Source organism: Gordonia rubripertincta (assembly GCF_038024875.1).
Classification (GTDB): domain Bacteria; phylum Actinomycetota; class Actinomycetes; order Mycobacteriales; family Mycobacteriaceae; genus Gordonia; species Gordonia rubripertincta.
Genome location: NZ_CP136136.1, coordinates 3,622,618 through 3,679,884, shown reverse-complemented (window position 1 = coordinate 3,679,884; position 57,267 = coordinate 3,622,618). Strand labels below are relative to the sequence as shown.

Here is a 57,267-nt window from a genome sequence, read left to right as displayed (position 1 = left end):
TCGCATTCGGCACCGAGGTCGGCGATCATGATCGAGACGTCCGCCGGGTCGAGCGCCAGCAGGCGTTGGCCGGCGGTCGCCGACCCGCTCATCGTCGTGTAAACGAGGACCAGCGCGGTGTGGAATCCCGACAGCGACGACGCTGCGCCGATCGATCCGCTGATCACCGGAAGATGCGTCGTCGGCTTGTGTGTCGACCAGTCATGGTCGGGAAACATCCGGCGCGCGAGCCGGACCATCCCGCGACCCTGCGCGAGCGACGCCTTCCGGGCCGCGGCCGACGGTGTGCGGGCGTCCATCTCTCGTTGCGCCGCAGCGACTTCGAGTACCCCGTCCGCCACCGCGGCGGCGACCGAGGCCGCGACGAGACCACTCGTCGTCACGCGGCGATACAGGAAGTCCGCGAGATCGGCTGCCGTACGGATGAATCCGTCGGCGATCGCCTGCTCCACGCCACCGGAGTGCACGTGCCCGCCGACGGGCAGCCGGGAGTCGGCCAGTGACAACATCATCGCCAGCGGGGCATGCGCGGGCGAAGACTGCGGTTCTGGACGGCCGGACATCAGAACAGGAAATACCGCTGCGCCATCGGCAGTTCGGACACCGGCTCGGCATCCCACACCTCGCCGTCGACCTTCACCGTGAACGTGTCGGGGTCGACCTCGATCGTCGGGCATGCGTCGTTGTTGACCATGTCGGCCTTGCCGACGGCACGGGTGTTCTTGACCGGGACCAGCCGACGGTCGACGCCGATCCGCTCGGCGAGGTCGGGGTCGGCGCCGGGAGCGACGAAGCTGACCGACGTCGCGGCCGCCAATTTCGGTGCGGCGCCGAACATCGGGCGCGGCAGGACCGGCTGCGGCGTGGGGATCGAGGCGTTCGCGTCACCCATCGCCGCCCACGCGATCGCGCCACCCTTGATCACCAGGTCGGGCCGGACGCCGAAGAACGCGGGGTCCCACAGGACCAGGTCTGCCAGTTTGCCGATCTCCACGGAGCCGATCTCGTCGTCGAAACCGTGCGCTACGGCCGGGCAGATCGTGTACTTGGCGACATACCGCTGGACCCGGTTGTTGTCGGCGCGACCGTCACCGGGAAGTGCACCGCGCTCGCGCTTCATGACGTGTGCGGTCTGCCAGGTACGCAGGACCACCTCGCCGATGCGCCCCATCGCCTGCGAGTCCGAGCCGATCATCGAGATCGCGCCGAGATCATGGAGTAGGTCCTCGGCGGCGATGGTCGACGGCCGGATCCGGCTCTCCGCGAAGGCCAGGTCCTCCGGCACCGTCGGGTTGAGGTGATGGCACACCATCAGCATGTCGAGGTGTTCGTCGAGGGTGTTCACGGTGTGCGGTCGCGTTGGATTCGTCGACGACGGAAGCACATTCGGATATGCCGCGACCGTGATGATGTCGGGCGCGTGGCCGCCGCCGGCACCTTCGGTGTGGTAGGCGTGGATGCTGCGGCCGGCGATCGCGCCGAGCGTGCTCTCCACGAAGCCCGCCTCGTTCAGGGTGTCGGAGTGGAGTGCGACCTGCACCCCGGTCTCGTCGGCGACCCTCAGGCAGGCATCGATCGCGGCGGGGGTACTCCCCCAATCCTCGTGCAGCTTGAAACCCGAAGCACCCGCACGGATCTGTTCGTGCATCGCGGCCGGACTGACCGTGTTGCCCTTGCCCAGCAGGGCGATGTTCATCGGCCAGTGGTCGGTCGCGGCGAGGATCGATGCGAGATGCCAGGCGCCCGGTGTCACGGTGGTGGCCTTGCTGCCCTCGGCCGGACCGGTACCGCCACCGATCAGCGTCGTGATGCCGTTGCCGAGCGCCTCGTCCATGATCTGCGGGCAGATGAAATGCACGTGGCAGTCGATGGCGCCGGCGGTGACGATCTTGCCGTTGCCGGCGATGATCTCGGTCGACGGCCCGATGACGAGGTCGGGGTGGACACCGTCCATCGTGTCGGGGTTGCCGGCCTTGCCCATCGCGACGATGCGACCGTCCCGGATTCCCAGATCCGCCTTGATGATTCCCCAGTGGTCGAGGATCACAACGCCGGTGATGATCGTGTCAGGCGCGCCGTCGGCGCGGGTCGCCCGGCTCTGGCCCATCGACTCGCGGATCACCTTGCCGCCGCCGAACACCGCCTCCTCGCCCGCACGGCCGGGACCGCCGGAGAGGTCGTCGGTGACCTCGATGAGCAGATCGGTGTCGGCGAGTCGGATTCGGTCGCCGGTCGTGGGACCGAAGAGCTGTGCGTAGCGGTCGCGTCCCAGTATCGCCATCTCACCTGCTCCCGTCGGTCGTGGGGGGCCGCGAGCCGACCGGCCCGCATGCACCCGGCGGATCCGTCGAGATCCCGTACACCTCACGGGTTCCCCCGAGCGGCACAAGGCCGACGATCATCTCGATACCCGGCTCGAACCGCACTGCGGTGCCGGCCGGGATGTCGAGGCGTCGTCCGTGCGCGAGCGCCCGGTCGAAGTCGAGTGCGGCGTTGGACTGCGGGAAGTGCACGTGGCTGCCGACCTGCACCGGGCGATCACCCGAGTTGCCGACGGTCAGCTCGACGACGTCGGCGCCGGCGTTCAGCTCGATGGTGCCCTCGGCGGGGATCACCTCGCCCGGGACGAGCGAGGAGCGTCTGGCGGTGGGTGGCGTACCCGACATCTCGGCCTCTCTTCGACAGCTGGAGATCGGTTGGCAGAGTGGATGTTCAGGCGATCGGATCGTGGACGGTCACCAGCTTGGTGCCGTCGGGGAACGTCGCCTCGACCTGGACGTCGTGCAGCATCTCGGGCACGCCGTCCATCACGTCGTCGCGGCCGAGCACCTCACGGCCGGAGGTCATGAGCTCGGCCACCGACCTACCGTCGCGGGCGCCCTCGAGGACGTGGTCGGTGATGAGGGCGACCGCCTCGGGGTGATTGAGTTTGAGGCCGCGGGCCTGCCGCCGTCGCGCGAGGTCGGCCGCGTACGAGATCAACAGCCGTTCTTGTTCATGCGGCGACAGTCGCACCGGGTTCACTCCTCGCAGTGGCCGACGGGTGGTCGTGGTTGATGGCGGTGGAGTCATCCTGCCACGACGAGGACGCCTCGGCTCGCCGACGGCCGCCGGTTCCGAGGTCCCGCGACCGGCTACCGGGCTTCGATGTTCTGGAGTCGAACCTGGGTCTTGGCGAGCAGCGTGCCGTCCTGGTCCACCATGTCGACGGCCCACAGTTGCTGACGCCGGCCGCGGTGAATCGGCGTCGACGTCGCGGTGACCGTGCCGGCGCTGACGGACTTGAGGAAGTCGGTGTTGTTGTTGACGCCGACCGCGGTCCCTCCGATACCCGTGTCCTGGAGCCAGAGGAATCCGCTCATGCTCGCCACACTTTCACCGACTGCACAGTAGACACCGCCGTGGACGATCCCGAACGGCTGATGGTGGCTCTCGGTGATCTTCATGGTGGCGACGATCCGGTCCGGCCCCGCCTCGACGACCTCGAGTCCGAGCACGCCGTCGAGGCCCTTGCCGAAGGAGTCCTGGAGGATCTCGTCCGCACTGTTCGCAGTCATGTCGTCAAGACTGGCACGCCCGTCCGGCCTTGGCGATACCGACCCGGGAACATCGATGCCGCCCCCGACGTTGTCGGTCCAGACAAACCGAAAGGCCCCGCACCTCGATGAGATGCGGGACCTTTCGTGGCGTGGACCGGGGGTCTCTGCAGCCCTCAGGACTCTCGCGCGGTCCGACGTGACACTTAATGTAGGCTAGCCTTACCAAGGTGTCAAGAGCACGCGTAAAAGGCCACGTGAGAGGCGAAGTCGCCGGCGCGGACCGACAATCGAAGGACGACGTGAGCCGAGGGGCGCACAACGGGAGGCACAGCAGTAAGATGCGAAAGATGAATGGGCTTGGCGACCTCGAGCGCGCGGTGATGGACACTCTGTGGGCGGGCTCAGAACCGAAGACCGTACGGCAGGTGCATGCCGAGCTGTCCCAGGATCGCTCCCTCGCCTACACGACGGTCATGACCGTCCTGCAACGTCTCGCGAAGAAGAACCTCGTGACCCAGATCCGGGACGACCGCGCACACAAGTACGTACCGACCCACCCCCGCGAGGACCTGGTCGCGAGCCTGATGGTCGATGCACTCAGCGAGGCCGACGCACCCGGATCGCGGCACGCAGCCCTCGTCTCTTTCGTCGGACGGGTCGGCGCCGACGAGGCCGCGGCCCTGCGTCACGCTCTCGATGAACTCGAAGCCGCCCGAGGAACCCGCGACACCGGCTAGATTCACGGCACAACCCCCAACAGCCCACCCCTGAGGAAGCCCACCGGATGACCGCCCTGCTCTTCGGCATCGTCAGCCTGGTGCTCGCCGGACCCGTACCCGAGGCACTGTCCCGGGCCAAGTGGCCGGTTCGAGCGCCACGCGCGGCGATGACGCTGTGGCAGGCCATCGCCCTCGCCGCCGTGCTGTCGGCGTTCAGCTGTGGCCTGGCGGTCGCGGCCAACCTCCTGGTGATCGGGGCCGACGGCACGCCGACGACGCATCCGCTCCGTGAGATCGACCGTCTGGGCCTCCCGCTGTGGCTGACCTGCGTCGGCGTCTTCGTCCTCACCCTGCTGGTCGGCGCCCGACTCTTCTACACGACCATCCGCGTCGGCCTGCGCACCCGCGCCCGCCGCAAGGCCCACCGCCAGCTGATCGACATCCTCGACCGCTGCGATCGGACCGACGCCGATGACCCCCTCTACGCCCGCGACGTCCGGATGATCGACGTCGAGCAACCGCTCGCCTACTGCCTCCCCGGCCTGCGACAGCGTGTCGTCGTCAGCGAGGGCGTCGTGCACCGACTCACGCGAGACGAGCTGATCGCCGTCATCGCCCACGAACGCGCACACCTGCGGGCCCGACACGACCTCGTTCTCGAGGCCTTCATCGCGCTGCACGAAGCCTTCCCGCGGTTCGTCCGCTCCAGTTCCGCGCTAGGCGCCGCCGAACTGCTCGTCGAGGCTCTCGCCGACGACCAGGCCGTCCGAGCCACCGCCCCGACCACCCTCGGCCGCGCGCTCGTCGCCTGCGCCGACGCGGTCGCTCCCCGCGGTGCGATGGCCGTCGGCGGGCCGACCACTCTCACCCGCGTCCACCGCCTGCGCGACGACCGTCCCGCCCACTGGATCGCGGTCAGCGCCTACGCGACCGCCGCCTCCATCCTGGTGCTGCCGACCCTCGCGGTCGCGATCCCCTGGCTCACCGAGCTCAACCGCCTGATGTCGGCTTTCTGAGCCTTCCGGCCCAGCCGGGTGAACACCGTTCGTGCGTGCCCCGAATGGTGAGGCAGATCGCCGTAACGGATCGGAAGGCAATAGGCTGTCGGGCATGAACAACGTCGAGGCATCGTCACCTTCCGGGAAAGCTCAGATCGGCGTCACCGGTCTGGCCGTCATGGGTTCGAACATCGCGCGTAACTTCGCCCGTCACGGGTACACGGTCGCGCTGCACAACCGCAGCATCGCCAAGACCGACGCACTGCTCGAGAACCACGGCGGCGACGGCGATTTCATCCGCACCGAGACGGTCGCCGAGTTCGTCGCCGCCCTCGAGCGCCCTCGGCGAGTGCTGATCATGGTCAAGGCCGGCGACGCCACCGACGCGGTGATCAACGAGCTCGCCGACGCGATGGAGCCCGGCGACATCATCATCGACGGCGGCAACGCCCTCTACACCGACACCATCCGCCGCGAGGCCGCGATGTCGGCACGTGGCCTGAACTTCGTCGGCGCCGGCATATCCGGCGGTGAGGAAGGCGCCCTCAACGGCCCGTCGATCATGCCCGGCGGACCCGCCGAGTCCTACGAGTCGCTCGGCCCACTGCTCGAGTCGATCGCGGCCCACGTCGACGGCGAACCCTGCTGCACCCACATCGGCCCCGACGGCAGCGGCCACTTCGTCAAGATGGTCCACAACGGCATCGAGTACGCCGACATGCAGCTCATCGGCGAGGCCTACGACCTGATGCGCAAGGCCCTCGACATGCCCGTCGCCGAGATCGCCGACGTCTTCCGCGAATGGAACGGCACCGAGCTCGAGAGCTACCTCATCGAGATCACCGCCGACGTGCTCAGCCAGGTCGATGCCGAGACCGGCAAGCCCCTCGTCGACGTGATCGTCGACGCCGCCGGCCAGAAGGGCACCGGCCGCTGGACCGTGAAGTCAGCGCTCGACCTGGGCATCCCGACCACCGGCATCGCCGAGGCCGTCTTCGCCCGCGCCCTGTCCAGCGCCACCGACCAGCGCGTCGCCGCCCGCGGCCTGTCCTCGGGCAACCTCGGTGACGCGCCCGCCGACAAGGCGCAGTTCATCGCCGACATCAAGACCGCGCTCTACGCCTCCAAGGTCGTCGCCTACGCACAGGGCTTCGACCAGATCGCCGCGGGCAGCGCGGAATACGGCTGGAACGTCGACCGCGGATCGCTGGCCACCATCTGGCGCGGCGGCTGCATCATCCGGGCGCAGTTCCTCAACCGCATCCGCGAGGCCTACGCCGACGATCCCGAGCTGCCCAGCCTGCTGCTGGCCCCCTACTTCCGCGAAGCGGTCGAGGTCGGCATCGACAGCTGGCGCCGCGTCGTGTCCACCGCCACGCTGCTGGGCATCCCGGTGCCGGCCTTCGCCTCGTCGCTGTCCTACTACGACGCCCTGCGCGCCGAGCGCCTGCCCGCCGCCCTCACCCAGGGTCTCCGCGACTTCTTCGGCGCCCACACCTATAAGCGCGTCGACAAGGAAGGCACCTTCCACACCCTGTGGAGCGGCGACCGCTCGGAAGTGACCGAATAGGAGCCTGCGAGAACCGGTGCGATTCATCGAAGGCCATCGGCCGACCCACGACCTGACCTACGACGATGTGTTCATCGTCCCCAGCAGGTCTGACGTCAGTTCGCGATTCGATGTCGACCTGTCGACCTCGGACGGCAGCGGGACCACCATCCCGATCGTCGTGGCGAACATGACGGCGGTCGCGGGCAAACGCATGGCCGAGACGGTCGCGCGTCGCGGCGGACTCGTGGTCCTCCCGCAGGACCTCCCCATCGAGGCCGCCGCGTCGTCGATCGCGTTCGTGAAGTCGCGCCACCTCGTGGCCGACACCCCGGTCACGCTCACCCCGTCGGATTCGGTGACCGATGCGGTCGCGCTGATTCCCAAGCGATCCCACGGAGTCGCGGTCGTCGTCGAGGACGGACGCCCGGTCGGTGTCGTCACCGAGAAGCGCTGCCGCGACGTCGACCGTTTCGCCCGGGTCCGTGAGGTCCTCGACCCCGACATCGTCACGCTGCCCGTCGAAACCCCGCCGCGTGAGGTGTTCGACGAACTCGGCGACCTCCACCTCGGCGTCGCGGTACTCGTCGACGCCGAGGGCAAACTGGCCGGTGTCCTGAACCGCGTGGGTGCGCTGCGCCACGCAATCTACGAACCCAACGTCGATGCGTCCGGCAAGTTGCGGATCGCCGCGGCCGTCGGGATCAACGGCGACGTGGTCGGCAAAGCGCGCGCGCTCGTCGCCGCCGGCGCCGATGTGCTCGTCATGGACACCGCGCACGGTCACCAGGAGAAGATGCTGACCGCTCTGAGATCGGTCGCCGACGCGGACCTCGGTGTCCCGATCGCGGCGGGCAACGTGGTCTCCGCGGAGGGCACCCTCGACCTCATCGCCGCCGGCGCCTCGATCGTCAAGGTCGGCGTCGGTCCGGGCGCGATGTGCACCACGCGGATGATGACCGGCGTGGGCCGGCCGCAGTTCTCCGCGGTGGCCGAATGTGCCGGGGTGGCCGCGAGTCACGGAGCCTCGGTGTGGGCCGACGGCGGGGTCCGTCATCCGCGCGACGTCGCCCTGGCACTGGCGGCCGGTGCGTCGAACGTGATGGTCGGGTCCTGGTTCGCCGGCACCCACGAGTCACCCGGCGATCTCCTCGAGGACGAGCAGGGACCGTACAAGGTGAGTTTCGGCATGGCGTCCAAGCGGGCGGTGGCCGCGCGATCGACCGGCGACAGCCCGTACGACCGCGCCCGCAAGAGCCTGTTCGAAGAGGGCATCTCGACGTCCCGGATCCGGCTCGACCCCGATCGTCCCGGTGTCGAGGACCTCATCGACCACATCTGTGCCGGGATTCGCAGCACCGCAACCTATACCGGGGCCAGGAACCTGCGGGAGCTGCACGACAAGGTCGTCCTCGGAGTGCAGTCGCCCGCCGGTTTCGCCGAAGGGCGTCCCCTGCCGGGCGGGTGGTGACGTGGAGATCCTTATACTCGTTGCGAGCCTGATCGGCTTCATCGCCCTCACGCTGGGCACCGCGCTTTTCGTCGCGGCCGAGTTCTCGCTGACCGCACTGGAACGATCCACGATCTCGGCGGATGTCGCCAAACGCGGAGACCGGCGCGCACGGCTGGTGCAGCGCGCGCATTCGACGCTGTCGTTCCAGTTGTCCGGCGCCCAGCTCGGCATCACGATCACCACCCTGATCACCGGTTACATCGCCGAACCCGTCCTCGCCCGCATCATCAAACCGCCGCTGGAAGCAGCCGGGGTGAGCCCGTCGGTCGCGTCGGCGGCGTCGCTGATCCTCGCGCTGGTCATCGCCACCTCGCTCTCGATGGTCCTGGGCGAGCTGATCCCGAAGAACCTCGCGATCGCCAAGTCGCTGGCCGTCGCCCGTGCCACATCAGGTCCGATGACGGCGTTCTCGGCGGTGTTCCGCTGGGCGATCCACGGACTCAACGGCACCGCGAACTGGATCGTCCGTCGGTTGGGCATCGAACCGACGGACGAGCTCGCCTCTGCCCGGTCACCGCAGGAACTCGTGTCGCTGGTCCGCAACTCGGCCCGGCGCGGGGCGCTCGACGAGGAGACCGCCACGCTGGTGGACCGTTCCCTGCGGTTCGGTGAGCTGACCGCCGAAGATCTGATGACCCCGCGTGTCACGATCGACACCCTCGACCGGGAGGACTCCGTGCGCGATCTCGTGATGGCGTCGTCGCGCACGGGACATTCGCGCTTCCCGGTCGTCGTCGACGGGGACCTCGACGACCTGGTCGGCGTGGTCCACGTCAAGCAGGCCTTCACCATCCCGCCGGAGCGTCAGGCCACCACGCGGGTCACCTCGATCGCACGCAGTGTGCCGCGCGTCCCGGCCAGCCTCGACGGTGACGCGCTGATGCAGCGCATCCGGGCCGACGGCATGGAGCTGTGCGTCGTCATCGACGAATACGGCGGGACCGCGGGCATCGTCACCACCGAGGACCTCATCGAGGAGATCCTCGGCGACGTCACCGACGAACACGACGACGAACGCGCCGACGTCGCGATCGACGGCAACGGCTACCTGTGCGCAGGCCTGCTGCGCATCGACGAGCTCTACGACGCGACCGGTTATCACGCACCCGATGGGCCGTACGACACCCTCGGCGGGCTGATCATGTACTGCCTCGGACGCATCCCCACGGTCGACGACGTCGTCGACCTACCCCGTCGATCTCCGGTCGGCGACGGCGACGACGATTCGCCCGAGATGCTCGAGGCCCGCGACGACATCACCTGGCGGGCCACCGTCGCCCAGATGGACGGCCGGCGCGTCGACGTCGTCGCTCTGCGACCGGCCCCGGCCGGCGAGTTCCTCGGGGACGAGCCCCGAGACGACGAACCCCGAGACGACGAGCCCCGAAACACGGAGGCCGGAAATGGGTGACCTCTGGGCAGTCGTCCTGGCGTTCGCGCTGCTGGGCGGCAACGCCTTCTTCGTCGGTGCCGAGTTCTCGCTGATCTCGGCCCGCCGCGACCGGCTCGAGGCGTTGGCGGAGAGCGGCAAGAGTCGCGCGCGGACCGTCATCAAGGCCGGCGAACACCTGTCGCTGATGCTGGCCGGCGCGCAGCTGGGCATCACGATCTGTTCGATCCTGCTCGGCCGCGTCGGCGAACCGGCGGTCGCGCACCTCATCGAGAAACCGCTGGAACTCGCCCACGTGCCGCACGCGCTGCTCCACCCGATCTCGTTCGCCATCGCATTGTCGCTGGTGGTCGTTCTGCACATCCTGCTCGGTGAGATGGTGCCGAAGAACATCGCGCTCGCGGGACCCGAGTCGGCGGCCATGCTGCTGGTGCCGGTACACCTGATGTTCATCCGCCTGGTGCGTCCGCTGATCTCCTTCTACAACTGGCTCGCCAACCTCTCGCTGCGCCTGATGCGCGTCGAGCCGAAGGACGAACTCGAGTCCACGGTGTCGCTGGGTGAGCTGGCGCAGATGCTCGGCGAGTCCAAACAGGAGGGTCTCATCGACGCCGAGGAGCACGAGCGCCTCACCCGGGCCCTGCAATCGATCGGCCGTACCGTCGCCGAGGTGATGATCCCCCTCGAGAAGATGCGCAGCGTCAAGGTCCAGGTGTCGGCGACCGGCGGGATCGGCCCGACGCTCGGCGCCGTCGAGAAGGCCGTCAGCGAGACCGGGTTCTCCCGCTTCCCGGTCCGCGGATCCGACGGCACCTTCACCGGCTACCTGCATCTGAAGGACGTCCTCGACGAGATCCTCGACGAGCACATCGGCCCCGACACCATCATCGGTGTCGACAAGATCCGACCGCTGCCGGTCATCGCGTCCAACACGCCCCTCGACGAGGCGACCACCGCGCTGCGCCGCACCAGCTCGCACCTCGGTGCGGTCGTGGACGACAACGGCCGCACGATCGGCATCGTCCCGCTCGCCGACCTCGTCGAGGAGTTCGTCGGCAACGTCCGGGACGAGACGCACCGGGTATGACGACCATGACCGTGCACGTGGAAGAGCAGACGGTGCTGACGGGCCACGAGTGGCGCGCCCGACGCGACGACCATCAGCGTCGCGTCGACGCACTGATCGGCCCGTATTTAGAGGCGCGCCGCAAAGGCGGCAAGCACCCGGTCATCGACTTCCTGTTCACCTACTACTCGTCCCGGCCGTCCCACGTGCTGCGCTGGCACCCGGGGTTCGGCGTGCGTCTCGAGGACGCCGACGAATTCCTGCCCCTGCGCGGCTACGAACGCGCCGGCTCCGGTGTGCACGTGGGCATCGACCACCTCCGACACCGCCACGACGCTCTGCAGGCCACGGTGGACCTGCTCACCGCCACCGCCGCGCGTCCGGCCCGACTGGGCTGCTTCGGCCTCCACGAGTGGGCCATGGTCTACCGAGCCGACGAGACCCGGCACGACATCCCCCTGCGTCTGGGCGCCGCGGGCACCGACCGGGTCGTCGAACAGATGCCGTTGCGCTGCACCCACTTCGATGCATACCGCTTCTTCACCGAGCCGGCCCGGCCGCGCAACGAGCACGAGTTGAGCCGCGTGTCTCAGGTCGACCACGAACAGCCGGGTTGCCTGCACGCGACGATGGACCTGTACCGGCACTGTTTCGGCCTCGCGCCACTGTTGCCCGCCGACCTCACCGTCGACTGCTTCGAGCTGGCGCTGCGTGCTCGTGACCTCGACATGCGAGCGAGTCCCTACGACCTGCGCCACCTCGGATACGAGCCGGTACCGATCGAGACCCCGGCCGGACGGGCCGAGTACGTCCGGGAGCAGTCGGCCATCGCCGACGCCGGAACACAGCTCCGCGCGGACGTGTTGAGACGCTGTACGCACCTGGCCGAGATCGGACGCCACGCCTGAACAGGACGCCTGTACGGTTCAGCCCTACCGGCTAGTAGCATGGATGTCGTCTTCATTCGCTCGAGAAAGGCAATCATGTCGGACCGGATCACCGTCAACGGGTTGCAGGTCGCTTCCGTCCTGCACGACTTCATCAACAACGAGGCGTTGCCCGGTACCGGTGTAGAGGCCGACGCCTTCTGGTCGGGCGCGGCATCGGTGATCGCCGACCTCGCGCCGCGTAACCGTGAGCTGCTCGCCGTCCGCGACGAACTGCAGACCAAGATCGACGCCTGGCACCGGGACCACAAGGGCGCCGACCTCACCCCCGGCTCCGCGGACTTCGACGCCTACAAGTCCTTCCTGACCGAGATCGGTTACCTCGCCGAGGTCCCGGCCGACTTCCAGATCACCACCGACAACGTGGACCGCGAGATCTCCGAGACCGCCGGCCCGCAGCTCGTCGTGCCCGTGCTCAACGCACGCTTCGCGCTGAACGCCTCGAATGCCCGCTGGGGATCGCTCTACGACGCCCTCTACGGCACCGATGCCATCCCGGAGACCGACGGCGCCGAGAAGGGCTCGTCGTACAACAAGGTCCGCGGCGACAGGGTCATCGCCTACGCCAAGGCATTCCTGGACCAGGCCGTCCCCCTGGAACAGTGCAGCTACACCGACGTGCGCTCGTTCGCCGTGGTCGCCGGCGCCGGGAGCGAAGCGAGCGGGCCGAATTCGATCGGCGCCCTGCAGGTGACCCTCGACGGTGGTGCCACCTCCACTCTGGCCGACCCGTCCGCCTTCGTCGGCTACCGCGGCGATGCGGATTCGCCGTCGTCGATCCTGCTGCGCAACAACGGTCTGCACCTCGACATCGAGATCGATCCGTCCTCGCCGATCGGTTCCACCGACCCGGCCGGCATCAAGGATGTCGTCGTCGAGTCCGCGATCACCACGATCATGGACTTCGAGGACTCGGTCGCGGCGGTCGACGCCGAGGACAAGGTCACCGGTTACCGCAACTGGCTGGGCCTGAACAAGGGTGATCTGGCCGAAGAGGTCACCAAGGGCGGCAAGACCTTCACCCGTGTGCTCAACGGGAACCGCGAGTACACCGCGCCCGACGGCACAACCTTCGACCTCCACGGCCGTTCGCTGCTGTTCGTGCGCAACGTCGGTCACCTGATGACCAACGACGCGATCCTCGACGCCGAGGGCAACGAGGTCCCCGAGGGCATCCTCGACGGCCTGGTCACCTCGCTGATCGGCATCCACGGTATGAACAGTGAGGGTCTCCAGAACTCGCGGACCGGTTCGGTCTACATCGTGAAGCCGAAGATGCACGGCCCCGACGAGGTGGCCTTCACCGTCGAGCTGTTCGGCCGCGTCGAGCAGGTCCTCGGTCTGCCGAAGAACACGCTCAAGGTCGGCATCATGGACGAGGAACGCCGCACCACGGTCAACCTGAAGGCGTGTATCAAGGCCGCCTCGGAGCGCGTGGTGTTCATCAACACCGGCTTCCTCGACCGCACCGGCGACGAGATCCACACCTCCATGGAGGCCGGCACCATGGTGCGCAAGGCCGAGATGAAAAAGCAGAAGTGGATCGCGGCGTACGAGGACTTCAACGTCGACACCGGCCTGCACGCCGGCCTGCAGCACAAGGCGCAGATCGGTAAGGGCATGTGGGCCATGCCGGACCTGATGGCCGACATGCTCGAGCAGAAGATCGGTCACCCCAAGGCCGGGGCCACCACCGCATGGGTGCCCTCGCCGACCGCGGCGACCCTGCACGCGCTGCACTACCACCAGGTCGACGTCTTCGAACGTCAGGACGAGATCGCCAAGCGCGACCCGGCGTCGGTCGACGACATCCTCACCGTGCCGCTGGCCGCGAAGACCGACTGGTCCGACGAGGAGAAGCAGCAGGAGCTCGACAACAACTGCCAGTCGATCCTGGGCTACGTGGTCCGCTGGATCGATGCCGGCGTCGGTTGCTCGAAGGTGCCCGACATCCACGACGTCGCACTGATGGAGGACCGCGCCACCCTGCGTATCTCCAGCCAGCTGCTGGCGAACTGGCTGCGTCACGGCATCGTCTCCGAGGCCGACATCGTCGCCTCGCTCGAGCGGATGGCCCCGGTCGTCGACCGTCAGAACGCCGGCGACAAGTCCTACAAGCCGATGGCCCCGGACTTCGACTCCAACATCGCCTTCCAGGCAGCCAAAGAGCTGATCCTCGAGGGAACGACGCAGCCCAGCGGCTACACCGAGCCGATCCTGCATCGCCGTCGCCGCGAATACAAGGCCGCCAACGCGGCCGGCTGACACCTCGGTCACGACGCACTGATACGACCGTGCCGGTCCCCGATGGACCGGCACGGCGTATCGTCGTACCCTGCGCTGCATCGACCGGGTGGAGCCTGGGGACAGCACGCTCAGAGCAGGGAGGGCATCGGCGTTGGCACATCATCGGAACCGCGGGGAGAGCATCCGCAACCGTGGCGTCAGCCGAGGTGTCGTCTTCGCAATGCTGTCGATCCTGCTCATCGCCGCCATCGTCGTCACGTGGCGAGACCTCGGTGACCGCATCAACCAGCAGGCCGACGACGCGGCCGCTCAGTGCGTCGAAGGTGCCACGTCGGTGCCGATCATCGCCGACCCCGACATCGCACCCGGCCTCGCCGCGATCGCGACCTCGTTCGCGAACACGAAACCGGTGGTCCGCGACCACTGCATCACCATCGCCGTGCGGCCCGGCGACGCGAAGATCACCCTCGACGGTCTGACCGGGACGTGGGAAGCCGACTCCATGGGCGCCTACCCCGCAGCCTGGGTGCCGCAGTCGTCGGTGTGGTCGGCGGACCTGGCCTCGGCCAAACCCGCTCTCATCGAGGGCGACTCCCGTTCACTCGTCTCCACACCGGTCGTGCTCGCGGTCTCGCCCGATCTCGCCAAGGCCGCCGGCGACCAACTCGACTGGTCACAGATCCCGCTCCTGCAACAACGCGACGCCTCGCTCACCGAATTCGGCCTGCAGGGCTGGGGTTCGTTGCGCATGGCGATGCCGATCGGCGCCCAGTCCGACGCGAGCGCACTGGCAGCGCAGGCGGTCGCCACCCGCGTGACGCGGACGACCGGCCCGCTGACCACCGCCGACGCCGAGTCGCCGCGGGTGACCTCCAGCGTGAAGGCGATGCTCGGCGGCGCGCCGCTCTCCCCCGACGGCACCCCGCAGGGCGCGGCCACCGTCATCGCCGATGCCGCCGACCCGGCGAAAGCCGGTATTCACGCCGTGCCGATCACCGAGCAGCGACTGTTCCAGATGACCAAGACCGATCAGACCGCGCGGCTGGCCGAGGTGATCCCGTCCGGGCCGACGCCGATCGCCGACTACCCGATCGTCCGCCTCTCCGGACCGGAGGTCGGCGACGTCGGGGCCGACGCGGTCGCGGAGTTCATCTCCTATGCCTCACAGCCCGAACAGCTGAAACTGCTCACCGAGCTCGGCTTCCGCGGTGACGCCCCGATGCCGGCGGCCACCGCCACGGTCACCTTCCCGCGTACCCCCGACCCGATGCCCACGCCGGAGGACGGCGCGATCGTCGCGATCAACCGCGTCGTCTACGGACCGACGAGTGTGCCGGCGAGCTCTACGGCCTCGCCGGCACCTTCGGGAACCGCGGGCGGGTAACCCTCAGCTGCTGTAAGCCTCGATCGGCGCGCAGCTGCACACCAGGTTGCGGTCGCCGTACACACCGTCGATACGACGCACCGAGGGCCACACCTTGGCCCGGGCACCGGCCGACGGCAGGCCCTGCGGGTAGACCGCGACCTCACGCGAGTACGGGTGGTCCCACTCGCCCACCAGCGCCTCCGCGGTGTGCGGCGCCCCGCGCAGCGGGTTGTCGTCGACCGGCCACTCACCGCTGCCGACCCGGCCGATCTCCTCTCGGATGGCGATCATGGCGTCGCAGAACGCGTCGATCTCGTCGAGGTTCTCGCTCTCGGTGGGCTCGACCATCAGCGTGCCGGCCACCGGGAAGCTCATGGTAGGTGCGTGGAAACCGTAGTCGGCCAGGCGCTTTGCCACATCGTCGACCGTCACGCCGGTCTCCTTGGTGATCGCGCGCAGGTCGAGGATGCACTCGTGGGCTACGAAGCCGCCCTCGCCGGTGTAGAGCACCGGGTAGTGATCCCCGAGCCGCTTGGCGACATAGTTCGCCGCGGTGATCGCCGTGAGCGTCGCCCGGCGCAGTCCGGCCGCACCCATCATCGCGATGTAGGCGTAGGTGATCGGCAGGATCGTCGCCGAACCGTACGGTGCCGCGGCGATGGTCGCGGTGCCGGGCAGCTCGTCGGCGAGCGGGTGTCCGGGCAGGAACGGCGCGAGATGTTCGCGCACCGCCACCGGTCCGACGCCGGGTCCGCCGCCGCCGTGCGGGATGCAGAACGTCTTGTGGAGGTTCAGGTGGCTGACGTCGCCGCCGAAGTGCCCCGGACGCGCCACACCCACCAGGGCGTTGAGGTTGGCGCCGTCGACGTAGACCTGTCCGCCGGCGTCGTGGACGGCACCGCAGATGTCGCGGATGTCGTGTTCGAACACGCCGTGGGTGGACGGGTAGGTGATCATGATGGCCGCGATCCGGCCCTCGTTCGCGGCGATCTTCGCGCGCAGGTCCTCGAGATCGACGTCGCCGTTCTCCCGACAGCCGACCACGACGACGCGCATGCCCGCCATGACCGCCGACGTGGCGTTGGTGCCGTGGGCGCTCGACGGGATCAGGCAGATGTCGCGGTCGAGGTCGCCCCGGCTGCGGTGGTAGCCGCGGATCGCGAGCAGTCCGGCGAACTCGCCCTGGGAACCCGCGTTCGGCTGCAGGCTGACCCGGTCGTAGCCGGTGACGGCGACCAGCCAGTTCTCGAGGGTGGAGATGAGCTCGCGGATTCCGACGGTGTCCTCGACGGGCGCGAACGGGTGGAGTCCTGCGAACCCGGGCCAGGTGATGGGTTCCATCTCCGTGGTCGCGTTGAGCTTCATGGTGCAGGATCCGAGCGGGATCATGCTGCGATCGAGCGCAATGTCCTTGTCGGACAGCGCCCGCAGGTAGCGCAGCATCGCCGTCTCGGTGCGGTACCGGTTGAACGCCGGGTGCGTCAGGTATTCGCTGGTGCGGTTCTCGATGGGTCGGGCGAAGTCGAGCGGCTCAACGCCGCCGGCGCCGAACGCCTGCAACACGCCGTCGAGGTCTGCCTCGGTGGTGGTCTCGTCGCAGGCGATCGAGACGGTGTCGGCGTCCACGCGGCGGAGGTTGATGCCCTCGCGGCGAGCCCGGGCGACGATCACGTCGGCCTGGCCGGGGGTGTGGACCTCGACGGTGTCGAAGAACGAGGCGTGTGCGACCGAGAAGCCGCCCGCCGCCAGCGAATTCGCCAGGCGGACCGCGGCGTCGTGGGTGTGACGCGCGATGGCCCGGAGTCCCTCCGGTCCGTGGTACGACGCGTACATCGCGGCCATCACGGCGAGGAGGACCTGTGCCGTACAGATGTTGCTGGTGGCCTTCTCGCGGCGGATGTGCTGCTCGCGGGTCTGCAGGGCCAGACGGTAGGCGAGGTTGCCGTCGGCGTCCTTGGAGATGCCGACCAGGCGGCCCGGCAGCTGGCGGGCATGCTTCGAGCCGACCGCGAGGTACCCGGCGTGCGGACCGCCGAAGCCCATCGGCACGCCGAAACGCTGGGTGGTGCCGAAGCATGCGTCGGCGCCCTGCTCCCCCGGCGGCGTGATCAGCGTCAACGCGAGGAGGTCTCCACCGACCGCGACCAGAGCGCCGCGCTCATGGGCGGCGTCGATGATCGGGGCGGCGTCGATGATGCGGCCCGATGCACCGGGCACCTGCAGGATGACGCCGAAGAAGTCCCCCTCGGGCAGTCCGTGGTCCGGCAGCTCCGGGTTCAGCGATGCCTCGACGACCTCGATGCCGAGCGGCTCGGCGCGGGTCTCGATCACCGCGCGGGTCTGCGGGAAGAGATCGGCGTCGACGACAACCCGCGGCGACTTCGACTTGCCCGCGCGGCGCAGCAGAGTCATCGCCTCGGCGGCCGCGGTGGCCTCGTCGAGCATCGACGCGTTCGCCACCTCCATGCCGGTGAGGTCGGCGACCATGGTCTGGAAGTTCAGCAGCGCCTCGAGGCGTCCTTGGCTGATCTCAGGCTGATACGGGGTGTACGCGGTGTACCAGGCCGGGTTCTCCAGGACGTTGCGCAGGATGACGCCGGGCGTGTGGGTGTCGTAGTAGCCGAGACCGATCATCGAACGGGCCACGGTGTTGCGGGCGGCGAGTCCGCTGAGCTCGGCGAGCACCTCGTGCTCACCCTGCGGCTGTGGCAGTGCGCCCAGGACGTTCGAGTCCAGTTCGTCCGCGATGACCGCGGGGATGACGCGGTGGGCCAGTTCGTCGAGGGAGGACACACCGATCACCGAGAGCATGCGCTGCGTCTCGTCGGGGTCGGGTCCGACGTGGCGGTCCACGAAGGTCACTGGCGCTGACGACGTGTCGGCTGAGGGCATGGTGAGGGCAACCTCTCGCAGGCGCCGGCGCGGTGCCGGCAGTCTGGCCCTCCCCCTCTGTCATGTCCGGAGGCCGGAGGCCGGGAGGACGCCTGAGAGATTCGGTGCCACGCGACGTTGCGTGACGACCTTTCACCGTGGGCGGACGACGAATCGTCACTTTCCAGAGACGCCGTCACCACCACGGTCCGGGTGCCTGAGAGTTTGACGGAGAGGTGTTGCTCCTTCGGCGGTCACCGTGGACTGCTCGGTGACGCTCTCCCGTGGCGTAGCGACGCGCGCACCAGTGTACGCAGGTCGACGCGGCGTTGCTCCAGACGACATCGGGAGAGTCGTGAGGATCACGTGCCGATGCCACGGAGGTGCGAGCTAACCGGTACGGCGGGAGCGATTCTTTCGCCGTGCTGCGAGTTCATCCTCGGGCGCCGCCTCGCTGATGCCACCGTCGGCCCGCTCACCCGGAAAGTCGGCGATGGTGCCGGTGAGTTCGCGCATGGCACCGCTGACCGCGATACCGAAGACGCCCTGTCCGCCCTGCAGGAGGTCGACGACCTCTTCGGCGGAGGTGCACTCGTAGACGGTGGTTCCGTCGGAGAAGAGCGTGATCTTGGCCAGGTCCTCGACGCCGCGCTGGCGGAGGTGGTCGACTGCGACGCGGATGTTCTGCAGGGAGATGCCGGTGTCGAGGAGACGCTTGACGATCTTGAGGACGAGGATGTCCTTGAACGAGTACAGACGCTGGCTCCCCGAGCCGGCGGCGCCGCGGATCGACGGGACGACCAGCGAGGTGCGCGCCCAGTAGTCGAGCTGGCGGTAGGTGATGCCGGCGATCTGACAGGCACTGGGCACGCGGTAGCCGACGAGCTCGTCGGGCACGGTGTCGTCGGGGAAGAGACCCGGTGCGATCTCCTCGAGGCTGCCCTGGGTCGGGCCCGCGGGGCGATCGGTCACAGCGTGGTCGGGTGACGGGTCGCTCGACGTCGTTTCACTGTCGACCGGACGATCGCCCACTTGATGTCTCCCTCGCAAAGCTCGGACCGGATGCCGCATCAGAATGCCTGACATCCACGTCCACAGTACGCGGTCCAGGCCCTGCTCGGGTCAGCCGATCACATCTTCATCGGCCCCTGAGTGGTGCGCGATGTCGAGTTCGACGCTATGCCGAGCGGGACACCGGATCAACGCGACGCGCCATGAAGCTCAACCTCAAGTTGAGATTGAGACAAACGGTGACCTCCCGGTTGCCGTTCCGTGACCGGGAACGGCCTCAGGCGCCGCTGGCCTTGAAGTCGTCGGGCGAGACGTTGTCGAGGAATTCCTTGAACTTCTCGACCTCGTCCTCTTTGGTCTCGTCGACCGACTCGACGGTGGCATCCTCGGGCTCTTCTTCCGGGATCAGCAGACCGGCCTCGGCGAGGACCTCTTCGTCGGCGATGATCGGCACCTCGGCACGCATTGCGACGGCGATGGAATCCGACGGACGCGCGGACACCCGGAGATCGCCCGAGAAGACCATCTCGGCGTAGAAGGTGCCCTCTTGCATGTCGACGATGCGCACCTCGAGGAGCGTCTGGCCGAACTCCCGGATGAGATTCACGATCAGATCGTGGGTCAGCGGGCGCGGCGGCTCGATCCCCTTCTGCCGCAAGGCAATCGACGCGGCCTCGCTCTGCCCGATCCAGATCGGCAGGTAGCGCTCGCCGTCGACCTCACGCAGCAGGAGCACGGGCTGACTCTGCGGGGGCTCGACCCTGATGCCCACCACACGCATCTCGCTCATCTCGCACCTCCCAGACGCCTCGTTGGGCGATCGATTGATGTCCTCGACGCTACACCGCTCGGACGATAGACGGCGGCCGACTCGCTGCTGGACGACACGACAACTCCGGGCCGGCGGGAACACCCGACGGCCCGGAGTGCGCTGTGGAGAAAGAGTTCAGTCGAGCACGTCGCGGACAGCGGCCTTGACCAACTGCGTGTGCAGGGTCACCGACAGCGCTGCGATCTCGCGGACGAGTTCTTCGGCGCGGTCCCGCGCACCGGTCCCCTTGCCCTTGGCGATGGGGCTGGCGATCTGGGCGACCAGGCCGGCCTCCCGGTCCGCGGACACCTTGAAGGCACGCAGATGGCGTGTCTCGAGGCCGTAGCTGGCAAGGGCGGCGGCGGCCTCGACGAGGCGCACCGCGTCCTCGTCGAAGAAACCGGCCGGCCCCGGGGTCAGCAGCCCGTTGCGCTGCAGTTCGGTCACGAACGCCGAATCGACGCCCGTCCGCTCGATGAGTGTCTCCCGGGACACGCGACCGGCGCGCGCGCCGAAATCGGTTGCGGGGGCCACGGTGCCGCGGGCCGTGGACAAAGCCACGGTGCCGCCGGAACCGAAGCCACCGCTCCCGTGGTCGATCGCGTCGAGTTGTTCCTTGATGACCTTCAGCGGGAGATAGCGGTCCCGCTGAGCAGTCAGGACGAAGCGCAACCGCTCGCAGTCGGCTTCGCTGAATCGCCGATAGCCGGACGGCGCCCGCTCCGGGGTCACCAGACCCTCCGATTCCAGGAACCGGATCTTCGAGATCGTGATGTCTGGGAAGTCATCACGCAACTGGGCGAGGACCGTGCCGATGGACATCGATCCCTCGCCGCGAGGGGCCGTGGACGCCGTCACGACTTATCAGGCGTCGGCTTCGTCGCGCGGGCCACTCAGAAAGACCAGACGGAACTTGCCGATCTGGACTTCGTCGCCGTTGCTCAGCGATGCGGTGTCGACGGGCTCCCGGTTGACGTAGGTGCCGTTGAGGCTGCCCACGTCGACCACCTGAAACTCGTTGTCGCCGAGTCGGAATTCGGCGTGACGACGGCTGACCGTCACATCGTCGAGGAAGATGTCGCTGTCGGGGTGCCGACCCGCGGAGGTCGTCGGCTGGTCGAGGAGGAACCGCGATCCCGCGTTGGGTCCCCGCTTCACGACAAGCAGCGCGGTCCCGGGAGCGAGTCGCTCGACTCCCGTCTCGGCCGGCTCACTCGAGGTGCTGGTTCCGGCATCGAGTTCATTGATGAACTCCTCCCGGAACACCGAGGTGGTCTCCACCGGCGCCTCGAAGTCCCTGTCGTTTTCGCTCACCACTTCTCCTTCGTCGTCGTCAGTGCAATCGCACTGTCAGTGCACACCGCACTGTTCGGCCAACCGCACTCCTCCGGCCGTCCACGTCTCCGGTTCCGATCGCGGTCCCGCGACGGTTCGGAGTCGGCTCTCGCAGCGATGGCCGGTTGAATCTACATGACATGTGCGGACGGGTAGATCTCGGAGCGTGATCGCGAAGTCGGTTCACGTCACGCCTCTTCCCACTGCCGTAACCGTACCGGTCATGTCGATCGCACCGGCGAGCGAGTCGACTCCGGCACGGTCGATCATATCGTCACCGGAGCGATCAGCCAGGTCGATCAGAGCCACCGGGGCGGATCGGCGGGAACTCTTACCCTTCGATGACGGCGCGGTAGCCCGCGGCGTCGAGAACATCACCCAGCTGCTCGTCGAGGGTCGCCTCGTCAGCGGCCTCGATCTCCACCAGCCAGCCCTCGCCGTAGGGGTCCGAATTGACCAGTTCCGGCGAGGCGTCCAGTGCGTCGTTCGCCGCGCTGACGGTACCGGTCAGCGGCCCGAAGATGTCGGAGACACTCTTGGTCGATTCCACCTCGGCGAACGATTCGCCGACGGTGACCTCAGCACCGGAGTCGGGCAACTGCACGAACACCACGTCGCCGAGTGCATCCTGGGCGAAGTCGGTGATGCCGACGCGCACGGTCGTCGGTCCGATCTTCTCGATCCACTCATGTTCTGCGGTATAGCGCAGGTCTTCTGGCACTTTGCTGTCGGTCACAAGGGCCCCTTTCGTTCCCGTCAGACTCTACTGTCTGGCGAGGTGTCGGCCTGACGGCGCGACGGCATGCGTCGCATCACCAGGATCGTCTGATACCAGTACAGGACGAAGGACCACAGGTAGAGCCCCACGCCCCAGATCATGAACGCCCACCCGATCGGGTAGGCGAAACCGCTCACCGCATCGATCTGTCCGGCGAGCAGCCACGGGAACGCGCTCATCAGCGCGAAGGTCGCCGCCTTGCCGATGTAGAGCACCGGAAGGGCGAGGACACCGCGCGAACGCAACAGTGGCGCCGTCGCGAACAGCAGTACGTCGCGCCCGATGATGATGCCGATGAGCCACCACGGGATGAACTCCCGCACGCCGAAGGCCAGCGGGATGATCACGATGTAGAGCCGGTCGGCCGCCGGGTCGAGCAGGGCCCCGATCCGCGATGACTGGTCGAGCAGGCGGGCGAGTTTCCCGTCGAGCCAGTCGGAGACCCCCGAGAAGATCAACACCGCGAAGGCCCATCCGTCGGCCTTCTCGACGAGCAGCAGCCAGAGGAAGACCGGGATGAGGACGAGCCGGAGCACGCTGAGCGCGTTCGGCACCGTCACGATCCGGTCCGGAGCCGGCGTGGGTGCCGCCTCCGGTTCGGTCACCGGAAGATCCCGATGATGCCCTGCAGCGTCTTCGCCCCGCCGGAGGAGAAGAGGTTGTCGTGGACCATGTAGGTCCACGTCGTCGTCGAGCGGTGCAGATCCGAGGAACCGAGGTCGACACCGTCCGCGGTGATCTTCGCCTCCCGGAACGTCTCCCGAGCCTTGTCGAGCGCCTGGGCGGGCAGGTCGGAGAACTCCGCGAGGATCATCCGGTGGAACTCGTCGAGCGGACTCTCCTTGCCCAGCGACCGCAGATGGATGCTGGCCCGGACGTCGGAGACGAACGCGAGATGGTCTGCCCACGCACGGTCGAGGTGGTAGAGCACGATCTCGCGGGCCGCCTGGCTCAGCACTTCACGCGGGACGGTGTCGACGGCGACCGCGGTGTCGGCCTTCGACGGTTCGTCTGCCTTCTGCGCGTCGCCTGACTCCGCGGCCTTCTCCCCCGTCAGTTCGGCATAGCGCTCCGGCTCGAGTTCGGCGAGCTCGTCGAGAGCGGTGTCGGTGGTGAGGATCTTCATCCGCCGGTCGACGATGATGTCGCGCTGCTGGTTGACCAGCTTGTTGTAGCGCCAGGTGTTGGCGTGCAACTCGAGCCGGACGCCCTCGGCGATCCGCTGCGCCTGCTCGATGAGATCGATGCCCTTGCTGCCCATCGAGCCGTCCTCGTTGGGCGACACCGGATCTCGCTTGAACGCGAGGTTCTTGGTGACGACCGGGTCCTCGAGGCTGGAGAAGAAGACCGACGTGCCGGGGTCGCCCTGACGTCCCGCGCGACCCCGCAGCTGGCTGTCGAGACGCTCGGTGTCGTGCCGTCCGGTACCGACCACGCACAGCCCGCCGAGTTCGACGACCGCGTCGCGGGCGGCGGCGTCATCGGCGGAGCCGCCCAGCCGGATGTCGGTACCGCGGCCGGCCATCTGCGTCGAGACCGTCACCGCGTTGCGGGCACCGGCCTCGGCGATGATCTTCGCCTCCTGCGCGTCGTTCTTGGCGTTGAGGACCACCGACGAGACACCCGCCTTCTCGAGGAAGTACGCGAGTTCCTCGGACTCGGCGACGTCATGCGTGCCGATGAGGACCGGTTGGCCGGTCTCGTGGATCTCCTTGACGTAGGCCACGATCGCCTCGACCTTGTTGGCCTTGGTGTCATAGACCCGGTCGGGCAGATCGGTGCGGATGTTCTCGGTGTTCGGCGGGATCTGCGACACCCGGAGGTCGTAGAACTGCCGAAACTGTTCACCCGCGGCGAGGGCCGTACCGGTCATGCCGCACACCTTCGGGTAGCGACCGATGAGTGCCTGCACCGTGATGGTGTCGATGACCTCGCCCGAGTCGGTCTGGGCGAGACCTTCCTTGAGTTCGACGGCCGCCTGGACGCCGTCGGGCCAGCGCTGCAGCTGGGCCACCCGGCCGCGCGAGGCGTTGATCAGGTGGACCCCGCCGTCGCGGACGATGTAGTGGATGTCACGTTCGAGCAGGTAGTGGGCGTGCATCGCGATACTGACGTGCACGAGCGTGGATCCGACGTGCTCCTCGCTGTAGAGGTTGATCCCGCCGAGCTCCTCCTCGACGAAGGCCGCACCCTCGTCGGTGAGCGTCACGTTGCGACCCTCGGCGTCGACCTCGTAGTGCTTCTTCTTCATCCGCGACACCACGTCGTGGATGGCCTGGTCGGGAACCTCGGTCTCGGTCGACCCGGCCAGCACCAGCGGCACCAGTGCCTCGTCGACGAGTACCGAATCGGCCTCGTCGATGATCGCGACGTCGGGCTTGGGGTGAGACGAGGTCGGCCTCGGACAGGGCCAGCTGGTCTCGAAGGACGTCGAATCCGATCTCGTTGACCGAGCCGTAGGTGACGTCGCCGGCGTAGGCGCGTCGACGCTCCTCGCGGCTGGAGTTCTCCGAGATGGCATGTACCGCAATGCCGAAGACGTCGAAGAGCGGCTTCATCCACTCGGCGTCGCGGGTGGCGAGGTAGTCGTTGACGGAGATGACGTGGACCTGGTGTCCTTCGAGCACGTGCCCGATCGCGGCGATCGCACCGGCGAGTGTCTTGCCCTCACCGGTGGCCATCTCGACGATGTCACCCTCGAGCAGGCGCAGCGCGCCCTGCAGCTGGACGTCGAAGGGGCGCAGGTTGATCGAGCGGTCCGCGGCCTCGCGGACGAGCGCCAGGAATCTCGCCCGGTCGCCGGGCTTGGACCCGATGTCGAGCTTCTCGGCCTCACCGACGAAGGCGTCGTCGGCGAGTTCGGCTGCCCAATCGGTGTGGGCTTCGGCCTCCTTGATCACACTCAGCGACTTCGACTGGTTGCGAGTCGACTGGGCGCCCAGAAGTCGCCACATGCTGTTGGTCAGCTTTCCCACCGAAACACTTCTCCTGATCGTTTCCCGGCCAACTACACGACCCGTCGGGCCTCCCGGCGCCGTCAGGTCAGCAACAACGGTACGCGGCCCCTGGTAGAGCGGGGTCGGCGACATTATGATCAGTCCACCTGTTTCGCCGACGGCGCATTTCGCCCTTGCTCCCCCGACCCTAGGACGGCCGATGAGCGCGACCTTCCCGAGCAGGACACGCCTACGTCTGGTCCGGGCAGTCCTGGCCGGGTTGCTGGTGGCGACCGGCGTCGGGCTCGGCGCGTTCAACGCCTGGTGGGTCGCCGTGTTCTTCGGCATTCCGCTGGTCGTCCTCGGGATCGCGATCAGTCCGCGCGCGTCGCGGGTGTCGGAACTGCCGGAATTCCGGCGCGGCGTCACCCGAGACGCCCCACAGATCGAGGTCGGGGCGCTCACGCGTAGCACTCTGGGGGCCGAGGACATGCAGCCCACGATGGTGACCGCGACCGTCAACCCGCCGAATGACACCGCCTACGAGGCGCGGTGGATCACCTCGATGAGCAAGGGACATTTCCAGGCACTGGCGTCGAACCCGTTCACGACGCTGCCACCCGATCAGTTGCCGCCGCGCGATCAGACCGAAACCCCTGAATTCGACGACCATCCCGGCCGGTGGGCGGTCATCTATCCGACGGTGACGCTGGTGACGGCCGCCGCCCTGCTGTTCGGGGTCGCCGAGAGCTGGACGATCTCGGTCCCGTCACTGCCCTCCTTCGGTTCGGCCACCGACATCCCCGGCCGCGACGACGCGGAGGCCTCACTCGCCGAACGCCACCAACGACTCCTCGACGAGATCGTCGAGGAGCTTGGCCCCGGCGCGACCCGCAATGTGTTGCGCCTGAGCTACAACCTCGACTCGAGCTCCGACCAGGCCATCGTGTTCGACCCCACCAACGGCCGCGCGACGAACATCAACGTCTGGGACGGCGGTTCCAATGCCTCCGCGACGCCCACCATGGACCGGGCGGACAAGACCTTCGACGCGGCCACGATCAACCCGGGTTCGCTGGGCGACATCGCCGGGTCCATGCAGGCCGAGGTCACGCCCATCGTCCCGGACGCCCGGCTCGACAGCTTCGAGATACGACGCCCGCAAGCGAACGAACCCGTTCTTCTCACCGGTTCCCTCGATCCCGGGGACGCCTTCATCCGCGACGTCGAGATCGAGGGGCGCGCCGACGGCACGGTCGCGAAGTACTTCGACCCCGCGGACTTCGACGTTGCGTTCATGGTCGCCCGTGCCGCCCTGCCGCTCGCCGGGATCGCCCCGAACGCACCGGTACTCGACGACTTCGTCATTCGCGGAATCGCCGACAACACCCCGATCATCAGCGCCAGCAGCATCCAGAACAGCGGCGGTGTCCTCTTCCGGTACACGACCCCCAGCCGGTCCGGACAGATCGTCATCGCACCGGGCAAGTTCCCGGAGGCCTCCGGTAGCGAGGGACGCTACCGCCCGGACGGCTTCGCCTTCGACGCGATCTCACCTCAACTGTTCGACCGCGTCCGCGACGACGCGATGAGGCGCGGCTCGATCCCCGAATACGACCGCGGCGCCGTCGCCATCGATGTCACCGAGCCACATCTCCACGACGACACCGCTTACGTGATCCGCGTCGAGATGGCCAGGGTCGACGCGTCGAAGGGCATGTACACACTCGACGGACAGTTCATCAAGGCGGCGCACTACTGATCGTCACGCGTTGGACCTGCCGGCCTCCAGCGCGCGACGCGTGACGGCGCTCAGTTCCGCGACCGCCGCCTCCGGCGGGTGCAGGACCCCGCGGTCGGTCATCGTGGTGACGATGTCGCGAACCCGCCCGTAGTACGTGGCCTGCTCGGCGGGGGTGCTGCTCGCCTCGGCATGGTTGTACAGCTTGAGTGCGGTGTCGAGGGCGTTCTGGTCAGCGGGTTCGAGGTAGCCCGCGCCGATGCGCCGTCCGTGCTTCTCGCACGCGATCCAGGCACGCCGGAGGGCTGCCACGGACTTCTGGTAGGCGTCGGCGCGACCACGGTTGCCCGGGTAGGCGTCGGTACGCAGGGCGGTGGCCTCGTCGAGCGCGAGGTGGAAGGTCTGGGTCTGTTCGACCGTGACGTCGGTGACCGCCGGGTACTTCAGCAGCAGCGCCGGGTCGAGTTCGTAGGTGCCGTAGGCGGTGAGCACCTCGTCGTGGCGGCGAGTCGCCTCCTCCCACAACCGCTGGGCGGCCTCCTCCGAGCCCGCGTCGGCGATGCGGGGCCGGCGCAGAGAGACGGGTGCGTGCTCGCGATCCGAGGTGTCGTGGTCGATGGAATCGCGGTCGGGGGGCATCGACTCCACCGACACCGTCTCACTCCGCTCGGCGGCCTTCTCCTGTCCAGACTTCTGCGCCGCGTTCTTCTTGGTCGAAACACGTTGCGGAGCATGTACTCGCAGTCGGTCGATCACCGCGGTCGCCGCCGGATCGCCCTCGACGATCGCGACCCGCCAGAAGTCGGGGTCGAGGTCCTCGGCGGACCCGGTGCCGACGCCCGGTTGCTCACGCGCGAAGGTCAGCTTGAGGTACTTCTGCCCGAAGACGGTCAGATGCCGGGCACGCTGACCGGTCATCGGCGAGGTCTCGTCCGCCGGACCACCGATCGCGAACGACCGCAGCGCGCTCAGCGGGTAGGACACCAACGTGTGGTCCTCGTCGCCGAAGTAGACGGTGTCGTCGTCAACGGTCAGCAACACCGCTCCCCGCTCGCCCAGTCGGCCGTATGCCGCTGCGCACAGCGACAAGGCGAGCAGCCCGGCCACCACCGCCGCGATGAGCAGGCCGTCGACACCGGTGATGTTGAGCCCGACGAGCGCGATCAACGCGACCATCATGACGATCCACGCGGCACGCGCGGAGGTGTGGTGGCGTCCCGTGAGAAATTCGGTTCGGCAGGTCACCGAAACCACATCTCACCCCCGATGGCCATATCGCTTCCCCCATCCGGTCGGCTACCGTATTGAACGTGAGCCTCGGGGATCGCCGTCAGACGGCACGCGTCCACCCAGCCCGCGAACATCGCATCAGCTTACGCATTGTTGCGCTGGTCAGCGCGGTGTTGTTCGTGTCGGGTCTCGGCGCGTTCGCGGCCGGTCCGGGTGATGCCGAGCCGGCGGCTCCGCCTTTCGTCGGCAAGTCCTACTCGTCGACGGCGGTGACCGGCCCCCAGATCCCAGGCGGCGGCCCCCTTCAGTTGACCTTCACCGCCGCCAACCGCATCTCCCTGTTCGCCGGGTGCAACCGGCACGTCGGCGAGATGACCGTGGAGGGCTCGGTCCTGCGCGTCGGTTCCCTCGCCTCGACGATGATGGCCTGCCCCGGTCCGCGCGCGGGCGCCGACGAGTGGATCACCGCGCTCACCAGCGAGCCCCTCACCTGGTACTCGGTGGGCCACGCACTTGTGCTCTCCGGACCGGGCACCCAGGTACTGCTGACGGAAAAGTACTCATGAGCCGTCCCGCACCGGCCGTCGTCACCGTGACCGGCGCGGCCGGGAGCATCGGATACGCCAGCGTCTTCCGCATCGCCGCGGGCGCGATGCTCGGCCACGACCAGCCCATCGCCCTCCGACTCCTCGAGCTGCCCCAGGCTGTCCCGGCCGCTGTGGGAACCGCGATGGAACTCGACGACGGCGCCTTCGGCCTGCTGAAGTCCGTGGACGTCTTCGACGACCCGCGCAAGGCATTCGACGGTGCGAGTTTCGCGCTGCTCATCGGCGCGCGTCCGCGATCGAAAGGCATGGAACGCGCGGATCTTCTCGCGGCCAACTCGGACATCTTCGCGGCGCAGGGAGCTGTCCTCAACGAGGTTGCCGCCGACGACATCCGGGTGATCGTCGTGGGTAACCCCGCCAACACCAACGCCGCGGTGGCCGCCGCCCACGCACCCGAGATCCCGCCGCAGCGATTCTCCGCACTCACCCGCCTCGACCACAACCGGGCGATCGCCCAGCTGTCCCACCGCGCCGGGGTCGAGGTCGGCGAGATCAGCCGGGTCACCATCTGGGGCAACCACTCGGCGACGCAGTACCCCGACATCTTCCATGCGCGCGTCGGCGGCCGGAGCGGCGCCGACCTCGCCGCGGACCGCGAGTGGCTCGTCGACGACTTCATCCCGACCGTCGCGCGCCGCGGGACCGCGATCATCGAGGCTCGCGGCTCCTCGTCGGCGGCGTCGGCGGCCAATGCGACCATCGACCACGTCCACGACTGGGTGCTCGGCACCCCCGCCGGCGACTGGACATCCACCGCGCTGCCGTCACCGGGCGCGTACGGCATCCCCGAAGGCATCGTCTGCTCGTTCCCGGTGCGCTCGATCGACGGTGAGTGGGAGATCGTCGAGGGACTCGACATCAACGACTTCTCCCGTGAACGGATCGACGCCTCGGTCGCGGAACTCGAAGCAGAGCGCGACGCCGCACTGACCTCCTGAACGGCCGTCAGCCCGTACTCTCTTCCCATGGCCAAGAAGGACAAGAAGAAGCCTCAGAAGATCTCGAACAAGGTCTACGAGGCCGAGCTCTTCCGGTTGCAGACCGAGCTGGTCAAACTCCAGGAATGGGTGCGCGAGACGGGCGCTCGCGTGGTGGTCGTCTTCGAAGGCCGCGACGCCGCGGGCAAGGGCGGCACCATCAAGCGGATCACCCAGTACCTCAGTCCTCGCATCGCACGCGTCGCCGCACTGCCCGCGCCGACCGACCGTGAACGTGGCCAGTGGTACTACCAGCGCTACGTCGCGCATCTGCCGGCGCCCGGTGAAATCGTGCTGTTCGACCGGTCCTGGTACAACCGTGCCGGAGTCGAGAAGGTCATGGGGTTCTGCACACCCGAGGAACACACCCGATTCCTGCGGCAGACACCGATCTTCGAGCAGATGCTCATCGACGACGGCATCATTCTGCGGAAGTACTGGTTCTCCGTCTCCGACGACGAACAGCTCAAGAGGTTCCGGCAGCGCATGAAAGATCCTGTGCGACAGTGGAAACTGAGCCCAATGGACCTCGAGTCGGTGTACCGCTGGGAGGATTACTCCCGCGCGAAGGACGAGATGATGGTCCACACCGACACCGCTCTGAGTCCTTGGTACGTCGTGGAATCCGACGTGAAGAAGCACGCGCGGCTCAACATGATCTCGCATCTGCTCGACAGCATCGACTACGACGAGGTTCCCCACCCCGAGGTGACGTTGCCGAAGAAGCCGATCGAGTCGGGCAACTATCACCGGCCGCCGCGATCGCTGTCCAAGTACGTGCCCGACCATGTGGCGACGCTGATCCGCACCGACCACTGATCCCGTTCTGATGTGGGTCGGGTTCGCCGAGTTCGACTATCGCCTGGGCGATGTGCACTCGCTGAAACAGAAGCGGTCGGTCATCCGGCCGATCGTCGCCGAACTCCGTCGACGGTTCTCGGTGTCTGCTGCCGAGGTCGGTCACCTCGACATGCATCGGCGCGCGGTGATCGGCACGAGTGTGGTGGCGGCCGACCGGGGCCACGTCGTCGACGTGCTCGACGCCGTCGAGCGATCAGCCGCCAACCATCCCGAGGTGGAGCTGTTGTCGGTGCGGCGCCGGATCATCAACTCCGAGGACTTCTGAGATCGACCCGGGCCGTCCGGCTGAATCTCCTCTGAACTGCACCCGCTCACACCACACCCGCCGCGACCGCGGCCTCCCGGTAGGCGGCCGCCAGCGAGTCGACGGTCTCGTGCGCGTTGAGTCCGCTGGGGTTCGGGACCACCCCAGAGCTGGGCTCCGTCCCAGATCTCCTCCTGGCGCCCGGACACAGCGTCGCGCCGGCCGAAGGCGCTGCGGTAGGCGGTGATCCCGGCGACCGCCACCACTCGCGGCCGAATCTCCCGCACACGTTCCCGCAGCCGACGACCCCCGTCCCGGAACTCCTCGACCGTGAGTTCCGCGGCGGTCGCGGTCGCGCGGGCCACGACGTTCGTGATGCCGATCCCGCGTCCGGTCAGCAACTCGGCGTCGGCCTCGGACATGCCGCGCGACGCGTCGATCACCCGGTCGACGATCCCCGCACGTGCCAGCGCCGGATAGAAGCGGTTGCCAGGGCGCGCGAAATGGGCGCCGGTGGCGGCGGTCCACAGGCCGGGGTTGATCCCGACGAACAGCAGCCGGCAGTCGTCACCGACGAGGTCGTCGACGGTGCGGTCCCGGTATTCGAGAAGCTCGGCCCTCGTGAATCCCATCCACCGAGGCTAGACGTCGGCCGGGGGCGCCTCGGCCTCGTGCTGCCCGGCGACGCAGAACTGGTTGCCGTCGGGGTCGGCCAGCGTGACCCAGCCGAAGCCGGGCATCTCGCGGTCGGCGATCTTCGTCGCGCCGGCGGCGACGAGCCTTTCGACCTCGGCTTCGCGATCATCGGTGGTGAGGTCGAGATGGATGCGGTTCTTCCCCGGCGTCGGGTCGTCGACCTGCTGGAACGCGAGGAGTGGTGCACCCTCTCCCAAGGAGAGGACGACGAAGAAGCCGTCGTTCTCCTGGACGATACGGCCACCGAGGGCCTCGGCCCACCACGTGGCGAGCGGCATCGGCTGAAGGGTGTCGACGGTGATCATGCCCACTGCGAGACTCATACGCACGAACCTATCGCCGGCCACCGACATCCGGCGTCGGAATCTGTCGGATGAAGGACCGTACCTCGCCCACAACCCCTCCCCGGCGGGGTCCGGAGCACTACACTCACGCTGATGCTCGGACTCTCGTACTCGGTCTTGGGCGGGCTCGGCGCCCAGATCGGTTCCGATCCCGTCGAACTCGGCACCCGCAAGCAGCGGGCCACACTCGCGCAGCTCGTCCTCGCCGAGGGTGCGCCGCTTCGTGCCGATCGGCTGATCGAGGGCATCTGGGGCGACTCACCGCCCGATCGCGCCGAAGTGTCTCTGCAGTCCTACATCTCAGGGTTGCGCAAGGCCCTCGAACCCGACCGCAAGCCGCGCAGCCCCTCGACCGTGCTGCTCACCCATGGAACCGGTTACAGCCTGCCGACAACGCCGGATCAGGTCGACCTGCGGCGGCTGACCACGGATCTGGCCTCGGCGCGGACACTGATGCAGCAGGGCGACACCGCCGCCGCGGCTCCGCTTCTGCAGAAAGTCCTCGACGCCTACCGGCCGATTCTCCCGGAGTTCGAGGGACTGGCGTTCCGCGACGAGGCCGCCGATCACCTCGACCGCATGCTCGGCGCGGCGCGGGAAATGTCCTTCGAGGCGCGGATGGCTGCCGGCGACCATCATCTGCTGGTCACCGAGCTCGACTCTGCCGTCGAGAGATCACCACTCGACGAAGGACTGTGGGTTCTGCTCGCCACCGCACTGTACCGGCTCGGCCGGCAGTCCGATGCGCTCGGCGCGATCGCCAACGCCCGACGCATCCTCGCCGACGAGATCGGCGTCGACCCGGGCCCACGACTTCGGGAGCTCGAACGCGACATCCTCGATCACGCGCCGCACCTCGACGCGCCACCCGCGCCGCGCGAATCCGTCTCAGCGACTACCGTTTCGGCGGACACAGGTGGCGTGAGGGCCACCAGAGCAACATCGGACCCAGACCCCCTCGACGACGCGCCGACACTCGTCGGGCGCACCGACGAACTGGCCGCGCTCCACCGCGCCGTCCTCGCCTCGATGGCCGGGCACGGCGGGGTCGTCGTGGTGGAAGGCGAACCGGGAGCGGGCAAGACGGCCTTGATCGACGAAGCGGGACGCCGCGCGGCCGGGGCGGCGGACCTGCGGGTGCTGTGGGGACGGTGCGTGGACGATCCGGCGGCACCGTCGATGTGGCCGTGGGTCCAGATTCTCGGCACGGTACTCCCCCAGCTCGATCCGGAGGACCGGGAACGACTCCTCGACAGCTCGCTCGGCCGGATGGTCACCGAGGGGGTCAACGTCATCCCGCCGCCGCGTCAGATGCCCGACGCCGCAGCGCGTTTCCAGTTCTACGACCAGGCGGCCGACCTCCTCGACGGCGTCGCCGAGACCACGAAACTGATCATCGTCCTCGACGACCTCCAGTGGGCCGACGGTGCCTCGCTGGAACTGTTCGCGCACATGGCCGCTCGACGAACCCCGGGTGTCACGTTCTTCGCCTCGCTACGGTCACCGACCCACCGGCCCGTCGTCGCCTCGACCCTTGCCACGCTGGCACGGCTCCCCGAGCACCGCCGGCTCCACGTCGGCCCCCTCCGCGGGGACGACATCTCCGAGCTGATCCGCCGCGAGACGCAACAGTGGCCCGAGGTCGCGACGGTCAGTTCCATCGAGCGACGCACCGGTGGCAATGCCTTCTTCGTCCGCGAACTCGCGCGCATCCTCGCCGATCATGGTTCGATCGCGGGCAGCGCCGTGCCGTCCGGGGTACGCGACGTAGTCCGCCAGCGACTCCTCGGATTGTCCCCCGGGACAACCGAACTCCTCGACATCGCCGCACTCATCGGCACCCGGGTGGACCTGGTGTTGCTCGCGACCGCGGCCGGCCGACCGGTGGACGAGGCCCTCGACACACTCGAGTCCGCCTCCGCCGCCGGAGTCATCGACCTGGGACCCGACGACCCCTTCGGATTCAGCTTCAGCCACGACATCATCCGCGAGGCGATCGCCGACGGGATTCCTTCGATGCGCGCACGACGAATCCACCTGGCCATCGCCGACGCACTCACCGGCAACTCCTCGCCGCATGCGGTCAGCCGGGTCGCCCGGCACCTGTGGTCGGCCGGCCCGCTCGCCGACCGGGAGCGAACCACCAGCGCCCTGCTGACCGCTGGTGACATCGCCCTGCGCACCTACGACTTCGACGGCGCGAAACGGCATTTCGGCGACGCGTCGACACTCGCACGGGCAACCGGCGACCAACAGGCCGAGCTCCGGGCGATCGCCACCCAGCTCGCCGGCGAGGTCTCCGTACACGGTTACTTCGCCGCCGATGCCGACCTCCAGGAGCGCGCCCGCGCACTGGCCACCGCGCTCGGCGACCGGAGGCTGCTGGCCTCCCTGGACTACGCGCGCTGCGCCGCGCACATCCAGGCCGCCGACGCGCACACCGGGCACCGGCTCGCCAACGACCTCCGTGCCCGCGCCGAACGATCCGACGATCCCGTCGTCGTCCACCTCGGCATGCAGGCCGCCGGAATCGACGAGTTCACCCGCGGCAATTACGGTGCGGCCCACCGCATCCTGGACACATACGGACCGCTCGACGACGTCGACGGACTCCGCGACGACCAGCAGACGATGGCACGCGGCTTCCGGGCCTGGGCGGCCACGGTCCACCTCGGCCGGGATGCCGGCCGAGCACTGTTCGCGAGCATCACCGATGCACGTCCGGACCCCAGGTCCCGGCTGGGGACCGCCATCTTCGCAGTCGGTGCAGCGGCGACGATCGGAGATGCGGAGTGGGCGCTCGACACCGGACAGATCATCGACTCCGAGAGCGCGGGTCCTCTCGCCTACCTGCGGCGCGGCGGCGAACGGATGTACTGGTGGGCGCGTGCCATGGCCGGTGACGTCGACGACGCCCTGGTCCGCATCGACCGGTTGGAGAACGGTGACGCCGGCTCCGACCGACCCGGCACCACCGACCAGCCGCGCACCGGCGACGGATTCTGGCTCGGACTGCACGCGGAGATACTGGTCACCGCCGGCAAGCTGACCGACGCCGCCGCCCTCCTGGACCGGGCTGACGACTTCGCCGAACGGACCGGGGAACACTACGCGGACGCGCACCGTCACCTCATCCGCGCGCGCTACGAGTACGCCAACGGACGCCCGGCGTCGACTTTCGGCACAACACTCGGCCGCGCCCGCGCCATCGCCGTGACGCAGGAGGCGCAAGCCCTGGTCGAACGCGTCGACGCCTTCGCCGCGGCATGGGGCGTCTCCCCGACGGCGTAGGTCCCAAGTCCGCCTCAAGTCGCTGTCAAGAACCGTCGGTGAATCTGGTCTGACGAACCCGGCCCGCCCGGAAACCCGACCGCCCGCCCGGCGTAGCCGGCCACCCTCGAGGACTCACCGTATGACAGCGACACCCACCTCTCCGACCGGCAGCCCCGAACGGCTGATCGTCCGCACCCGCACCTCGGTGCTCGCACAGTTGCGAAACCGGATCGCCGGCGAGGTCCTCGGCCCCGGCGATGCGGGCTTCCGCGAGGCACGCGCCGGATTCAACCGGCTCGTCATCCACCGGCCGTCGGTGATCGCCGTCCCCGAGAACCACTTCGACGTCGTCGAGGTCGTGCGGTTCGCCGCCGAGGAGGGTCTGCGGGTCACGGTCCAGGCAACCGGTCACGGGACCGGGGTACCGGCCGACGGCGGCCTGCTCATCAACACGTCCCGTCTCACCGCGGTGTCCGTCGACCCCGTCACGAGGACCGCTCGCGTCGCCGCCGGCGCAACCTGGAAGGCAGTGCTCGACGCCGCGGTTCCATACGGCCTCGCACCGCTGATGGGTTCGGCGAGCATCGTCGGCGCGGTCGGGTACACCCTCGGCGGCGGCTTCGGTTGGCTCGGCCGGCGGTTCGGCCTGGCTTCGGATGCCGTGCGCGCCTTCGATCTCGTGACCCCCGACGGGACGCCGATCCGCGTCAGCGAGGCGAGTTTTCCGCACATCTTCTGGGCGTTGAAGGGCGGGGGCGCAGGCAGTATCGGCGTGGTCACCTCGATGGAGATCGCCCTCGCCGAAGTGCGGACGGTGTATGCGGGCAACCTCTTCTACCCGGCCGCCGACGCCGAGGCGATCATGCGCCGGTTCCGCGACTGGGCACCGGCCCAGGCGGAGGCCTTGACCTCGGCGGTCACCATCCTGAATCTGCCGCCGACCGACGACGTCCCGGAGCCGTTGCGCGGCGGCAGTTTCGCGGTGGTCCGCGGGTGCTGGTCGGGTGACATCGCCACCGGCCGGGCGATCGTCGACGGGTGGCGAAACTGGCGGACCCCCCTGGTCGATCTGTGGGACGAGATGCCCTTCGCCGCCGTGGACGCGATCAGCATGGATCCCACCGAACCGATGCCGGTCATGGTCACCACCGAGTGGTTCGACGGTCTGCACGATGAGGCGATCGCTGTCGTCGCCGGACGCGCTCGTCCGGCACCGGGGTCGGCACCGCTGATCGTGTCCGCCGAGATCCGCCACGCCGGCGGTGCGATCGCCCGCGGTGCGGCCCGCGCGGCCAACGACCGAGCACGTTCCGGACAGTTTCTCCTCGAACTGATCTCGATGGTTCCCGACCCCCATGTGGCGCTCGCCGTCGAATCCACATTGCGGGTGACCCGTACCGAGCTCGCGCCCTACGTCACCGGTGCCACCTATCTGAACTTCACCTCCGGTGCCGAACGTGCCGCCCGCGCCGCCGATGCGTACAGCGCCGAGCACCGCCGTCGGCTCCTGGAGATCAAGGCGACGCTCGACCCCCACGGCCGGTTCTGTCACGGCGACATCGGTTGACGCGGCGTCGATCGAGCACCGGTCAGCGCGGATGGTCGAGCAGGCCGAGAAACCGCTTCGCAGCCGGATTGCTCGGTCCTCCGGTCCTCGACAACAACGCCAGAGACCGAGTGGCCGGCGGGGTCGTCTCCAACGCGACGGCCACCACCCCGTCCGCCGCGTGCGCCACCGGAGCCGGTACGACAGCAACACCGAGACCATGGTGGACGAGATCGACCAACCGACCCATGTCTCCGACACGACAGGTGATCTCGCGCTGGACGTGCGCGGCGGAGAACAGGTCCGCCACAACGGTCTGCAGACCGGGGCCGGCCTCGAAGTCGATGAAGCCATGTGCGGCGAGTTCGTCGAGGTCGACGCTGCGTTTCATCGAGATCGGGTGGTCGGGGCCCGCTATCGCGATCAGCGACTCGTCGTATCTCGCCACCTCCGTCAGGGAGGTGTGCAGTGGCGTCGCGTCGAGAGCAACGAATGCCAGATCCAGTTCCCCTTCCATCAGCGCTTCGATGAGTTGGGGTGGTGGTCGCCTCGCGAAGTCGCATCCGCACCATCGGATGGTGACGATGGAACAGCGCCATCGTCGCGGGCAGGTCGATCGCGGTGAAGGTCTGCACGGTTCCGATGTCGATCGTTCCCGCTTCGACGCCGGTGATGGATTCCACCGCCAGGCGCGCAGCGGCGACCTCACCGATGATCCGCCGAGCGTGAGCACGTAACGCCACGCCTGCGTCGGTGAGCAGCACCCGTCGTGTGGTTCTCTCGAACAGCTCTGCGGACAGTTGACGCTCCAGAGATCGAATCGAGGAGCTGAGCGCCGACTGCGACATGTGCACGAGAGCTGCTGCGCGAGTGAAGTTCCCCTCGTCTGCAACCACCAGAAAATGCTCTAACTGCCGGAGTTCCATCGGCGGATGGTATCCACCACGCAATTGATCGGTCCAGTCGATTAAAACAATCCGCTTTATCTGTTGGACAGCTGAAAAGGCCTTGGCAACGATCGGTGCATGTCAATCCCCACCACAGCAACCCACTCGCTGAGTCGGCGATCTGTTCTCCTGATGGCACTCGCATCCGGACTCGTCGTCGCCAACAGCTACTACGCGCAGCCCATCGTCGCCCTGATCGCGAACGATCTCGAAGCCTCGACCACGAGCGTGGGACTTGTCGTGACGGCAAGCCAGATCGGCTACGCGATCGGCCTGGCCCTGCTCGTACCGCTCGGCGACCTCCTGGATCGACGGAAGTTGCTGTGGGCGTTGCTGTTCGGAACAGGCGTGTGTCTGGCCATCATGGCATGTGCGCCGTCCTGGCAGGTGCTCGCATCCGCTGCGGTCCTGGTCGGCACGGGCTCGGTCGTCGGCCAGCTTCTCGTCCCCCTCGCCGCGACACTTGCCGCGGAGGCCGAACGTGGGCGCGTCATCGGGAACGTGATGACCGGCCTGTTGCTCGGGATACTAATGTCGCGAGTCATCGCGGGTCTGATCGCCGAGGCGGCCGGCTGGCGCACGGTCTTTCTGACCGCCGCGGTTCTGATGGTGGTCGCGGGCATCGCCGTCGCCGCGCTGCCCACCAGTCCACCGACCACCGAGCTGACTTACGGCGCCTTGCTGCGATCCGTGGTCCGCCTGGTGGCCGATCAGCCGGTGCTCCGCTGGAGGATCGGCTACGGGATGCTGACCTATGCGTCGTTCGGAGTGGTGTGGACCAGCATCGGATTCGTGCTCGCCGGGCCACGATACGACTGGTCGGACGCCGGCATCGGGCTCTTCACGCTCACCGGGGTCGCCGGTGCACTCGCCGCACGAGGGGCCGGCCGAGGAGTCGACCGCGGATACGGACACCCACAGACCGGTCTCATGCTGGCCGTGACGGCAGCGAGTTTCCTGCTGCTGGCCGCCGGTGAGCGTTCCATCGTGGCGATGGGCCTCGGTGTCGCACTCCTGGACCTCGGAATCCAGGGCACGCACATCACCAATCAGAGCGTGTTCTACCCGTTGCGTCCAGATGCCCGGAGTCGGTTGAACACCGCATACATGACCATGTACTTCACCGCTGGATCGGTCGGCAGCATCCTGTCGGTTCTCGTCTTCGCATCGTTCGGCTGGTCGGCCGTCTGCGTTCTCGGCGCGGCGTTTCCGGTCACCGGAGTGGGACTGTGGCTCGTGGAGACCAGGCTCCGGCGGCGTGAGCCACACCGTCGGGGGACGTCGGGTTTGCGCGACGACGCCGACCGTGGGCTCATGGGGACATGAACGATCCGGCCCCATCCCGCCTAGATGTCCCATTGCTCGTCGTCGACGGGGCGAACGTCGTCGGATCGGTCCCGGACGGTTGGTGGCGGGACCGGAAGGGTGCTGCGCAACGGCTGCGGGATCGGCTCGCTCAACTTGCCGAGCCCGGTCTCGACGCGTTGACCGGACCGATCGAGGTCGTGCTCGTCGTGGAGGGCAGAGCGCGCGGGATCGCGTCGGTTCCCGACGTGACGGTCGTCGAGGCCCCGGCGTCGGGGGACGACACGATCGTCGACGTCGTCGGCGACCACCCCGACCGTCGTCGAGTGGTCGTCACCGCCGACCGCGAGCTGCGCGCCCGGGTCAGCGCGCTGGGAGCCGAGATCCTCGGACCGTCGTCGATCCTGAGCTGAGTCCGCGACGATGCCGTGCCACATTTTCCGAGTACCGCACCGGTGTCGGCCGTTCGGCGAATAATCCGGTCCGGGAACACCGCAGACGCCGGACAACGAAGGGTCTCCGTATATGCACGACGTCGATGTACTGGTCGCGGGCGCCGGTCCGATCGGTCTGACCGCCGCCATCGAACTCCGCCGACGAGGTGTACGGGTCCGGATCGTCGATCCGCTCCTCGAGCCTCCCCAGTACGCGAAAGCCGTTGGTATTCAGCCCCGCACGCTCGAGGTGTTCGAGGCCATGGGGGTGATCGAACCGATCCTGGACGCGGGCATGGAGATGCGCGGACAGTACGTGTTCGTCAACGGTGCCCAGGTGTCACGGATCGACCTGGTCACGCCGGCCGATGTGCCCTTCCGGTTCCACCTGTTGCCGCAGTACGCCACGGAACGCGTCCTGCGGGACCGGCTCACCGACCTCGACGCCCAGGTCGAGCGCGGCGTCCGTGTCTCGGCGTTCGTGCAGGACGACGACGGGGTGACGGTCGCCCTGACCGACGCGGCCGGCGCCGAGACCTCCGTTCGCGCGGCCTATCTGGTTGGCGCCGACGGTGCACACAGCACGGTCCGCAAGGGTCTGGGCCTGAGCTTCGAGGGCGGAGCCTTCGCCGAGCAGTACATGCTGGGTGACGTCGCCGTGGATTGGTCGATGCCCCGCGGCTACGCGATCCGCGCGATGCACCAGGCACCCGACGGCACGACCGACGATCTGCTCGTGTGCATTCCCCTGCCGGGACGGGGCCGGTACCGCATGTCGATGCTCGTACCCGACGAACTCGCGATCGGTCCGGCCGACGGTGGCGACGGTGTCGCCCACGGTTTCGAGGGCACCCGCACCCCCGAGCTGTCGCACATCCAGACCGTCGTCGACCGGTTGTCGCCCGAGCCCGCCACCGTGTCCGATCTGCGGTGGTCGTCGGTGTTCCGCATCAGCCACCGGATCGTCGACTCCTATGGCCGCGGAAGGGTGTTCGTGGCCGGGGATGCCGCACACATCCATCCGCCGACCGGCGCTCAGGGCATGAACACCGGTGTGCAGGACGCCCACAACCTTGCGTGGAAGTTGGCCCTCGCCGTCGCCGGTGATGCGGCTCCCGGCCTGCTCGACAGCTATGACCTGGAACGACGCCCGGTCGGCGAAGAGGTCGTCGGACGGACGGTCCGCGATGCGCGGGAGGGCATCGGCTCCGACTCCAGCGACGTGGAGTTCGTGACGCGTCGCGAAGCCCAACTGCTGATCTCGTATGCGGGCAGCCCGATCACCGCGGGTTCGACGGTCCCATCGGTGCCGGCCGCACCGCGGGCGGGTGAACGGGCCCCGGATGCCGCCGGACTCGGTCGTGATTCGGTGAATCATCCGCTCCGGCTGTACTCGTTGCTGAGCGGCGTCGACCACGCTCTCGTGTTGTACGCCGACGCCACCGCGGGCGCCGAGGACGTGGCCGTGCTCGAGAGCCTCGCCGCCGAGGTGACCACGGCGGCCCGCGGGCTCATGACCGTCCACGTGGTGGCCGCGCCGACCGCGCAGGTCGGCAGCACGGACCTGCCGCTTCTCCGCGACACCGAGAGCCGCTTCGTCGCCGGATACTGCCCGGACGGGTCGACGGCCTTCGTCATCCGTCCCGACGGCTATCTCGGTTACCGCGGGCCGCTGGCCGACACCGCTGCGGTCCTCTCCTACCTCCGGGCCACGTTCGCGTGAGCGTCTCAGCTCTCCGGGCCGCCGAGTGGCCCGGTCTCCCGACCGCCGAGCGGCACCGCCGGACCGCCACCGTAACCTCTCACCATGACGAAATGGGGGCGGGTAGAGCGTGTTCGCGCGCTGGCGAGCCGGGTGGAGGCATCGGCGCGACGCCGGGCGGGTGAGTCCTCTGTCGCTCGCGCGCTGGGTTCCGGCGAGGTCATCTACCTGATCGCACCGACCGGCTACCCCAACTACGGCGACGAGCTCATCGCGCGCACGTGGCTGCACCGCCTCGCACGTATCCGCCCCCAGGCGACCGTGATCCTGGACTGTCACAGTCCCGGATCGGCGAGCGCGCTGATGGGCGATGCGCACCCGAATCTGCGTGTCGTCGACACGCTGTGGCAACTCTCGACCTACGCCTCCGACACCGAACCCGTCGCCCCGTGGTCATGGGTCGGACGCGCGGTCCTCGATGCCGGCCTGGCGCCGCGTCTCACGGTCGGCATCGATCTGCTGCACTCGGCTACCACCATCCACCTGCTCGGTGGCGGATACGTGAACAGCGTGTGGCCGCACCACGTCTCGCTGCTCGTGGCGGCCGCGGCGGTCTCCCGCCGCTCAGGGGCAAAGCTCGTGGCCACCGGTCAGGGCCTGGTGCCGACGGTCGAGGAACCGGCGCGGACGGCGCTGCTCACGGCACTGGGTGCGTTCGACATCGTCGACGTGCGCGACACCGCATCGGCCCAGGCGCTCGAGGGTGCGGTCGGCGTGCGGCACTCCGGCGACGACGCCTGGCTCGCGCTGCACCGGCCGCAGCCGGCGGTCTACCGCGACGAAGCACCCGCCGAGACACCTGGGCAGGGCCGCGGCGTGGTGCTCTGCTTGCAGTCGGACCTCATCGAGAAGTTCGCCGGACCAACCGGTTCCGGCGCCGAAGCGCTCGCCGCATTCGTCCACGACACCCTCGACGCCTGGGAGGTCCCGGGATCGGCGGTCACCGTCGTCGAAGGAATCCCGGGTCACGACTACGAGGTGCCCTACCGTCTCGGCTCACGTCTCGACGGCGCGCGCATCATCACCTTCCGCGATGTCTGGTTCGACGGCCTGCCCGCCGGGCAGGGCAACACCTGGATCAGCACGCGTTTCCACCCGCATCTCATCGCGGCGGCGGCGGGAGACCCGGGTGTGGCGATCGTGCCGATGCCGGTCTACTACTCGACCAAGCATCGGTCTCTCGTCGAGGCCGGATCGGCCTGGAGCATCGTCGATTCCGGAGACACGATCCCCGACCGGCCCACCGCCGGCGGATTCGGCGCGGCGGACCGCGAACGCGCCATCGAGGCCAAGATCGCCACCGCACTCGCCATCTACCCGGTGGCTCCGCTCCTTGCGCACCGCGCCTGACACCCGGCAGCGCGAATTCTGCGCCGGATTGCCCGGGGAGCTGGCTGTTCCGGTCGTCGCGCGGAAGGATCGCAGGATGACCCGTCGCCCCGCGCGCCCCATTGTCCTGCGAATTCTGGTGTGCGGTGTGGCCGCGGTACTGGGCATCGCCGCCTGTTCGCCGTCCCAGACGGCTTCGGAGGGGTCGAGCGCCATCCCGACGTCGGTGTCCGCCGAGAGCGGCGCGGCCTTCCAACAGGTACTCGACGACCTTCGGTCCTCGGGAGGCTTCCCGGGCGTCATCGCTCGCGTCATCTCACCGGCGGGCATCTGGACCGGCACGGCCGGCACCGCAGTCGAGGGGCAGGACCGGCCGATCACCGCGTCGGATCACACCCGCATCGGGTCGCTCACCAAGACGATGACCGCATCGATCCTGCTCCAGCTCGTCCAGGACGGGCGCGTCTCCCTCGACGATCCGATCAGTAAGTACGTCCCCGAAGCTCCCAACGGGAACGCGACCGTTCGTCAGGTCGCGGACATGACCAGCGGCATCCCGTCGTACACCCTGTCCGACACCTTCACGCAGAGGTTCTTCGCCGATCCCGGATACGACTGGCCGCCAAACGAACTCGTGGACGCTGCGAAGTCGTTGCCGCCCGCCTTCGCACCCGGGGCGGGCTGGCAGTACTCGAACACGAACTACGTGATGTTGGGGCTCCTCATCGAAAGGGTGCTGCGCCAACCGATTCGCGACGCCTTCGACGAGCGGATCTTCCGACCGCTGGGCATGGAGGATTCATCGTGGCCGGGCGGGTCCGTCGCGATCCCGGACCCGCACGTCAACGGCGTGACCAGCCAGGGGCAGCCGACCGGCACGACGGTCGACTCCACGAACTGGAACCCGTCCTTCGCCTTCACCGCCGGCGCGGTGATCTCGACCCTCGACGATCTGCAGCGCTGGGGTGACGCCCTGTTCACCGGCCGGGGCGTGCTCGATCCGTCGACGCAGCAACTGCGACGGGACTCGATCCTGACGTCTCCCCCGCCGAACACCGCGACCGCCGGCTACGGCATCGGTATCGGCAACCGCGACGGCTGGTGGGGTCACGACGGCGATTTCCCGGGCTTCAACTCATCGCTGTTCCACGACTACGACTCGGATACGACGATCATCATCCTGGTCAACAGCGACAACGACATCACCGTCGACGGGAAGCAGGAGTCGCCGGTGTCGGCGATCCTCGCCGGTCTGATCTCCGCTCTGCCCTGAATCGCAGCGGCGTAGGGTCGTCGGCATGGCCAGAACCGTTGCGAAAGCCGATGCCGTCGACCGCGAAGCACTGCTGGAGTTCATCCGGCCACGCCACAAGATGATCCTCAGCACCGTCCGGTCCAGCGGCGGGCCACAGCTCTCCCCGGTCACGGGCGGCGTCGACGCGGAAGGGCGGATCGTGATCTCGACCTACCCCGGCCGCGCGAAGGCCGCGAACCTCCGCAGCACCCCTGTGGCGAGCGTCGTCGTGCTGTCCGACGAGTTCAACGGCGCCTGGGTCCAGGTCGACGGCGATGCCGAGGTCCTCGACATGCCGGACGCCGAGGATGCCCTTGTCGACTACTTCCGCAGCATCTCGGGAGAGCACCCCGACTGGGACGAGTACCGCGCCGCGATGCGTCTGCAGGGCAAGTCGCTGATCCGCATCACCCCGACCCACTGGGGGCCGATCGCCACCGGCGGCTTCCCCGCCGGGGTCGCCGCGAGGCTGGACGCGCAGGACGCCTGACAGGTAGTCGGTTTAGATGACACATATTTGTGTCATCTCAGGCATGCGCGCACACTGTGACGCATGGCACTCGATGCTCAGCTGACGTTCGCCGATCACATGGCGCGGTTCTGCGCACGCCGATACAGCTATCCACCGATGGTCGGACGAGTCCTCGGATATCTGGCGGTATGCGATCCGCCGGCCCCCACCATCGCCGAGCTGAGCGATGCCTTGCTCGCAAGCCGCTCGGCGATCACCAATGCCATCACGACGTTGGAGTCCGTGGGCCAGGTGAAGCGATCACGCGCAACCGGCGAACGGATGGACCGCATCTCGATCGACATCACCTCGGCCCGCGGTCTCGGCATGGACAACGCCGAGTACGAGGAACTGGGGGCGCTCGCCCGTGAGGGACTCGAGGTCCTCCGCGACGCTCCGCCGGAACGCCGCGCCGTCCTGAGCGAGATCGCGGCGTTCACCGAGTTCCTCACCAACCGCATACCGGCCCTGTACGCCGAGTGGCAGAAGGAACGCGAGGTGCTGATCGCAGCCGGCGAGATCCCGGCCTCCTCGACGGAAGGCCCACGGTCGTGACCCGCAGCGAGACCCCCGGCGCCGAGATGCTCATCCGCGGACTGACGAAAAGCTATGGCGACCACCAGGTTCTGAACGGCATCGATCTGACCGTCCCGGCCGGTTCGGTGACCGCCCTGCTGGGACCCAACGGTTCGGGTAAGACGACGACGGTGAGCATCGCCTCGACGTTGTTTGCGGCGGACTCCGGCAGTGTGACCATCGACGGCCACGACACCGTGACCGCAGCCCGGGCGGTGCGATCGATCATCGGCGTCACCGGCCAGTACGTCGCCATCGACGATCTGTTCACCGGCCGAGAGAACCTGACCCTCATGGCAGATCTCCGGCATCTGGGACGTGTCGCCGGCCGGCGGCGAGCCGAGGAACTGCTCAGCCAGTTCGACCTCACCGGCGCCGCGGATCGGGCGGTGTCGACCTACTCGGGCGGCATGCGACGCCGCCTCGATCTCGCGATGACCCTCGTCTCCACCCCGCGCGTCATCTTCCTCGACGAGCCGACGACCGGGCTCGACCCGCGAAGCCGACGGGTGTTGTGGGACATCATCACCGGCCTTGCCGCGGGCGGGGTCACGATCTTCCTCACCACCCAGTACCTGGAGGAGGCAGACCAGCTCGCCGATCGCATCGCCGTGCTCGATCACGGTCACATTGTCGCCGAGGGCACCGCCGCGGAGCTGAAGAAGCGGGTGCACGATTCCGAGGTGCGGCTGGCGTTCGCCGACGACCATGCCTTCGACTCGGCCCGGCGACTCCTCCCGTCCGCGCGGCCGATTCTCGAGTCGCGGCGGCTCGACATCGCCACCGACGACACGGTTTCCACCATCCGCACCACGCTGAATCTGTTCGACGCCGCGGGCGTCGAGGTCGCTGACGTCCATGTCCACACCCCCACCCTCGACGACGTCTTCTTCGCCCTCACCGGCTCGCCGGCCGAGGACCCCGTCGAAACCGACACCGATGCATCGGGCGCCGCGTGATGAGCACACTCACCTATGCCGTGTCCGACTCCCGGGTCATGTTGCGCCGCAACCTCCGACGCCTCGTCAAGTATCCGTCGCTGACCATCATGCTCGTCGGCCTGCCGGTGGTGTTCCTGCTGCTGTTCGTCTTCGTCTTCGGCGGGCAGCTCGGCGCCGGGATGACCACGTCCGGCGGGGCCACGGGGCGCGCCGCGTACCTCGATTACGTCGTCCCCGGAATCATCCTGGTGACGATCGCGTCAGCCGTGCAGGGCTCGGCGATCGTCGTCGCGATGGACATGACCTCGGGAATCATCAACCGCTTCCGCACCATGGACATCGGACGGTCGTCGGTACTCGTCGGCCATGTCCTGGCCAGCCTCATCCAGGCGCTGTTCAGCATCGCAGTCGTTCTCGCGGTGGCGATCGCCCTCGGCTTCCGTCCCACCGTCGACCCACCCGGATGGCTTGGCGCACTGGGAATCACCGTGGTGTTCTCGATCGCCCTGATCTGGCTCGCGATCTACCTCGGCCTCGCCGCGGACACCGTCGAGACCGCCAGCAACTCGCCGATGTTCTTGACGATCATGCCGTTCCTCAGCACGGGTTTCGTTCCCGCCGACTCGTTGCCCGTCGGGGTCAAGCAGTTCGCCCAATACCAGCCGTTCACCCCGGTGATCGAGGTCCTCCGCGGAGCCCTCACCGCCGCAACGGTTTCCACGAGCAGCGTGATCGCCGCGATCGCCTGGAGCCTGGGGATCGGCGTGGTGTCGTACGGACTCGCGCTCCGCACGTACGAACGTCGGGCGGTCACCTCGTGACCGCCGGCCGACCGAGTGGATTCAGCAGTAGGGGTCGGTGACCTCACGCAGACGAATCAACGACTTCTCCAGAGCAGCGAAGTCGTCGGCGCCGAGGTGATCGCGCCACTCCTGTTCGATGGCCTCGACCTCCTGCGCCGCGATCTCACACAGCTCGACGCCACGGTCGCTGAGAGTCACCAGCCGGGCCCGGCGGTCCGACGGGTCGGGGACGCGGACGAGGTATCCCGCGGCTTCGAGTTGGTCGACGATGCCGCCGGCGGTCTGCTTGGTGACACCCGCCTGCTCGGCGAGGTCGGTCAGCCGCATCGGCTCGGGCGCGAGCCGTTGCACCACGCGACTCTGCGCGAGGGTGATGTCGTCGGCCCCGGCGGCGGCGAGCCGTGCGATGACCCGCCGTTCGATGGACCGGTGGGCCACGAACATCAGGACGCCCAGGGCCGGTCGTTCGTCGGTCACACCGTTGACCTTAGTACGGATTCCTGACTAATATGGTCAGGTATCCTGACCACTTCGGAACGGGAGCCCGTCATGGACAGTGACACCCTGTGGAAGCACATCGACGAGCAGCGGATCGACCTCGCCACACTGATCGAATCCCTGTCCGAAGAACAACTCGCGACGCCGTCGCTCTGCGCCGGATGGACGGTCCGCGACGTCGCAGTGCATCTCACCCAGTCACACGCGGGCGCCCGCCAGGTCATCCCGGCAGCCGTTCGGTACGGCTTCCGGTTCAACACGATGATCCGCGAGATGGCCGTCCGCGATCAGACACCACCGCCCGAGGCCGCGGACAAACTCCGCGCGATGGTCGGCTCACGACGTCACCCGTTCGCGACCAACGAGCGGGCGCCCCTCATCGATTCCCTCCTCCACGGCCAGGACATCGCCGTTCCGCTCGGGATCGATCGTCCGATGCCGGTCGACGCCGCCGCGGCCGCGGCACAGGAGATCTGGGATGTCGTCTTCCCGTTTTTCGCCCGACGCCGCAACCGCGGGCTCCGGTTCGAGGCCACCGACGTCGACTTCGCAGCCGGGTCGGGTCAGGTCGTCGAGGCACCGATCCGCGACATCCTGATGTGCTTCAGCGGGCGCGTCCCGGCGAGCGCACTTCAGCCGTCCGACGGTTCGGACTCCGGTTCGCGCGCGGGCTGACTCCAGCTCGCCAGGATCGCGATCGCCTGGCGGGACGTCGATCCCGGCTCGGTCGTGTAGATGTACAGGGCCTGTTCGTTGTCTCCGGGCAACTCGAAGGTCTCGAAAGCGACAGTGAGGTCGCCGACGATCGGGTGGACAAGTCGCTTCGAACCGAACGTCCGCTGGTGGACCTGGTGTTCCGACCACCACTGCCGGAACTCCGGACTCGACACCGACAGCTCCCCGACCAGTTCGATGAGGTCGCGATCCTCCGGGGCGCGTCCGGCCTCGAGCCGGAGTGCCTCTACTGCGTTGCGGGCCTGCACCTCCCAGTCCACGAAGAGGTTGCGCGCGTCGTCGGACAGCAGCATCCAGCGGGCGTAGTTCCGTTCGCGTCCGGGCATGCGCTCGAAGTCGGCGAACAACGCACACGCCATCCGGTTGGCCCCCAGGATCTCGGTCCGGCGGCCGAGGACCAGCGCGGGATGCGCGTCGAGCGAATCGAGCAACCGGCGCAGTCCGGGTCGCACGCGCTGCACCGCAGAGCGCGAGCGTGCGGCGGTGCGCGGAGCCCGAGTCACCGAGACGAGGTCGTGCAGGTGGGTGTGGCCCACGTCGTCGAGTCCGAGGGCACGCGCGATCGCATCGATGACCTGCGTCGACGGGACGATGCGCCGGCCCTGCTCCAGGCGCGTGTAGTAGTCGGTGGACACCCCGGCGAGCACGGCCACCTCTTCGCGTCGCAGTCCCCTGACGCGGCGAACCCGCCCGTCGTCGGGGAGGCCTGCCTCCTGCGGATCGCGCGCGGCCCGAGCACGGCGGAGGAAGTCCGCGAGTTCTCGATTCAGATCGGCCATGACCACCATCATGCGCGCCATCCGCGGGCCGTGCCTGGGTCTTTCAGTCCTAGGTTGTCCAGCCCTGGGTTCGCGGTGGTCAGTTATGGCGTCCCACAGTGTCTTTCGCGGCGCCATTCTGGTGTCACCGGCTCGAGAGACGAGCCGGGACACACAGGAGGCAATCATGAGCTACCCCACCGATCGTCCGGCCACCTGGTTCGTCACCGGCGCCTCGCGCGGCCTCGGCCTGGAGCTGGTCACGCAACTGCTGCAGCGCGGTGAGAACGTCGCCGCCACCACACGCTCGACGGATCGACTGACCGAGGCCCTCACCGGCATCGACACGAGTCGCTTTCTCCCCCTGCAGGTGTCGCTCGCCGACGAAGCCGAGGTCGCCGCTGCGGTCGCGGCGACGCAGGATCGGTTCGGCCGCATCGACGTGGTGGTCAACAATGCGGGCTACGGCTTCCTCGCCGCAGTCGAGGAGGTCACCGACGCCGAGGCCCGCGACATGTTCGACGTCCAGATCTTCGGGGTCTGGAACGTGCTGCGGGCAACGCTCCCTCACATGCGGGCACGCCGCGGTGGCCACATCATCAACGTGTCGTCGATCCTCGGCCTGACCACGTTTCCCGGTTGGGGCCTGTACAGCTCAGGCAAGTTCGCACTGGAGGGCCTCACCGAGTCGCTGGCCGCCGAGGTCGCCGACTTCGACATCGCCGTCAACCTGATCGAACCCGGGTACCTGCGGACCGACTTCCTGCGTCCCACCTCGCTCGGGCTGCCCGCGTCCACGGTCGACGCCTACCCCTCCATCCGCGAGATGACCCGGGCACACCAGGCCATGCCGGGCACCCAGTTGGGCGATCCGGTCCGCGCCGCGGCGGCCATCATCACCGTCGCCGTGGAGGGCCACGCGCCGCTGCACCAGCTCCTGGGGTCGGACTCGCTCGAGTTCGCCGACGCCCGGCTGAACACCCTCCGGGCAGAGTTCGACGCCGCGAAGGACCTCGCGGTGACCTCGGATCACCAGAACTGAGTCCATCTGACTTCGTTTCGGTGATGCGACCTCGACCGAGGACGCATCACCGAAATGGGTCTGCCGGTGAGCAGACGTGATGATCAGCTCGCCAAGGCGTACTCCCACACGTCGGCTCTGCGGTTGTAGGCGACCCGGATGATGACACCGGGATCGAGTTGTGCGGCCAGCACCAGGGTCGGCACCAAGAGCTCGAGGGCGTATGCCGCAACCGGGTCCGCCGGCTCCTCGGGCACGACATCGGACCTGAGCAGATCGGCCCATCCTGCGGACTCCAGATATCCGAAGGCGGCCGCCACCAGATCCTCGACGGTCAGGTCGAGGTCGCGGACCATGATCGTCGTGGTGGCCTGGTGAGTGTTGAGCCCGCCGAACGCGCGGTCGCATCCGCAGGTCCGGGAATCGCACACCACCGACGGCAGCACGATCTCGCCCTCGACGGCGTGGCAGAAGTCATCCTCTCGGGTGGCACCGGAGGAGGTGGCGGTGAGGACTTTCATGAGCGACTCCCGTGTGTCGATTCACCTCGCAGAACACGAGGCCCACGCCGCCCGGCGTGGTGCGATCCACTGTGACGACGGACCCCGACGAGAAGCGTCGTGGCCGACGACGCCATCCACAGCCCGGCGGCATCCACAGGCGCCGGGGCTACCCCGCCAGCACAGGTCCGAGTCGTCGGGCGAGGTCGCCGAGTCCGTGGGATGACGACGAGACCCTGCGACGACGCGATCCTTGGAGAAGTTCTCGATGTCATGGGTTTCCGGGTGGAGTGGGGCCTGAAATCGTCGTAGCGCATCGAAACACTCACGGCGACGCCGGGATGAGGCGTCCGCCGCTGAGGAGGTCGACGGAGTCTCTACGGTGGTTCACCGCGCTGCGCCGGACAGCTGGTGTCATCGGCGAAACCGAACGCCACGCGGCGAATCATCGCGCACGAAAGTTGAACCAGGTCGGTACCGCTGGCGTCGCGTCTATAGTCGGGGTTCACACGGACTCGACCGAATGGATCACCATGTCGACAACAGTCGCCGAGAGGATCGTCGAAGAGCTCGAACGTTCCGGAGTGCAGCGTGTGTACGGACTTCCGGGCGATTCCCTCAACGGGCTCACCGACGCTCTGCGCACCACCGAGGCCATCACCTGGCAGCACGTCCGCCACGAGGAAGCCGCTGCTTTCGCTGCCTCCGCCGAGGCTGCTCTCACCGGCGAGCTCGCGGTCTGCGTGGGCAGTTGCGGTCCCGGCAATCTCCACCTGATCAACGGGCTTTTCGACGCCCATCGCAGCCGCGTCCCGGTGCTCGCGATCGCGGCCCACATCCCCGGACCCGAGATCGGCAGCGGTTACTTCCAGGAGACCCACCCCGAACAGCTATTCCGTGAATGCAGTGCCTTCTGCGAGATGGTGAGCACCCCCGACCAGATGCCGCGACTGCTCGACGTGGCGTTGCGGACCGCGGTGGAGCGACGCGACGTGGCAGTGCTCGTGATCCCCGGCGAGCTGTTCCTCAAACCGTGCCCCAAACGCCGTGCGGGAGCCCCGATCCGGCACGTGCCGCGCGTCGTGCGGCCCACCGATGCCGACCTGGCCCGCACCGCGGACACGCTCAACGCTGCCCAGCGCGTCACCATCCTTGCCGGTGCCGGCGTGCAGGGCGCCCACAATGAGGTCGTCGGGCTGGCCCGCGCGCTACAGGCCCCGATCGTGCATGCGTTGCGGGGCAAGGAATTCATCGAGTACGACAACCCGTACGACGTGGGAATGACCGGGCTGCTGGGCTTTTCGTCGGGCTATCGCGCGATCGAGAAGTGCGACACCCTGCTGATGCTGGGCACCGACTTCCCGTATCAGCAGTTCTACCCGTCCAAGGCGACCATCATCCAGGTCGACATCCGCGGCGAACAGATCGGACGTCGCTGCCCGGTCGACGTACCGCTGGTCGGCGACGTCGGCGACACCGTGCGCGCGCTGCTCCCGCTGATCTCGACCGGCCGCGACCCAGAACACCTGACGACGTCGCTCGCCCACTACACCAAGGCACGTCGGCGTCTGGACGAACTGGCCGACAACGACCGTAACCGGGCACCCATCCACCCCCAGTACCTCACCCGGCTGATCAGCGAGAAAGCCAGTGCAGACGCCGTGTTCATCCCCGACGTCGGCTCTCCGGTCGTGTGGGCGGCGCGGTATCTGGTGATGAACGGCGCCCGCCGCCTGATCGGTTCGTTCACCCATGGGTCGATGGCGAATGCGGTCTCGCAGGCCATCGGCGCGCAAACCGCCTTTCCGGGGCGCCAGATCATCGCACTCGCCGGCGACGGCGGACTCGCGATGCTTCTGGGCGAGCTTCTGACCATCACCCAGAACAAACTGCCGGTGAAGATCGTCGTCTACAACAACTCCTCGCTGAACTTCGTCGAGGTGGAGATGAAGGCGGCCGGGTTCGTCAACTACGGGACCGATCTGGAGAACCCCGATTTCGCGAAACTCGCCGAGGCCGTCGGAATCCGTGGACGCAAGGTCGAGCAGCCCGACGATCTCGCCGGTGCCATCGACGAGTTCCTGGCTCACGACGGCCCGGCGCTGCTCGACGTGACGACGGCCCGACAGGAATTGTCGATCCCGCCGACCATCACCGCCGCGCAGGCCAAGGGATTCACCCTCTACGCCCTGCGCACCGTGTTGTCAGGCCGGGGCGACGAGCTGGTCGATCTCGCCGAGACCAACGTGTTCCGGCGCCTGTTCGACTGACCGCCACCGGTTCTCATTTCCGGTAGGCAGTGTTCAGCAACACCGATGCGATGGCGAGTTCGGCGGGTGACGCCTCCTGCAGATCGATGACCTGCCGTAGTTGTGGGCGTGGTGCATCGACGGACAACGGTTCGGGTTGTCCGTGGATCTCGTCACGAATGTCGGTGAGGACTTCGTTGAACCGTCGGGCCATGTCGGGCCGCCGGTTGATGCGTTCGGGGTTGGGTGGCGCCCCTGGTTCGGCGTTCAACTGCCAAGAACATCTGCCTTCGTCGGACCCGTCGGCGATCATCCGGGTCGAGTATTGACCGGGTTGATCACCGACCATGTGGTGGTGGCGGGTGCAGGCCGGAGTGAGGTTGTCGATGTCGGTGAATCCGCCATCACCCCAATCGGTGTGGGCGTGATGCATTTCCACGTGTGCGGTGGGCATGTCGCAGTCCGGGCTGGAGCACATCTCGCCGTCCGGTCTGGCGAACGAGACGAGCCGCTGTTCCATGGTGCCGAGTCGTTTGCCGCGTCCGAAGTACAGCGGGACCGCTGTGGCGTCTTTGAACACCGCCAACCAGGGCTGCACGTCGGCTCCGATGGCGATGAGGTCTGCGATGGGGATGAGGGTGCCGTCGGCGCTGGTGGCGAACCCGGTTTCGCGGATGAGGTCGGCGAGCTCGGCTTTGGCGATCAGCTGGACCGGCAGCCCTCGGTGGGTCTTGCCGAGCATTCCGTCGTCGAACACCGCTTCCAGCAGTGCGTTGAGGGCGTCGTGATTGCGCTGTGCGGGGGTGCGGTGGTCGCGGTCGGCTGCTGCTGCGACCACCTCGGGGTCGGCGTCCTCGATCGAACCGCACGGCGATTCAGGATCGGTGGGGTTGTTCATGCCCGGTCGGGCCCAGACTGCCAGAAAAGTCATGACCCGCGCCCTCGCCAGAGGGGTGAGGTTGGCGATGAGTTTGGAGGTCCCGTCGGCGCGTTGCCGGTTCACCTGCAGGTTACGGCGGCGTGCGCGGTCGTCGTGGTCGGTGAGGGTTCCGTCGGGGTCGAGGTGTGCCAGCAGGCGGGCCCCGACCTGACCGATCTCAGCAGGTGTGAGCGTGGCGGCGTATTCGGCGAGGGTTTGTTCGGCGGCGGCGCGCACATCGTGTGGGACGGCATGTGGGATCTGGTCCACGACGTCCATCACCGCATGAACGTGGGCAGACCCCACCCGGCCGTCGGCCAACTCTCGGGCAAGCGTGGGCAGTTCGGGTTCGAGTGGTTGTCCGGTGGTGAGGTCGGTGTAGGTGGCGGTGGCTTTCACCTCGGCGTGGCGTCGGCCGGGGAAGGCGATCCGCAGGCGGTGTTGCATGTATTGAATGATGCTGCGGTGACCGGTCTTTCGGGCAATGTTGCGGTTCTCGACCTCGACGATCTGCTGGTTGCCGGCGTAAGCCAGGCGGGCGATCAGACGCTCGTTCTCGGCGGCCACCTGGCCGACCTCGACATCCGACAATCGCGAGAGGTCAGCATTCTGCAACCGGTCGGCGAGGGCGTGCATCTGCTCGATGATCACGACCGCGTCAGAGGGTGCCGGGTCGGCGGCGTCGACAGTTGCGGCAACGGCCACGACGGTCACCCCCAATTCCGTGGTTCGAATGCATGTTCGATGTTACCCACGAATCCGTCGTCGCGCAGGAAAGCTCCACAGGGCCTCACCAGGAGATCACCGGCACATCAATGTGTTGTTCCGGACGCGATTGCCAATCTCTCGAGCGCCTGCTCGATGTGGCCCGACCAGTTCTGCGCAGCAACACGATTCACCGCCGACTCCCCGGCGAATGCGCTCGAGATGACCACGTCGGGAGTGAGAGTCGCCAGCAGATGCAGGCTCTCCGCGAGGGTATTTGCGTTGCTGAACGGGAGGTATCCGGCGGTCCATTCCCCGGATGCGCTCAGATACAGGGTGTCCCCGGTGAACAGATACCGCAGGCCGTCGTCGCCGGGCACCAGGTAGCAGGTGCTGCCGGGCGTGTGCCCCGGCGTCGGGATCACCTCGACCCCGTTGTCGTCGACGTACCGTTCCGCGATCGCGATGTCCACGCGTGCGAACTGACCGATCCGCTCGATCTCGGGCGCTGGGGCGTGCAGCGTCACCCCGAACCGGTCTTCGATACAACCGAGGATCGGGCCGGCCTCATCGTGATGGGACAGGTACTGGTCGTCGACACCGCCCAACTTCGCCAGGTCGTCGAACTCGGCGTCCGACGCCATCGAGTAGAACAGCGCGTTGCGCCCGGACGTCCACAGATAGGCATGGGTGGTGAGGCCGGGGAACGGGTTGTCGGTGGTTGTCTCCCAGAGGTCGGGTAGCACCTGGCGCATTGGATCTCCTCGTTGGGCGGTGACGACTACGTCCTCACCGTGCAACCTCAAGTGAACTTCAGGTCAAGGGCGGGCGTGCGCGGCGCAACCTCGGAGTGATACACATGGAACGATTCGTCTCAATAGTTGGGGGTTCCCGTGTCCGCAATGCTGCCGAGTCGCCCGACCGACGACGCTCCCGGCTTCCCGAGTGCGGTCACCTACGACGCCGCGATGTCGAACCGGACGCTCCGCCGTGCGCGGGCCCTGGTCCGTAGAGTCACCGGCAAGGACCTCTACCCCGAGCCCGAACAGCTGCGCACCTTCGCCGAGGACATGTTCCGCACCGACCCGGTGGCCGAGCGGTTCGTCGACGAGGTCTACGGCACGCTCGGCCCCGAAGCCGCACGCACACTGCTGGACAAGGCCCTGACCGATGGCCTCCACAGCGTCGAGAACCCGCCGCCCGCACTCGTCGAACTGTTCGAGGAGTTCGAGACCGTTCCCGACTGGGTCGATCCGCAGCTCATCGCCGAGGGCGAGGCGATCTGGCGCCGCTGGGGCACCGGCCTGTTCAGTGTCGCCGGCGGGATCACGCTCGAGATGTACACCGAGGCCGCGGTCGCCAAACCGCTGTCGCTGGCGGGCGGGTACGCCGGCGACAACGCGCTGCGCCGCTTCCTGGAGACGGCCCGGTTCTGGATCGACGTCTCACAGCCCGGCGCGCTGCTGACCCCGGGATCGGCCGGCCGGGCGACGGCGATGCGGGTCCGCGTAATGCATGTGTGGGTTCGACGCACCTCGCGAAGCACCCCGAATGGGACGTCGAACGGTGGGGTGAGCCGATCAGCCAGTCGTATCAGTTGCTGACCCTGCTCGGCGGCAGCGTCGTCCCGGCGTCGGCGCTGTGGCTGACCGGGGTCCAGACCACACCGCGGGAGATCCGGGTGCTGCTGCATTACCAGCGCTACCTCGGACATCTCCTCGGCGTGCGAACCCAGTGGTTCCCCGAGACCATCGCCGACTCGCTGCGACTCCTGGCGTTCGTCAACACCACCCGCAGCTTCGACGCGGGCGCCGACGGCGCCGAACTCATCGAGTCTTTCCCGGCCGCGTTCGCCAACGAGAGCTCGACAGGCCTCGAGCGGATCCGCGGCAGGTACAACGCCATGATGTATGCCGCCTACTCGACGATCTACATGATGCCGACGACGCGCTTCCGCTACGACATGCCCAACCCGATCCCGGGCCTCGCGCTGATCCTGCTGCGGTTGCCGGCCGTGACACTCGTCGAGACCGTGCGCCGGATCTCCCCGAGGTTCCGCCGGCTGCACGAGAAGGTGATGTGCCTGCACCGGGAGAACTGGCACGGCTGGCAGTCCTCGGGACGCCCCGCGGAGTTCGCGCACGGCAAGGGGCTGCGACGCTGACCCCCACCCGACATGGTCGAGTACGTGACAGGACTCCTACCACGGTTTTGCCAGTGGAACCCGCACGATTAGCGTTGTCGAAATGACCCAACCCCCGATCACGGAACCGACGGCAGCCGGCGAGGCGCCCGACCTCGAGACGCGCGTCGGCCACTATTACGTCCTCGACGGCTCCTACGAGGTGGGACGCGAGAAGGTCCGCGAATACGCCCGTGCGGTGCAGGACTACCACCCCGCCCACTGGGAGCCCGAAGCCGCTGCCGCACTTGGGTATTCGGGACTCGTCGCGCCGTTGACCTTCACCTCCATCCCGGCGATGGCGGCCAACCGCGAGTTGTTCGAGTCCGTCATCGTGGGCTACGACACCTATGTTCAGACCGAGCAGGCCTTCGAACAGCACCGGCCGATCGTCGCCGGCGACGAGCTCGTCACCGACGTCGAACTGTCGAACGTGCGCAAGGTCGCGGGCCGCGAACTGATCACGGTGACCAACACCATGACCGACGCCGCGGGCGAGAAGGTGCACACGATGCACACCACTGTGGTGGGCGTGACGGCTGAAGAGGTCGATCCGGGTCTCAGCGCCGCGGTGCGGAGGGTGATGATGCACGACGTCAACATCTTCAGTCACGAGGACACCCACCACCTGTACGAGAAGACCGTCCGCCCCGAGGGTGAGATCCGCGTCGCCGACGGCACGACCCGCCCGTCCGGTGCACGCTCGTTCGACGAGCTGTCGGTCGGCGACGAACTTCCGATTCACAACGCTCGCATCTCCCGCGGCGACCTCGTCAACTACGGTGGCGTCGCCGGCGACGCCAACCCCATCCACTGGGACGAGACGTCCGCCAAGCTCGCCGGCCTGCCCGACGTCATCGCACACGGAATGTTCACCATGGGTCTCGGGGCGGCCTTCGTCGCCTCGTGGTCCGGCGACCCGGGCGCGGTGACCCGATACTCGGTCCGGCTGTCGCAGACGGTTCCCGTGTCGGCCGTCGACGGCGGCGAAATCGAGTTCAGCGGACGCATCAAGTCGCTCGACCCGGAGACCCGCACCGGGGTCGTCATCATCGTCGCGAAGTCGGGTGGCCGAAAGGTGTTCGGCCTCGCGACCATGAACATCCGCTTCTCCTGACGCCGGTTCCGCCGCTCATCGGAACGCGCTAGTATCTGCATATGAATGCAGATAAGCATTCACCGAACGCCCACCCTCCCATCGC

At 67.9% G+C, this 57,267-nt stretch carries 51 protein-coding genes, 4 pseudogenes and 1 riboswitch (2 of these 56 cut by a window edge); of the genes and pseudogenes, 32 read left to right on the top strand and 23 right to left on the bottom strand.

The genetic code is table 11. From position 1 onward, the window contains the following. The 5 genes from RVF83_RS16620 to RVF83_RS16600 form a co-directional block, all read right to left on the bottom strand. On the bottom strand, positions 1-563 hold the 5' portion of the coding sequence (locus RVF83_RS16620; protein ID WP_005198283.1) for an urease accessory protein UreF. Its footprint begins 109 nt before the window's first position; the window shows 563 of its 672 coding nt (coding positions 1-563); the start codon lies at positions 561-563; its stop codon lies off the left edge, out of view. Next, positions 563-2,281 (bottom strand): urease subunit alpha, encoded by a 1,719-nt coding sequence (locus RVF83_RS16615; protein WP_005198284.1) that lies wholly within the window; start codon positions 2,279-2,281, stop codon positions 563-565. The genes RVF83_RS16620 and RVF83_RS16615 overlap by 1 nt, the downstream gene beginning before the upstream one ends. 1 nt (position 2,282) lies before the next feature. Further along, positions 2,283-2,666 (bottom strand): urease subunit beta, encoded by a 384-nt coding sequence (locus tag RVF83_RS16610; protein WP_005198286.1) that lies wholly within the window; start codon positions 2,664-2,666, stop codon positions 2,283-2,285. A 46-nt stretch (positions 2,667-2,712) separates the two neighbouring features. Then, on the bottom strand, positions 2,713-3,015 hold the full coding sequence (locus tag RVF83_RS16605) for an urease subunit gamma (protein WP_005198288.1): 303 nt from the start codon (positions 3,013-3,015) through the stop codon (positions 2,713-2,715). A gap of 119 nt (positions 3,016-3,134) precedes the next feature. Beyond that, a complete protein-coding gene (locus RVF83_RS16600) occupies positions 3,135-3,557 on the bottom strand; it encodes a PaaI family thioesterase (RefSeq protein ID WP_005198290.1) in 423 nt (140 codons plus the stop codon). A 320-nt stretch (positions 3,558-3,877) separates the two neighbouring features. Between RVF83_RS16600 and RVF83_RS16595 the strand changes: the two genes are divergently transcribed. The 9 genes from RVF83_RS16595 to RVF83_RS16555 all read left to right on the top strand — a co-directional run bounded on the left by RVF83_RS16595 (position 3,878) and on the right by RVF83_RS16555 (position 15,352). Continuing rightward, complete coding sequence (locus tag RVF83_RS16595) at positions 3,878-4,276, top strand: BlaI/MecI/CopY family transcriptional regulator (protein WP_006360917.1); 399 nt, start codon at positions 3,878-3,880, stop codon at positions 4,274-4,276. Between the two features lie 47 nt (positions 4,277-4,323). Further along, entirely contained in the window at positions 4,324-5,274 is a 951-nt protein-coding gene (locus RVF83_RS16590) for a M56 family metallopeptidase (RefSeq protein WP_005198292.1), read from the top strand. Positions 5,275-5,368: 94 nt separating this feature from the next. Further along, positions 5,369-6,826 carry an NADP-dependent phosphogluconate dehydrogenase gene (gene gndA, locus RVF83_RS16585; protein ID WP_005198293.1) on the top strand — a complete coding sequence of 486 codons (1,458 nt, stop codon included), beginning with the start codon at positions 5,369-5,371 and terminating at the stop codon, positions 6,824-6,826. A 16-nt stretch (positions 6,827-6,842) separates the two neighbouring features. Next, a complete protein-coding gene (locus RVF83_RS16580) occupies positions 6,843-8,276 on the top strand; it encodes a GuaB1 family IMP dehydrogenase-related protein (protein ID WP_005198294.1) in 1,434 nt (477 codons plus the stop codon). A 1-nt stretch (position 8,277) separates the two neighbouring features. Continuing rightward, entirely contained in the window at positions 8,278-9,729 is a 1,452-nt protein-coding gene (locus RVF83_RS16575; protein WP_005198295.1) for a hemolysin family protein, read from the top strand. Beyond that, on the top strand, positions 9,722-10,795 hold the full coding sequence (locus RVF83_RS16570) for a hemolysin family protein (RefSeq protein ID WP_005198296.1): 1,074 nt from the start codon (positions 9,722-9,724) through the stop codon (positions 10,793-10,795). Before RVF83_RS16575 ends, RVF83_RS16570 begins: the two co-directional genes overlap by 8 nt. Next, positions 10,792-11,682, top strand: a complete 891-nt coding sequence (locus tag RVF83_RS16565; protein ID WP_005198298.1) for a hypothetical protein — start codon at positions 10,792-10,794, stop codon at positions 11,680-11,682. Before RVF83_RS16570 ends, RVF83_RS16565 begins: the two co-directional genes overlap by 4 nt. A gap of 75 nt (positions 11,683-11,757) precedes the next feature. Continuing rightward, positions 11,758-13,986 (top strand): malate synthase G, encoded by a 2,229-nt coding sequence (locus tag RVF83_RS16560; protein WP_005198299.1) that lies wholly within the window; start codon positions 11,758-11,760, stop codon positions 13,984-13,986. 133 nt (positions 13,987-14,119) lie between these two features. Further along, positions 14,120-15,352, top strand: a complete 1,233-nt coding sequence (locus tag RVF83_RS16555; protein ID WP_039880390.1) for a hypothetical protein — start codon at positions 14,120-14,122, stop codon at positions 15,350-15,352. A 3-nt stretch (positions 15,353-15,355) separates the two neighbouring features. Here the strand turns inward: RVF83_RS16555 and gcvP are convergent, their stop codons facing one another. The 8 genes and pseudogenes from gcvP to secA2 all read right to left on the bottom strand — a co-directional run bounded on the left by gcvP (position 15,356) and on the right by secA2 (position 25,115). Beyond that, a complete protein-coding gene (gene gcvP, locus RVF83_RS16550; RefSeq protein ID WP_168432649.1) occupies positions 15,356-18,226 on the bottom strand; it encodes an aminomethyl-transferring glycine dehydrogenase in 2,871 nt (956 codons plus the stop codon). Between the two features lie 174 nt (positions 18,227-18,400). Then, positions 18,401-18,500, bottom strand: a riboswitch (glycine riboswitch). A gap of 95 nt (positions 18,501-18,595) precedes the next feature. Then, positions 18,596-19,237: a MerR family transcriptional regulator gene (locus RVF83_RS16545; protein ID WP_005199383.1), complete on the bottom strand. Its 642-nt coding sequence runs from the start codon at positions 19,235-19,237 to the stop codon at positions 18,596-18,598. 256 nt (positions 19,238-19,493) lie between these two features. Continuing rightward, positions 19,494-20,006 carry a bifunctional nuclease family protein gene (locus RVF83_RS16540; RefSeq protein ID WP_005199384.1) on the bottom strand — a complete coding sequence of 171 codons (513 nt, stop codon included), beginning with the start codon at positions 20,004-20,006 and terminating at the stop codon, positions 19,494-19,496. A gap of 156 nt (positions 20,007-20,162) precedes the next feature. Beyond that, positions 20,163-20,849, bottom strand: coding sequence for a MerR family transcriptional regulator (locus tag RVF83_RS16535; RefSeq protein WP_005199385.1), 687 nt, complete (start codon positions 20,847-20,849; stop codon positions 20,163-20,165). A 42-nt stretch (positions 20,850-20,891) separates the two neighbouring features. Beyond that, on the bottom strand, positions 20,892-21,344 hold the full coding sequence (gene garA, locus RVF83_RS16530) for a glycogen accumulation regulator GarA (RefSeq protein ID WP_005199386.1): 453 nt from the start codon (positions 21,342-21,344) through the stop codon (positions 20,892-20,894). Positions 21,345-21,693: 349 nt separating this feature from the next. Then, positions 21,694-22,098 (bottom strand): glycine cleavage system protein GcvH, encoded by a 405-nt coding sequence (gcvH, locus tag RVF83_RS16525; protein ID WP_005199387.1) that lies wholly within the window; start codon positions 22,096-22,098, stop codon positions 21,694-21,696. A gap of 20 nt (positions 22,099-22,118) precedes the next feature. After that, positions 22,119-22,745 carry a CDP-alcohol phosphatidyltransferase family protein gene (locus RVF83_RS16520; RefSeq protein WP_005199388.1) on the bottom strand — a complete coding sequence of 209 codons (627 nt, stop codon included), beginning with the start codon at positions 22,743-22,745 and terminating at the stop codon, positions 22,119-22,121. Next, positions 22,742-25,115 (bottom strand): annotated as a pseudogene (gene secA2 / locus RVF83_RS16515) (accessory Sec system translocase SecA2). Before secA2 ends, RVF83_RS16520 begins: the two are co-directional and overlap by 4 nt. A 181-nt stretch (positions 25,116-25,296) precedes the next feature. Between secA2 and RVF83_RS16510 the strand changes: the two are divergent. Beyond that, positions 25,297-26,838: a hypothetical protein gene (locus tag RVF83_RS16510; RefSeq protein ID WP_005199390.1), complete on the top strand. Its 1,542-nt coding sequence runs from the start codon at positions 25,297-25,299 to the stop codon at positions 26,836-26,838. A gap of 3 nt (positions 26,839-26,841) precedes the next feature. On the opposite strand, the gene RVF83_RS16505 is transcribed toward RVF83_RS16510, so the two are convergent. Continuing rightward, on the bottom strand, positions 26,842-28,071 hold the full coding sequence (locus RVF83_RS16505) for a hypothetical protein (RefSeq protein ID WP_039880686.1): 1,230 nt from the start codon (positions 28,069-28,071) through the stop codon (positions 26,842-26,844). A gap of 56 nt (positions 28,072-28,127) precedes the next feature. On the opposite strand from RVF83_RS16505, the gene RVF83_RS16500 reads away from it, so the two are divergent. From RVF83_RS16500 to RVF83_RS16485, 4 genes are read left to right on the top strand one after another with little or no spacing between them, the layout of a single operon-like run. Further along, positions 28,128-28,613 (top strand): META domain-containing protein, encoded by a 486-nt coding sequence (locus RVF83_RS16500; RefSeq protein WP_005199392.1) that lies wholly within the window; start codon positions 28,128-28,130, stop codon positions 28,611-28,613. After that, complete coding sequence (locus RVF83_RS16495; RefSeq protein WP_005199393.1) at positions 28,610-29,593, top strand: malate dehydrogenase; 984 nt, start codon at positions 28,610-28,612, stop codon at positions 29,591-29,593. Before RVF83_RS16500 ends, RVF83_RS16495 begins: the two co-directional genes overlap by 4 nt. A 27-nt stretch (positions 29,594-29,620) precedes the next feature. Continuing rightward, positions 29,621-30,451, top strand: coding sequence for a polyphosphate kinase 2 (gene ppk2 / locus RVF83_RS16490; RefSeq protein WP_005199394.1), 831 nt, complete (start codon positions 29,621-29,623; stop codon positions 30,449-30,451). A gap of 10 nt (positions 30,452-30,461) precedes the next feature. After that, on the top strand, positions 30,462-30,758 hold the full coding sequence (locus tag RVF83_RS16485; protein WP_005199395.1) for a DUF503 domain-containing protein: 297 nt from the start codon (positions 30,462-30,464) through the stop codon (positions 30,756-30,758). Between the two features lie 46 nt (positions 30,759-30,804). Here the strand turns inward: RVF83_RS16485 and RVF83_RS16480 are convergent. Both RVF83_RS16480 and RVF83_RS16475 read right to left on the bottom strand, forming a co-directional pair. Next, positions 30,805-31,369 (bottom strand): annotated as a pseudogene (locus RVF83_RS16480) (mismatch-specific DNA-glycosylase). 9 nt (positions 31,370-31,378) lie between these two features. Beyond that, the gene (locus RVF83_RS16475) at positions 31,379-31,756 is read right to left on the bottom strand and encodes a VOC family protein (protein WP_005199397.1); all 378 of its coding nucleotides are present in this window, start codon (positions 31,754-31,756) and stop codon (positions 31,379-31,381) included. A 114-nt stretch (positions 31,757-31,870) separates the two neighbouring features. On the opposite strand from RVF83_RS16475, the gene RVF83_RS16470 reads away from it, so the two are divergent. Next, entirely contained in the window at positions 31,871-35,068 is a 3,198-nt protein-coding gene (locus RVF83_RS16470) for a BTAD domain-containing putative transcriptional regulator (RefSeq protein ID WP_005199398.1), read from the top strand. A gap of 121 nt (positions 35,069-35,189) precedes the next feature. Continuing rightward, the gene (locus RVF83_RS16465; protein WP_005199399.1) at positions 35,190-36,617 is read left to right on the top strand and encodes an FAD-binding oxidoreductase; all 1,428 of its coding nucleotides are present in this window, start codon (positions 35,190-35,192) and stop codon (positions 36,615-36,617) included. Between the two features lie 22 nt (positions 36,618-36,639). On the opposite strand, the gene RVF83_RS16460 is transcribed toward RVF83_RS16465, so the two are convergent. Further along, positions 36,640-37,113 (bottom strand): LysR substrate-binding domain-containing protein, encoded by a 474-nt coding sequence (locus RVF83_RS16460; protein ID WP_341261958.1) that lies wholly within the window; start codon positions 37,111-37,113, stop codon positions 36,640-36,642. 67 nt (positions 37,114-37,180) lie between these two features. Between RVF83_RS16460 and RVF83_RS16455 the strand changes: the two genes are divergently transcribed. Then, the gene (locus RVF83_RS16455) at positions 37,181-37,333 is read left to right on the top strand and encodes a hypothetical protein (RefSeq protein ID WP_341261957.1); all 153 of its coding nucleotides are present in this window, start codon (positions 37,181-37,183) and stop codon (positions 37,331-37,333) included. A gap of 66 nt (positions 37,334-37,399) precedes the next feature. Here the strand turns inward: RVF83_RS16455 and RVF83_RS16450 are convergent. Next, positions 37,400-37,522 (bottom strand): annotated as a pseudogene (locus RVF83_RS16450) (LysR family transcriptional regulator); the annotation flags it as partial. 153 nt (positions 37,523-37,675) lie between these two features. Between RVF83_RS16450 and RVF83_RS16445 the strand changes: the two are divergent. The 9 genes from RVF83_RS16445 to RVF83_RS16405 all read left to right on the top strand — a co-directional run bounded on the left by RVF83_RS16445 (position 37,676) and on the right by RVF83_RS16405 (position 46,516). Continuing rightward, the gene (locus RVF83_RS16445) at positions 37,676-38,869 is read left to right on the top strand and encodes an MFS transporter (RefSeq protein ID WP_005199401.1); all 1,194 of its coding nucleotides are present in this window, start codon (positions 37,676-37,678) and stop codon (positions 38,867-38,869) included. Continuing rightward, positions 38,866-39,261, top strand: coding sequence for a hypothetical protein (locus tag RVF83_RS16440; protein WP_005199402.1), 396 nt, complete (start codon positions 38,866-38,868; stop codon positions 39,259-39,261). The genes RVF83_RS16445 and RVF83_RS16440 overlap by 4 nt, the downstream gene beginning before the upstream one ends. 112 nt (positions 39,262-39,373) lie before the next feature. Continuing rightward, entirely contained in the window at positions 39,374-41,005 is a 1,632-nt protein-coding gene (locus RVF83_RS16435; protein ID WP_005199403.1) for an FAD-dependent monooxygenase, read from the top strand. A gap of 84 nt (positions 41,006-41,089) precedes the next feature. Continuing rightward, a complete protein-coding gene (locus tag RVF83_RS16430; protein WP_005199404.1) occupies positions 41,090-42,394 on the top strand; it encodes a polysaccharide pyruvyl transferase family protein in 1,305 nt (434 codons plus the stop codon). Positions 42,395-42,470: 76 nt separating this feature from the next. Beyond that, positions 42,471-43,646 (top strand): serine hydrolase domain-containing protein, encoded by a 1,176-nt coding sequence (locus RVF83_RS16425; RefSeq protein ID WP_005199405.1) that lies wholly within the window; start codon positions 42,471-42,473, stop codon positions 43,644-43,646. Between the two features lie 25 nt (positions 43,647-43,671). Then, on the top strand, positions 43,672-44,157 hold the full coding sequence (locus RVF83_RS16420) for a PPOX class F420-dependent oxidoreductase (protein WP_005199406.1): 486 nt from the start codon (positions 43,672-43,674) through the stop codon (positions 44,155-44,157). 63 nt (positions 44,158-44,220) lie between these two features. Then, the gene (locus tag RVF83_RS16415; protein WP_005199407.1) at positions 44,221-44,733 is read left to right on the top strand and encodes a GbsR/MarR family transcriptional regulator; all 513 of its coding nucleotides are present in this window, start codon (positions 44,221-44,223) and stop codon (positions 44,731-44,733) included. A 26-nt stretch (positions 44,734-44,759) separates the two neighbouring features. After that, positions 44,760-45,713: a daunorubicin resistance protein DrrA family ABC transporter ATP-binding protein gene (locus RVF83_RS16410; RefSeq protein WP_039880701.1), complete on the top strand. Its 954-nt coding sequence runs from the start codon at positions 44,760-44,762 to the stop codon at positions 45,711-45,713. Beyond that, entirely contained in the window at positions 45,713-46,516 is an 804-nt protein-coding gene (locus RVF83_RS16405) for an ABC transporter permease (protein WP_039880689.1), read from the top strand. Before RVF83_RS16410 ends, RVF83_RS16405 begins: the two co-directional genes overlap by 1 nt. A gap of 21 nt (positions 46,517-46,537) precedes the next feature. On the opposite strand, the gene RVF83_RS16400 is transcribed toward RVF83_RS16405, so the two are convergent. Then, a complete protein-coding gene (locus tag RVF83_RS16400) occupies positions 46,538-46,975 on the bottom strand; it encodes a MarR family winged helix-turn-helix transcriptional regulator (protein ID WP_005199410.1) in 438 nt (145 codons plus the stop codon). A gap of 72 nt (positions 46,976-47,047) precedes the next feature. Between RVF83_RS16400 and RVF83_RS16395 the strand changes: the two genes are divergently transcribed. Beyond that, on the top strand, positions 47,048-47,671 hold the full coding sequence (locus RVF83_RS16395; RefSeq protein ID WP_005199411.1) for a maleylpyruvate isomerase family mycothiol-dependent enzyme: 624 nt from the start codon (positions 47,048-47,050) through the stop codon (positions 47,669-47,671). On the opposite strand, the gene RVF83_RS16390 is transcribed toward RVF83_RS16395, so the two are convergent. Continuing rightward, a complete protein-coding gene (locus RVF83_RS16390) occupies positions 47,629-48,510 on the bottom strand; it encodes a helix-turn-helix transcriptional regulator (protein ID WP_039880704.1) in 882 nt (293 codons plus the stop codon). The two genes, RVF83_RS16395 and RVF83_RS16390, sit on opposite strands and share 43 nt — an antisense overlap. Before the next feature lie 166 nt (positions 48,511-48,676). On the opposite strand from RVF83_RS16390, the gene RVF83_RS16385 reads away from it, so the two are divergent. After that, positions 48,677-49,531, top strand: coding sequence for an SDR family NAD(P)-dependent oxidoreductase (locus RVF83_RS16385; protein ID WP_005199413.1), 855 nt, complete (start codon positions 48,677-48,679; stop codon positions 49,529-49,531). 83 nt (positions 49,532-49,614) lie between these two features. Here the strand turns inward: RVF83_RS16385 and RVF83_RS16380 are convergent, their stop codons facing one another. Further along, positions 49,615-50,031 carry a DUF7715 family protein gene (locus RVF83_RS16380; RefSeq protein ID WP_005199414.1) on the bottom strand — a complete coding sequence of 139 codons (417 nt, stop codon included), beginning with the start codon at positions 50,029-50,031 and terminating at the stop codon, positions 49,615-49,617. A 512-nt stretch (positions 50,032-50,543) separates the two neighbouring features. On the opposite strand from RVF83_RS16380, the gene poxB reads away from it, so the two are divergent. Next, complete coding sequence (gene poxB / locus RVF83_RS16375) at positions 50,544-52,280, top strand: ubiquinone-dependent pyruvate dehydrogenase (RefSeq protein ID WP_005199415.1); 1,737 nt, start codon at positions 50,544-50,546, stop codon at positions 52,278-52,280. A gap of 13 nt (positions 52,281-52,293) precedes the next feature. Here the strand turns inward: poxB and RVF83_RS16370 are convergent, their stop codons facing one another. Continuing rightward, positions 52,294-53,892 (bottom strand): HNH endonuclease signature motif containing protein, encoded by a 1,599-nt coding sequence (locus RVF83_RS16370; RefSeq protein WP_005199416.1) that lies wholly within the window; start codon positions 53,890-53,892, stop codon positions 52,294-52,296. Positions 53,893-53,990: 98 nt separating this feature from the next. After that, positions 53,991-54,638 (bottom strand): MBL fold metallo-hydrolase, encoded by a 648-nt coding sequence (locus tag RVF83_RS16365; RefSeq protein ID WP_005199417.1) that lies wholly within the window; start codon positions 54,636-54,638, stop codon positions 53,991-53,993. Between the two features lie 138 nt (positions 54,639-54,776). On the opposite strand from RVF83_RS16365, the pseudogene RVF83_RS16360 reads away from it, so the two are divergent. The 3 genes and pseudogenes from RVF83_RS16360 to RVF83_RS16350 all read left to right on the top strand — a co-directional run. After that, positions 54,777-56,047 (top strand): annotated as a pseudogene (locus RVF83_RS16360) (oxygenase MpaB family protein). 82 nt (positions 56,048-56,129) lie between these two features. Further along, positions 56,130-57,182 (top strand): fused (3R)-hydroxyacyl-ACP dehydratase subunits HadA/HadB, encoded by a 1,053-nt coding sequence (locus RVF83_RS16355; RefSeq protein WP_005199420.1) that lies wholly within the window; start codon positions 56,130-56,132, stop codon positions 57,180-57,182. Positions 57,183-57,223: 41 nt separating this feature from the next. Further along, a protein-coding gene (locus RVF83_RS16350) for an ArsR/SmtB family transcription factor (protein WP_005199421.1) crosses the window boundary here: on the top strand, positions 57,224-57,267 show its 5' end (the start). Its footprint extends 355 nt past the window's final position; 44 of the gene's 399 nt are visible here — the first part of the coding sequence; it begins with the start codon at positions 57,224-57,226; its stop codon lies off the right edge, out of view.

Excerpts from the sequence above, each read along its gene's own strand:
- RVF83_RS16385 (WP_005199413.1), top strand. The coding sequence starts at position 48,677 with ATGAGCTACCCCACCGATCGTCCGGCCACCTGGTTCGTCACCGGCGCC.
- RVF83_RS16465 (WP_005199399.1), top strand. The coding sequence starts at position 35,190 with ATGACAGCGACACCCACCTCTCCGACCGGCAGCCCCGAACGGCTGATC.
- RVF83_RS16425 (WP_005199405.1), top strand. The coding sequence starts at position 42,471 with ATGACCCGTCGCCCCGCGCGCCCCATTGTCCTGCGAATTCTGGTGTGC.
- RVF83_RS16600 (WP_005198290.1), bottom strand. The coding sequence starts at position 3,557 with ATGACTGCGAACAGTGCGGACGAGATCCTCCAGGACTCCTTCGGCAAG.
- RVF83_RS16435 (WP_005199403.1), top strand. The coding sequence starts at position 39,374 with ATGCACGACGTCGATGTACTGGTCGCGGGCGCCGGTCCGATCGGTCTG.
- RVF83_RS16485 (WP_005199395.1), top strand. The coding sequence starts at position 30,462 with ATGTGGGTCGGGTTCGCCGAGTTCGACTATCGCCTGGGCGATGTGCAC.
- RVF83_RS16445 (WP_005199401.1), top strand. The coding sequence starts at position 37,676 with ATGGCACTCGCATCCGGACTCGTCGTCGCCAACAGCTACTACGCGCAG.
- RVF83_RS16410 (WP_039880701.1), top strand. The coding sequence starts at position 44,760 with ATGCTCATCCGCGGACTGACGAAAAGCTATGGCGACCACCAGGTTCTG.
- RVF83_RS16540 (WP_005199384.1), bottom strand. The coding sequence starts at position 20,006 with ATGAGCGAGATGCGTGTGGTGGGCATCAGGGTCGAGCCCCCGCAGAGT.
- RVF83_RS16595 (WP_006360917.1), top strand. The coding sequence starts at position 3,878 with ATGCGAAAGATGAATGGGCTTGGCGACCTCGAGCGCGCGGTGATGGAC.
- RVF83_RS16355 (WP_005199420.1), top strand. The coding sequence starts at position 56,130 with ATGACCCAACCCCCGATCACGGAACCGACGGCAGCCGGCGAGGCGCCC.
- RVF83_RS16610 (WP_005198286.1), bottom strand. The coding sequence starts at position 2,666 with ATGTCGGGTACGCCACCCACCGCCAGACGCTCCTCGCTCGTCCCGGGC.
- RVF83_RS16365 (WP_005199417.1), bottom strand. The coding sequence starts at position 54,638 with ATGCGCCAGGTGCTACCCGACCTCTGGGAGACAACCACCGACAACCCG.
- RVF83_RS16395 (WP_005199411.1), top strand. The coding sequence starts at position 47,048 with ATGGACAGTGACACCCTGTGGAAGCACATCGACGAGCAGCGGATCGAC.
- RVF83_RS16615 (WP_005198284.1), bottom strand. The coding sequence starts at position 2,281 with ATGGCGATACTGGGACGCGACCGCTACGCACAGCTCTTCGGTCCCACG.
- RVF83_RS16390 (WP_039880704.1), bottom strand. The coding sequence starts at position 48,510 with ATGGCCGATCTGAATCGAGAACTCGCGGACTTCCTCCGCCGTGCTCGG.
- RVF83_RS16535 (WP_005199385.1), bottom strand. The coding sequence starts at position 20,849 with ATGTCCATCGGCACGGTCCTCGCCCAGTTGCGTGATGACTTCCCAGAC.
- RVF83_RS16430 (WP_005199404.1), top strand. The coding sequence starts at position 41,090 with ATGACGAAATGGGGGCGGGTAGAGCGTGTTCGCGCGCTGGCGAGCCGG.
- RVF83_RS16570 (WP_005198296.1), top strand. The coding sequence starts at position 9,722 with ATGGGTGACCTCTGGGCAGTCGTCCTGGCGTTCGCGCTGCTGGGCGGC.
- gndA (WP_005198293.1), top strand. The coding sequence starts at position 5,369 with ATGAACAACGTCGAGGCATCGTCACCTTCCGGGAAAGCTCAGATCGGC.
- RVF83_RS16440 (WP_005199402.1), top strand. The coding sequence starts at position 38,866 with ATGAACGATCCGGCCCCATCCCGCCTAGATGTCCCATTGCTCGTCGTC.
- RVF83_RS16420 (WP_005199406.1), top strand. The coding sequence starts at position 43,672 with ATGGCCAGAACCGTTGCGAAAGCCGATGCCGTCGACCGCGAAGCACTG.
- RVF83_RS16475 (WP_005199397.1), bottom strand. The coding sequence starts at position 31,756 with ATGAGTCTCGCAGTGGGCATGATCACCGTCGACACCCTTCAGCCGATG.
- RVF83_RS16460 (WP_341261958.1), bottom strand. The coding sequence starts at position 37,113 with ATGGAAGGGGAACTGGATCTGGCATTCGTTGCTCTCGACGCGACGCCA.
- RVF83_RS16380 (WP_005199414.1), bottom strand. The coding sequence starts at position 50,031 with ATGAAAGTCCTCACCGCCACCTCCTCCGGTGCCACCCGAGAGGATGAC.
- RVF83_RS16560 (WP_005198299.1), top strand. The coding sequence starts at position 11,758 with ATGTCGGACCGGATCACCGTCAACGGGTTGCAGGTCGCTTCCGTCCTG.
- RVF83_RS16415 (WP_005199407.1), top strand. The coding sequence starts at position 44,221 with ATGGCACTCGATGCTCAGCTGACGTTCGCCGATCACATGGCGCGGTTC.
- ppk2 (WP_005199394.1), top strand. The coding sequence starts at position 29,621 with ATGGCCAAGAAGGACAAGAAGAAGCCTCAGAAGATCTCGAACAAGGTC.
- poxB (WP_005199415.1), top strand. The coding sequence starts at position 50,544 with ATGTCGACAACAGTCGCCGAGAGGATCGTCGAAGAGCTCGAACGTTCC.
- RVF83_RS16565 (WP_005198298.1), top strand. The coding sequence starts at position 10,792 with ATGACGACCATGACCGTGCACGTGGAAGAGCAGACGGTGCTGACGGGC.
- RVF83_RS16590 (WP_005198292.1), top strand. The coding sequence starts at position 4,324 with ATGACCGCCCTGCTCTTCGGCATCGTCAGCCTGGTGCTCGCCGGACCC.
- RVF83_RS16470 (WP_005199398.1), top strand. The coding sequence starts at position 31,871 with ATGCTCGGACTCTCGTACTCGGTCTTGGGCGGGCTCGGCGCCCAGATC.
- gcvP (WP_168432649.1), bottom strand. The coding sequence starts at position 18,226 with ATGCCCTCAGCCGACACGTCGTCAGCGCCAGTGACCTTCGTGGACCGC.
- RVF83_RS16405 (WP_039880689.1), top strand. The coding sequence starts at position 45,713 with ATGAGCACACTCACCTATGCCGTGTCCGACTCCCGGGTCATGTTGCGC.
- RVF83_RS16495 (WP_005199393.1), top strand. The coding sequence starts at position 28,610 with ATGAGCCGTCCCGCACCGGCCGTCGTCACCGTGACCGGCGCGGCCGGG.
- RVF83_RS16510 (WP_005199390.1), top strand. The coding sequence starts at position 25,297 with ATGAGCGCGACCTTCCCGAGCAGGACACGCCTACGTCTGGTCCGGGCA.
- RVF83_RS16455 (WP_341261957.1), top strand. The coding sequence starts at position 37,181 with ATGGAACAGCGCCATCGTCGCGGGCAGGTCGATCGCGGTGAAGGTCTG.